46 protein-coding genes, 1 other RNA gene and 3 pseudogenes (1 of these 50 only partly in view) are annotated in these 57,671 nt (G+C 38.7%); 26 read left to right on the top strand and 24 right to left on the bottom strand.

All coding sequences use genetic code 11. The features are described from left to right. Together LBE40_RS02015 and LBE40_RS02010 are read left to right on the top strand one after the other, a co-directional pair. Positions 1-248: pseudogene (locus LBE40_RS02015) on the top strand (tyrosine-type recombinase/integrase); it begins 883 nt to the left of the window's first position. A gap of 236 nt (positions 249-484) precedes the next feature. Then, a complete protein-coding gene (locus LBE40_RS02010; RefSeq protein WP_004859304.1) occupies positions 485-685 on the top strand; it encodes a helix-turn-helix transcriptional regulator in 201 nt (66 codons plus the stop codon). 89 nt (positions 686-774) lie between these two features. Here the strand turns inward: LBE40_RS02010 and LBE40_RS02005 are convergent, their stop codons facing one another. Next, complete coding sequence (locus LBE40_RS02005) at positions 775-1,191, bottom strand: hypothetical protein (protein ID WP_004859308.1); 417 nt, start codon at positions 1,189-1,191, stop codon at positions 775-777. Positions 1,192-1,333: 142 nt separating this feature from the next. Between LBE40_RS02005 and LBE40_RS08430 the strand changes: the two genes are divergently transcribed. Continuing rightward, the gene (locus LBE40_RS08430; protein ID WP_004859310.1) at positions 1,334-1,651 is read left to right on the top strand and encodes a hypothetical protein; all 318 of its coding nucleotides are present in this window, start codon (positions 1,334-1,336) and stop codon (positions 1,649-1,651) included. Between the two features lie 81 nt (positions 1,652-1,732). Beyond that, the gene (locus tag LBE40_RS08425) at positions 1,733-1,975 is read left to right on the top strand and encodes a toprim domain-containing protein (RefSeq protein WP_338070534.1); all 243 of its coding nucleotides are present in this window, start codon (positions 1,733-1,735) and stop codon (positions 1,973-1,975) included. A 214-nt stretch (positions 1,976-2,189) separates the two neighbouring features. Here LBE40_RS08425 and LBE40_RS01995 read toward each other — a convergent pair whose 3' ends face one another. From LBE40_RS01995 to LBE40_RS01970, 6 genes and pseudogenes are all read right to left on the bottom strand, one after another. Then, a complete protein-coding gene (locus tag LBE40_RS01995) occupies positions 2,190-4,820 on the bottom strand; it encodes a DUF6990 domain-containing protein (protein ID WP_252615217.1) in 2,631 nt (876 codons plus the stop codon). A 6-nt stretch (positions 4,821-4,826) separates the two neighbouring features. Next, on the bottom strand, positions 4,827-5,303 hold the full coding sequence (locus LBE40_RS01990; protein ID WP_004859322.1) for a hypothetical protein: 477 nt from the start codon (positions 5,301-5,303) through the stop codon (positions 4,827-4,829). Then, a complete protein-coding gene (locus LBE40_RS01985) occupies positions 5,263-7,557 on the bottom strand; it encodes a DUF637 domain-containing protein (RefSeq protein ID WP_252615216.1) in 2,295 nt (764 codons plus the stop codon). Before LBE40_RS01985 ends, LBE40_RS01990 begins: the two co-directional genes overlap by 41 nt. A 113-nt stretch (positions 7,558-7,670) precedes the next feature. After that, positions 7,671-7,913 carry a hypothetical protein gene (locus LBE40_RS01980; RefSeq protein WP_252615155.1) on the bottom strand — a complete coding sequence of 81 codons (243 nt, stop codon included), beginning with the start codon at positions 7,911-7,913 and terminating at the stop codon, positions 7,671-7,673. Positions 7,914-7,985: 72 nt separating this feature from the next. Further along, the gene (locus tag LBE40_RS01975; RefSeq protein WP_004859336.1) at positions 7,986-8,561 is read right to left on the bottom strand and encodes an SMI1/KNR4 family protein; all 576 of its coding nucleotides are present in this window, start codon (positions 8,559-8,561) and stop codon (positions 7,986-7,988) included. A gap of 51 nt (positions 8,562-8,612) precedes the next feature. Beyond that, positions 8,613-12,061 (bottom strand): annotated as a pseudogene (locus LBE40_RS01970) (DUF637 domain-containing protein); the annotation flags it as partial. On the opposite strand from LBE40_RS01970, the pseudogene LBE40_RS01965 reads away from it, so the two are divergent. The 8 genes and pseudogenes from LBE40_RS01965 to LBE40_RS01935 form a co-directional block, all read left to right on the top strand. Continuing rightward, a pseudogene (locus tag LBE40_RS01965) lies at positions 12,061-12,411 on the top strand (hypothetical protein); the annotation flags it as partial. The pseudogenes LBE40_RS01970 and LBE40_RS01965 overlap by 1 nt on opposite strands. A gap of 96 nt (positions 12,412-12,507) precedes the next feature. Further along, positions 12,508-13,011, top strand: a complete 504-nt coding sequence (locus LBE40_RS01960) for a hypothetical protein (RefSeq protein WP_252615215.1) — start codon at positions 12,508-12,510, stop codon at positions 13,009-13,011. Between the two features lie 1,714 nt (positions 13,012-14,725). Next, positions 14,726-15,139 (top strand): type ISP restriction/modification enzyme, encoded by a 414-nt coding sequence (locus LBE40_RS08420; RefSeq protein WP_338070536.1) that lies wholly within the window; start codon positions 14,726-14,728, stop codon positions 15,137-15,139. Then, the gene (locus LBE40_RS08455; protein ID WP_420868180.1) at positions 15,093-15,236 is read left to right on the top strand and encodes a hypothetical protein; all 144 of its coding nucleotides are present in this window, start codon (positions 15,093-15,095) and stop codon (positions 15,234-15,236) included. Before LBE40_RS08420 ends, LBE40_RS08455 begins: the two co-directional genes overlap by 47 nt. Positions 15,237-15,469: 233 nt before the next feature. After that, complete coding sequence (locus LBE40_RS01950; protein ID WP_245256402.1) at positions 15,470-15,820, top strand: NAD(P)-dependent oxidoreductase; 351 nt, start codon at positions 15,470-15,472, stop codon at positions 15,818-15,820. After that, on the top strand, positions 15,810-16,418 hold the full coding sequence (locus tag LBE40_RS01945; protein WP_004859359.1) for a fumarylacetoacetate hydrolase family protein: 609 nt from the start codon (positions 15,810-15,812) through the stop codon (positions 16,416-16,418). Before LBE40_RS01950 ends, LBE40_RS01945 begins: the two co-directional genes overlap by 11 nt. Further along, positions 16,415-17,047 (top strand): LysE family translocator, encoded by a 633-nt coding sequence (locus tag LBE40_RS01940; protein ID WP_004859362.1) that lies wholly within the window; start codon positions 16,415-16,417, stop codon positions 17,045-17,047. Before LBE40_RS01945 ends, LBE40_RS01940 begins: the two co-directional genes overlap by 4 nt. Before the next feature lie 1,404 nt (positions 17,048-18,451). Then, on the top strand, positions 18,452-19,852 hold the full coding sequence (locus tag LBE40_RS01935; protein WP_004859365.1) for an amino acid permease: 1,401 nt from the start codon (positions 18,452-18,454) through the stop codon (positions 19,850-19,852). A 96-nt stretch (positions 19,853-19,948) separates the two neighbouring features. Here the strand turns inward: LBE40_RS01935 and ilvC are convergent, their stop codons facing one another. The 4 genes from ilvC to LBE40_RS01915 all read right to left on the bottom strand — a co-directional run bounded on the left by ilvC (position 19,949) and on the right by LBE40_RS01915 (position 23,770). Beyond that, positions 19,949-20,968 carry a ketol-acid reductoisomerase gene (ilvC, locus tag LBE40_RS01930; RefSeq protein ID WP_004859368.1) on the bottom strand — a complete coding sequence of 340 codons (1,020 nt, stop codon included), beginning with the start codon at positions 20,966-20,968 and terminating at the stop codon, positions 19,949-19,951. 617 nt (positions 20,969-21,585) lie between these two features. Continuing rightward, positions 21,586-21,780, bottom strand: coding sequence for a hypothetical protein (locus LBE40_RS01925; RefSeq protein ID WP_040296917.1), 195 nt, complete (start codon positions 21,778-21,780; stop codon positions 21,586-21,588). A gap of 54 nt (positions 21,781-21,834) precedes the next feature. After that, positions 21,835-22,569: a pyridoxine 5'-phosphate synthase gene (locus LBE40_RS01920; RefSeq protein WP_004859375.1), complete on the bottom strand. Its 735-nt coding sequence runs from the start codon at positions 22,567-22,569 to the stop codon at positions 21,835-21,837. Between the two features lie 79 nt (positions 22,570-22,648). Beyond that, entirely contained in the window at positions 22,649-23,770 is a 1,122-nt protein-coding gene (locus LBE40_RS01915; protein WP_004859379.1) for an ATP-dependent DNA helicase, read from the bottom strand. A gap of 1,045 nt (positions 23,771-24,815) precedes the next feature. On the opposite strand from LBE40_RS01915, the gene LBE40_RS01910 reads away from it, so the two are divergent. The 3 genes from LBE40_RS01910 (at position 24,816) to LBE40_RS01900 (ending at position 28,210) form a co-directional block, all read left to right on the top strand. Further along, positions 24,816-25,742, top strand: a complete 927-nt coding sequence (locus LBE40_RS01910; protein ID WP_004859383.1) for a D-2-hydroxyacid dehydrogenase family protein — start codon at positions 24,816-24,818, stop codon at positions 25,740-25,742. 230 nt (positions 25,743-25,972) lie between these two features. Next, positions 25,973-27,181, top strand: coding sequence for an MFS transporter (locus tag LBE40_RS01905; RefSeq protein WP_004859385.1), 1,209 nt, complete (start codon positions 25,973-25,975; stop codon positions 27,179-27,181). A gap of 27 nt (positions 27,182-27,208) precedes the next feature. Then, complete coding sequence (locus LBE40_RS01900; RefSeq protein WP_004859387.1) at positions 27,209-28,210, top strand: TauD/TfdA family dioxygenase; 1,002 nt, start codon at positions 27,209-27,211, stop codon at positions 28,208-28,210. 666 nt (positions 28,211-28,876) lie between these two features. On the opposite strand, the gene LBE40_RS01895 is transcribed toward LBE40_RS01900, so the two are convergent. From LBE40_RS01895 to LBE40_RS01865, 7 genes are all read right to left on the bottom strand, one after another. Then, entirely contained in the window at positions 28,877-30,676 is a 1,800-nt protein-coding gene (locus LBE40_RS01895; RefSeq protein WP_040296918.1) for an acetolactate synthase 3 large subunit, read from the bottom strand. A gap of 268 nt (positions 30,677-30,944) precedes the next feature. After that, entirely contained in the window at positions 30,945-31,817 is an 873-nt protein-coding gene (gene miaA, locus LBE40_RS01890) for a tRNA (adenosine(37)-N6)-dimethylallyltransferase MiaA (protein WP_004859393.1), read from the bottom strand. A gap of 597 nt (positions 31,818-32,414) precedes the next feature. Next, positions 32,415-33,932, bottom strand: coding sequence for a Do family serine endopeptidase (locus tag LBE40_RS01885; protein WP_004859395.1), 1,518 nt, complete (start codon positions 33,930-33,932; stop codon positions 32,415-32,417). 150 nt (positions 33,933-34,082) lie between these two features. Further along, a complete protein-coding gene (gene hflC / locus LBE40_RS01880; RefSeq protein ID WP_004859398.1) occupies positions 34,083-35,018 on the bottom strand; it encodes a protease modulator HflC in 936 nt (311 codons plus the stop codon). A gap of 2 nt (positions 35,019-35,020) precedes the next feature. Then, a complete protein-coding gene (gene hflK, locus LBE40_RS01875) occupies positions 35,021-36,166 on the bottom strand; it encodes an FtsH protease activity modulator HflK (RefSeq protein ID WP_004859401.1) in 1,146 nt (381 codons plus the stop codon). Between the two features lie 118 nt (positions 36,167-36,284). Continuing rightward, positions 36,285-36,794, bottom strand: coding sequence for a dihydrofolate reductase (locus LBE40_RS01870; RefSeq protein WP_004859404.1), 510 nt, complete (start codon positions 36,792-36,794; stop codon positions 36,285-36,287). Further along, positions 36,791-37,585: a thymidylate synthase gene (locus LBE40_RS01865; protein WP_004859405.1), complete on the bottom strand. Its 795-nt coding sequence runs from the start codon at positions 37,583-37,585 to the stop codon at positions 36,791-36,793. Before LBE40_RS01865 ends, LBE40_RS01870 begins: the two co-directional genes overlap by 4 nt. A 199-nt stretch (positions 37,586-37,784) precedes the next feature. Here LBE40_RS01865 and LBE40_RS01860 point away from each other — a divergent pair, with 199 nt between their 5' ends. The 3 genes from LBE40_RS01860 (at position 37,785) to LBE40_RS01850 (ending at position 42,695) form a co-directional block, all read left to right on the top strand. Continuing rightward, complete coding sequence (locus LBE40_RS01860) at positions 37,785-39,092, top strand: MFS family transporter (protein ID WP_004859408.1); 1,308 nt, start codon at positions 37,785-37,787, stop codon at positions 39,090-39,092. 642 nt (positions 39,093-39,734) lie between these two features. Further along, the gene (locus tag LBE40_RS01855; RefSeq protein WP_004859410.1) at positions 39,735-41,042 is read left to right on the top strand and encodes an MFS family transporter; all 1,308 of its coding nucleotides are present in this window, start codon (positions 39,735-39,737) and stop codon (positions 41,040-41,042) included. Positions 41,043-41,387: 345 nt separating this feature from the next. Further along, positions 41,388-42,695, top strand: a complete 1,308-nt coding sequence (locus LBE40_RS01850) for an MFS family transporter (protein WP_078691572.1) — start codon at positions 41,388-41,390, stop codon at positions 42,693-42,695. An 80-nt stretch (positions 42,696-42,775) separates the two neighbouring features. Here LBE40_RS01850 and LBE40_RS01845 read toward each other — a convergent pair whose 3' ends face one another. Further along, positions 42,776-43,081 carry a DUF2853 family protein gene (locus tag LBE40_RS01845; protein ID WP_004859416.1) on the bottom strand — a complete coding sequence of 102 codons (306 nt, stop codon included), beginning with the start codon at positions 43,079-43,081 and terminating at the stop codon, positions 42,776-42,778. Positions 43,082-43,180: 99 nt separating this feature from the next. On the opposite strand from LBE40_RS01845, the gene ssrA reads away from it, so the two are divergent. The 5 genes from ssrA to LBE40_RS01820 all read left to right on the top strand — a co-directional run bounded on the left by ssrA (position 43,181) and on the right by LBE40_RS01820 (position 47,143). Beyond that, positions 43,181-43,537, top strand: a transfer-messenger RNA (tmRNA) gene (gene ssrA, locus LBE40_RS01840). 168 nt (positions 43,538-43,705) lie between these two features. Next, positions 43,706-44,251, top strand: a complete 546-nt coding sequence (locus tag LBE40_RS01835; protein ID WP_004859420.1) for an SspB family protein — start codon at positions 43,706-43,708, stop codon at positions 44,249-44,251. A 7-nt stretch (positions 44,252-44,258) separates the two neighbouring features. Then, positions 44,259-44,441 carry a DUF4169 family protein gene (locus LBE40_RS01830; RefSeq protein ID WP_004859422.1) on the top strand — a complete coding sequence of 61 codons (183 nt, stop codon included), beginning with the start codon at positions 44,259-44,261 and terminating at the stop codon, positions 44,439-44,441. A 10-nt stretch (positions 44,442-44,451) separates the two neighbouring features. Beyond that, the gene (locus LBE40_RS01825) at positions 44,452-44,703 is read left to right on the top strand and encodes a ribbon-helix-helix domain-containing protein (protein WP_004859426.1); all 252 of its coding nucleotides are present in this window, start codon (positions 44,452-44,454) and stop codon (positions 44,701-44,703) included. A 121-nt stretch (positions 44,704-44,824) separates the two neighbouring features. Continuing rightward, a complete protein-coding gene (locus LBE40_RS01820) occupies positions 44,825-47,143 on the top strand; it encodes an ATP-dependent helicase (protein WP_004859429.1) in 2,319 nt (772 codons plus the stop codon). A 46-nt stretch (positions 47,144-47,189) separates the two neighbouring features. Here LBE40_RS01820 and LBE40_RS01815 read toward each other — a convergent pair whose 3' ends face one another. After that, complete coding sequence (locus LBE40_RS01815; RefSeq protein WP_078691577.1) at positions 47,190-47,819, bottom strand: LbetaH domain-containing protein; 630 nt, start codon at positions 47,817-47,819, stop codon at positions 47,190-47,192. Between the two features lie 139 nt (positions 47,820-47,958). Here LBE40_RS01815 and LBE40_RS01810 point away from each other — a divergent pair, with 139 nt between their 5' ends. The 3 genes from LBE40_RS01810 to LBE40_RS01800 are packed head-to-tail and all read left to right on the top strand — an operon-like array spanning position 47,959 to position 51,283. Further along, positions 47,959-48,540, top strand: a complete 582-nt coding sequence (locus tag LBE40_RS01810; RefSeq protein ID WP_004859436.1) for an SCO family protein — start codon at positions 47,959-47,961, stop codon at positions 48,538-48,540. Positions 48,541-48,569: 29 nt separating this feature from the next. Further along, entirely contained in the window at positions 48,570-49,439 is an 870-nt protein-coding gene (locus LBE40_RS01805) for a 50S ribosomal protein L11 methyltransferase (RefSeq protein WP_004859440.1), read from the top strand. 17 nt (positions 49,440-49,456) lie between these two features. After that, a complete protein-coding gene (locus tag LBE40_RS01800) occupies positions 49,457-51,283 on the top strand; it encodes an aminopeptidase P family protein (RefSeq protein ID WP_004859443.1) in 1,827 nt (608 codons plus the stop codon). Positions 51,284-51,581: 298 nt separating this feature from the next. Here LBE40_RS01800 and ligA read toward each other — a convergent pair whose 3' ends face one another. The 4 genes from ligA to lpxC all read right to left on the bottom strand — a co-directional run bounded on the left by ligA (position 51,582) and on the right by lpxC (position 57,464). Then, positions 51,582-53,729, bottom strand: coding sequence for an NAD-dependent DNA ligase LigA (ligA, locus tag LBE40_RS01795; protein ID WP_004859444.1), 2,148 nt, complete (start codon positions 53,727-53,729; stop codon positions 51,582-51,584). Between the two features lie 130 nt (positions 53,730-53,859). After that, positions 53,860-55,521, bottom strand: a complete 1,662-nt coding sequence (recN, locus tag LBE40_RS01790; RefSeq protein ID WP_004859448.1) for a DNA repair protein RecN — start codon at positions 55,519-55,521, stop codon at positions 53,860-53,862. A 6-nt stretch (positions 55,522-55,527) separates the two neighbouring features. After that, the gene (locus tag LBE40_RS01785) at positions 55,528-56,421 is read right to left on the bottom strand and encodes an outer membrane protein assembly factor BamD (protein WP_040296921.1); all 894 of its coding nucleotides are present in this window, start codon (positions 56,419-56,421) and stop codon (positions 55,528-55,530) included. A gap of 170 nt (positions 56,422-56,591) precedes the next feature. Next, entirely contained in the window at positions 56,592-57,464 is an 873-nt protein-coding gene (lpxC, locus tag LBE40_RS01780) for a UDP-3-O-acyl-N-acetylglucosamine deacetylase (protein WP_040296923.1), read from the bottom strand. Positions 57,465-57,671 lie beyond the last annotated feature (207 nt).

Raw genomic sequence — 57,671 nt, 5'->3', positions numbered from 1 at the left:
TCTTTTTTTCTGCAACTGGTCGTGATCCTCTTGGTGAGAAATGTATGTTAAAATATATGCAACAGACTGGACTAAAAGCATGCCCCCATGGGTTTCGGTCTAGTTTACGCGATTGGCTTGCTGAAACAACCGATGCCCCCTATGAGGTCGCTGAAACTATTCTGGGGCATGTGGTAGGAGGGCAAGTAGAACGTGCCTATCGTCGTACTGACTATCTAGAACAGCGTCGTGTCTATATGGATAAATGAGCAGCTTATGTCACCGGTCAATCTTAACAGATGGGGTGCATAACCCCATGATTTGTGGATAACTTTAGCTTTCTTTTCTCTCATATCATCTCAATAAGAGTCATAAATTATCACATCAGAAAAACTATAATAAAACACTGTTTTTTATAGATTAAATACCTTTCAAATGATTCAAAAATATGGTTAATAAATACTTATGATTTGTTTCTGTTTTTTGAGACTGAAAGGATTTTAGTATGACAGAAAATGATATTCTTTTAACAGACCGTGAAAGTGCAAAACTGCTTCATATGAGTGTTTCGACATTTCGCCGTCATGTGACTAATGGATCTCTCCCAAAACCTTTAAAATTTGGTTTTTTATCGCGTTGGTTACAATCAGATCTTATCAATGTCATCGAGCAAGCAAAACAGCAACGATATACAATAAAATGTTAACTAGATAAATGCTCAACGCATTCCCTATTGTCATATTGCTTCAGACATTGTTGAGATGGGGAATTGTTTCTCATCACAAGTAGCAAGACTTAAGGCTGGCATTCCGGTTGATCTTTATTCTCTTTACAATAAGGACTATTTAAGCGTATCTCAACACTTCGCTGAGGAATAACAGCGCCTGGACGACAAATGGAAAGATTATAAACTTTATACTTCTCACGCTCACACCACCTCGGCTCTTCAAATTTATTACGAAATCCCGCTTGGAGCATGCAAGCATCAACGGATGCATGCGCATTGAGTTTTTCACGAATGCTCAGACCTTTTTCTGAAGAAAGATCAGAAAAAGTCTGCGTTCCGCATTCTAACAAAGCTTTTTTTATCTCAAGCTTATCTGCACCAGACTTTTCCCATGTATCTACAACCGTTAGGGGAGTTTGATCTGAGTAACATCCAGATATAGCGGAAAACGCTATTCCACTCAATAATTTTAAGATTTTCTTCATTTCATTCTCTATAATGACTTTTCATACTATAAAACAATCCATATATTTTTGTATCCTAGTTTCTAACTTCAAGAACAATTATGAATATTGTCGGCGTTCCTATAGAAAAAACCTCCTGTGACGCAACATCATAGGGTAGAAAATGTACAAATATATGAATGCTCAGAGCATAACCAATGCATTGCATGGTGTTTGGTATGAGCATTATGGACTTCCCCATTGTCCTACCCATAATGATAGGCTGCCTAGTTTATCCCCTGCCAATAGAAATGATGAGCGTCTCTTAGTATATTGTTATGCTGGCTGTTCTTTTAGAAAGATCATACAAACTCTCATCAGAATTGGTTACCTTGGTAAACAAGCTTATTCTCACATGTTCTCTTTTTCAAAACAGTTTTGTTCTGAAGATAAAAAGCAAAACAGATTTGTCACCAACAAAAGCTATGTTGGGCTCTGTTAGACGGCGATGTGCATTTAAGCCAAGCCAATCAACCGTATCTTGTCATTTATGAGGGCATGAAACCGGTATGGCTTTGCTGTCTTGCTTGTTATCGCATCTTGTGCGTTTGCGGGCATCCACTTCTACCCATGGCATGATGCGTGTAAATTTACCCGATATCAAAACACGTCTCACAATTGCAATGATGGTGATAATGCGGGGCGTAAAGCAGGTTTCATCCTACCAAAGCGTGCCTATAGCCAAGGCTTTGAAGTTTTTATGATGCAAGCCCCTCACGGAACCGATTTTAATAACGTATTACTTTCTAAAAAGAGGGCGATATGAAAGATAGTGATGTAAAAAAGAACTAATAAAAGTGACAAAAACCCATTATAAAGAGATTTTGATAATCTATGGAATAATAGGTTATTTCCTTAAAATCTTGCACCAAAACCATGATCAGAGCCACACCACTGTTGAGTTTCTCAACTAGTGATCAAGGCTTTGGATCGCGCCTTATTTTCTAAATTTCTGAAATCTTTTTGATATTTTTAAAGTGCTATTTCTTGTCTTTTTTTCCGATAAAATTGACTATTTTCTCTTTCCACGAGCGGGGTTGCTCCTTGCTGATATCCTCTTGTTGATCATCAAAATCTTTTGCCACCTGTTCAATCAAAGCGTAGCTCAGTTGCTTGGTTTTTTCTACTTTTTTGGCTAAAGCTAATGCACGTTCTAGGTGGGTTTGGCCGATACTCTCGTCAAAACCTAGATGATCACCTGCCGTAAAGCTTTTCTGATAAGATTGTAAAGTCTCAATATCGCCCAACAAAGCAAGAGCACCAATATGAAGCAAAGCGTAATCCTTATTGTCTGTTTTGGACTTTGCATCCTGTTGCCAAGGAGAAGTGCCATAATCAGAGCGAAGTCTTTCAGAAAGATCAATCTCTTTGACTGCCCATTCTAGCGCATCATCAAGCGCTTGTTTTAAGCGGTCCTCACTAACCTCTGGTTCAAAGATTTCTAATCCCTTGGCTTCAAAATTAAGTTCTAAATCTGGGAAATCTTGCATGTTGGTAGGATCAATGAATTTACAAGCGGTGGAAAGAATGCCCGTGCTAATCAAAAAGGCGCTATCAAATTGCGGGCAATCTTTAGCAATTTCATCGTTATAAAGAATGTCTACTTCACGATCAGCCAATTGATAGCTTGCTATATAATCATCACCATCGATTTTTTTAGTCGACCAGCCTAAGCTTTTTAAAAGTGCTGTTGCACTTTCCATAGTGAGACGATCATCATTGTCATCCGCTTCATCTACCTCCTCTATCGCCTCAACAGCAACAGTTTTGGAATCAATAGATGTTGTTTGGGGATCAAGGGACAAAATCGGAGCGTTTTTAGGAAAACCCGCTCGATAACCCCGTGCAAGAGTGAGAAGATTATCAATTCTATATTTTGAGATTTCTTCCACAAAACCTAAAGGATTTCCCTTTCTAAAATTCTCCTTATAAGATTTGAGCTTTTCAACATCCCCAATCAAAACAAGCGCAATAAGGTGACGCGCTACAAGATCAAGTTCACTGTCTGGGGGAAATGCTACATAATTATAAATGATCTGATTGACATTTTGCCGATCAGCCCACTCAAGTATATCTGTACAAATCTCCTTAACTTTGCCTCCATCCAATTCAGTACTAGAAACTGTATAAACTTCTTCTGATTCTTTGAGGGCTATATATTGAGGCATATTATAGAAAATCTCTCTATGAGCAGTAGAAAAACTAAGTGTTGAAAGGGAAGCCTTAAATGCAACAATCGGCTCTTCTTCATCACTTTGAAGGTTATACATTATATTGATGATACGGTCTTTACTTACAAAATAAGCATTGCGATTGTAGTTTTTATCACGATAAACTGTCCAGCCCATCACTTTTAATTGCTCTGTAACTTTATTGAAAGTAATCAAAGCTTGTGGACCAAGATGTGCTTCTGCTTCCTCTCTCTCATGAAGAATTTTCAGATGTTTTTCAGCAAATTCAACGGCATGGTTAACATATTTTTCTACTTCATCGTCATCCAAATGTTCAGAAATCGTACCTGCTTCTAGAAAACTTTGATAAGATTTCAGGATATCAATCTTACCGGTCAATGCTAAGCAAGCCAAATGCCAGATTATACGTAGAGTGTAGCTATATTTTTGAACAAGTGTTTTACTTTCGATCGATGCTTGTAAATCTTGGGCGCGTGCCCATTGTATCACCCGCTCAGAAATTTTGATAAGCTCGTGATCATTTAATGTTCCCACACAAATATCAATCCCTTTATCAAAACCGCTAAAAATCCCTCCCCCAATCGTATTAAAAGACTGATAAATATCCGTAGGTCGTATCCAAATATATTCTCTCCTATAGTAAATATATTTGCAAGCCACAGAAATCTCTTCGTTAGAGATCTCAGCTTCAAGACGGACATTGTAATTGTTATGGAGATGTAAAAAACCAAAATCAAACTGAATAAAGCGATCTGGCAAAGAGAGCCACATTTTTCCAGGTTCCGTAGAAAACCACCCTTGGGTTTTAAGAATACGGCTTGCTGCTGTAAAGCTTATCGAGCGCTGTTTGGGCTTTTTACGCGTTAGAATATCGTCTAACTCTCCGTTTTTATAAGCTTGCGCAAAAAGAATGAGGCGCTCATACCGCGTCATCGCTTTGTAATCTGCAAATTCTGGTACATGTAATTGAGGTGCCGGCTTATCAGACCTTAAAGCATCAATATCGCCAAGCAATGCTTGTGCAACAGCAGAATGATTGGCGGCTTCTTCACGCAATTTTTGTTCAATATCTTGTGCTTTCGCCCACACAATCACCCTATTCAAAGCTTCCTCAATATGACTTCCTGAAAGATTCTGTGCCACAATTCCGAAATTTTCTTCTGCATAAATCAACATATCACCATATTCATAGCGCGACTGTTCGCCATTATCATATTCCTCAGCAAGACAATAAGCGGCGGTGGTAAGAGCAACTGATAGCCGCAACCTTCCACCATCCTCTCCATAATCTACAACATCATAGAGAATGCGTATTATACGATCGGAGAGATGATAATAAGCCAATGTATCTCCAACTTCATGGCGATAAGTCTTCCAGCCAAGTCTTTTTAAAATTTCTGTTGCATCTTTGGTTTTCATTATGCTTCACTTCCCTTTTAAATGGCTTGGATGTCGATCAACTTCATAGTGCAGTGTCCCTTCATTCCACTCCTTACCTAGCTGTTTTTTAGCCCAATTCTTGTTAAATTTATCTAATTCTTTCTCCAATTCTTTTACACTACCTTTAAAATTATCTATAGTATCTTTAAGATCTTTTTGATACTCATTGAATTTTTCTTTATTTTGCTCAAGATACTTTTCAGCTTCAGGACCACAAAATTTTATGCTTCCTGTTGTTTTACAAATATTTGCAAAAAGTTTTTGATTCTTAGTCAGTTTGGCATTGCCAGTTTTTGTTTCACCAAACGCTGGTTTTCCATCCTTAATAAATGTGTTATCGGGACGTGTTCTTATCTTAATTGTGCCTTTATCTGTCGTAATTTCAATCGTTAATTCTTTTTCACTGGGTGAAAATCCTTCATCATTTAATTCTTGTTTTTTTTTCATCGCGCTTTTTGTCATGATGTTCCCTAGCTTTATTAAGCTTTTTACCTTTTCCATCGTTGTCATCGTCATTATTGTTTTGTGGGTCTTTAGCACTCGCCTGAGAAGCTTTGTTTTTTTCTTCTTTGGTACTTTTGTCTGTTTTTTCACTGTCTCCTTCTGCACTTTTTGACACAACAGCTAAATTGCCAAGGGGATCAGTTGTAGCAACAATATCTTTATTCAAATAGGATACGACAACAACTACACCACCTACTAACAGAATTGCCCATCCTAAAGGAGTTATGGAAGATACAACTGCTCCAGCCTCTAAAACAAGCGGTGCTGCTAATGCAAGGCTATTATTCTCCGCAGCATTACCTGCGGCATCAGCACCGGCATTAACATCACCACCAGCAAGGGCAGCGGCAACGCCCCCGGCAGCCCGTGCGATATCAATGGCATGATCTTTAAAGTCAGAAAATTGCTCTTTAATCTTTTGACCTATGCGCGCTTGATCTTCTACGGTTAGCGGGCGACCATTCAATGCTGCTATTTCTTTTTGTATAAAATTTTTGGACCACAGTTTAAACTGGAGCATAGCTGTGGCTTCGCCTACAGCACCCCCCACAGCACCGGCAGTGCAAGCGCCACTCGCAACAGCGCCTTTTAGGCAGCCAAGTCCTGCATGGGCAACGATCTGCGTGACCGTATCTATTTTACCCTCAGCCTTGGCAGTACCGATTTCTTCCGCCAACGTCTTGCCAGCCGTATCAGACAAAGCTGTACGCAGATTGTTAAAAAAGTTCTTGTCAAAAGAGCCACCCTCAAGAGCCGTTTGAACGCTCGTGCCAATGGCTGCTTTGATCAGGTTCTTTTCTGCTTCACGGGTAATGCGATCGACAAAAGGAGCCGTTTTGGGTAAAGACTGTCCAACACCGGCCATTTCCGTTACTTGGCTGGTTAAGCCCGCCGTTAACATCGAAGAGACAATGCTGAGAACATTCTTGGAAGAACCAAGCTCATGCAATGCTGCGGCAATATCACCGCGATTATTGACAAGAGCTATGGCGCTTTTATTGATCAGCGCTTGCACACCTGCCTGTATCGCCGCATTCATGGCAGTGCTCGAGCCAAGCCCCAATGCACCGGTAATGGCACTGGCAGCACCCGAGGCTGCTCCGCCCGTAACCGCCGTGACAGCCAATGCCACAAGTGCCGCACCAGCTTCTGTCAGACCTTGGGCTTTATAATTCCAGTCTTTAAATTCAGCTTGAACGGCTTGCCAATCAACTTGCTTGGATAATTCTGGATTATCACGCAGTTGTTTGATCCATGCTAGACTTGGAGAGTGTGACAATTGTTCAAGAGATTTGTCTAAATCACCGGTTTTCTCATATTCAACAACAATGCCATTGCCCGCATCAAGCTTCATGCCACCGCCGGCTTCTATCGTCACATGCTTGATGGTCTCTTTCAAATACCCTTTGTCGTTCTCACTCCACCACACAAGGTTTTCGTTACGCTGATAAACATCCTTAAAATCTTGATCCTTGTTGCTAAGAAACTGGATCTTCCCCTTATCTGCCGCAAGATGTATCTCACCATCACTTTTCAAGCCTACTGCACCAAGTGTAAGATCCCCATCCTTCGCATGCGCAGAGAACTTGCCACCTGTTTCCACCGTGGTTTTGTCTGTGGTGATTTGTGTGGATTGTTGACGGAATTTATTTTTTTGCTTCGATTTGTCACCTTCTTTGCCCCTAAGGTCTAAGTCATAGCTGCTAAAGTTTTGCACCGAAGTCATGGTGAGAGAGTTACCACTGGTAAAGTCCGCATCGCCCTTAGCTTTAACCTTAGCCCCATTCACGATGAGAGCACCGTTCGTAACAATGGTAAGATTCTCACCACTGTTGACTTCACTCAAACGATGATCACGGCTTTGAGCATCATAATGCCCTTTTTCCAATGTCTCCTTATGTTCGCTCTCCAGCGCCAATGCGCCAATCATGCCTGTGCCACCGATAATCATCGTCATCGGACCGCCACTGGTGAATGCCCCTCCTTCTGCACCAAGATCTCCAAGGGATTGAATGCTCAAAGCATGATCAGAAAGGATTTGCGCCTTCTGCCCAGCTCTATCAACAAAACCATTTGCATTCTTGTCACGGATTTTAGCGGTGCTATTGATAATCGTATTACCCGTCATGGTGATCACATCACCATGAATAACACCAGAAGAATTGGCTAAAAGACCATCACTGCTCAGATCAACAGCACCGCTGCCAAGCAAAAACCCACCATCATTGAACAAAGTCTTCGTGGTTTTTATATGAAGTGCATTATCACTAAAGACCGCACCGCTATTGGTCAGACGTTCTGCTGCTAAAGTGATGCCATGGCCTTTTAAATGAGCACTGGCGAGACTGCCTTGGTGGGAAAGCCATTGCCCGCATCAAGCTTCATGCCACCGCCGGCTTCTATGGTCACATGCTTGATGGTTTCCTTAAGGTAACCTTTGTCGCTCTCACTCCACCACACAAGGTTTTCGTTACGCTGATAAGTGTCCTTAAAATCTTGATCCTTGTTGCTAAGAAACTGGATCTTCCCCTTATCTGCCGCAAGATGTATCTCGCCACCACTTTTCAAGCCTACTGCACCAAGCGTGAGATCCTTATTTTTGTAAGTATGGAGAGGTTGTTACTTTCCTTACTATCAATTTCACCTCTTCCATAGTTTTTTCCAAAAACTCTTGTAAAAAGGGATAGGTTGCGGAATGGGAGCTTTTTCAGTCTTTTCAATAGGTTGGTCACCTTCAGGTATCTCTTCTCCCGCGCTTTCTTTAATTCTTTTGCAAAGGAATTCATAAAAATTACTTGCGTAATATTCGCAATCTTCAGATGGAAGCATGACATAGATTGGACATTCACCATCCCGAAACTGCGTATAATCAAAGTAAAATGTTTCACCAAAATCTGTTCTGCTAACGGCAAGCTGTTCTGGTGTCACAAAACCATTTTTTCTATAATAATTTAAGTTTTGTAAAACAATATCATCAAAAGGAATATCTTCTCCACCCTCCTTATAAAGGCTATAGATTTCATAACCAGCAATGTCTCCTCCTTTATAATGTTTTAAAAAAGCTTTATAGGAAGATGTGAATTGTAAACCGAGAGCTCTCTCTGCCTTTTCAATCACGAGATCATCAACCGCATTTTCTGCAATCCCAAAACTAACAATATCACCATCATATTTATCAACTAATTCTATGACATCAGCTAAGGTATAGGTTTTCATCAATTATTCTCCAAATTTCTGTTTTTTCTCTTTTCAATTAACCGTAGATCATTACTGCCCATACTCCTGTCCCCATCTCTGAAAATCTATACCCATGATACCCCATTTCATATCGATTATTCCTCCTAAGTTACTGTTTACCTCTTCTCTATAGCCTTGAGCACGTTCCTTCCAATATTCCTCTCTCCACTTCTCAAACTTTTTTCTATCTATAAGCGATTGATGTGTTTTTGGATTAGCATGAATCACAGAAGTATATTTATTATGATCTTTACTACCAATTTCTGCTATGGGCCCCTCATGCGTTTGCTTTAGGTGATGCAACTCAACAGGCCTGCCATCAAAACCCATAGGTGCTCTTCCTGTTTTCATTCTCTCAATATTGGTGCCCCACACTTCTTTTTTGTTTTCCATCCAGTTAACCCTTTTATTAGGATCAAATAGGTCGTCTCTCTGATAAACTTTGTTTGTCTGACCAAATTTGCTATCGGTAAATTTAATGGGTTTTTTGTTTAACCAAAGCTTTTTTTCTCCAGAAGCAAAGTTGGTCAGTTCTTTTCTAGCGGCAAGTTTGGCAGGATCTCCTTGAACAGCAAGTTCTAGAAGATTTTTCTTGGAAGCGAATTGGGCAAAATCTCTCCTCGCAATGAACTGGATCAGAGCCTTTTCGCCAAGCTTTACACCTTCCTTGGCTAATCCAGCGCCTCCAACAAACAGCGCTGCGACTTCAGTCAATAATTTTCCGACTTCAACACCAGCATTAAAGGATCCACTAGCGCCCGCTCGCTCATATTCCGCCATCAAGTGATCAATACGCTCTACATAAGATTGCCCAAGGGTAGCAAAAACCTTACCACTGGTGACAAAATCTTTGAGCGCTTTCAAAGTATCTATGGGATGGCTGGCCATTTGCATAAAACCATCAACCGTATCGTATAATTCAGCCGGTACACCAGCTACCAAACCTGCCGCAAAGCTTATATTTTGCCCACCACTAATCACAGACCACTTCGCAGACACTTCTGCTTCACATAAAAGGTCAGGACACTCCTTTAATTCTTTATTCATCTGAGCTTGTTGCGCACTGCTGAGGTAGTTATTCTCTGCGGCATTACCTGCGGCATCGGCACCGGCATTAACATCACCACCAGCAAGGGCAGCGGCAACACCCCCAGCAGCCCGTGCGATATCAATGGTGTGCTCTCTAAAGTCAGCAAACTGCGCATCAATCTTGGCAGTGATGCGGGCTTGTTCTTCCGCCGTTGGGGTGCGACCGTTGAGATCTCCCACTTCCTCGCGTATAATGCCTTGCATCCACAGTTTAAACTGGAGCATAGCTGTGGCTTCGCCTACAGCACCCCCCACAGCACCGGCAGTGCAAGCGCCACTCGCAACAGCGCCTTTTAAGCAGCCAAGCCCTGCATGGGCAACGATCTGCGTGACCGTATCTATTTTACCCTCAGCCTTGGCAGTACCGATTTCTTCCGCCAACGTCTTGCCAACCGTATCAGACAAAGCTGTACGCAGATTGTTAAAAAAGTTCTTGTCAAAAGAGCCACCCTCAAGAGCCGTTTGAACGCTCGTGCCAATGGCTGCTTTGATCAGGTTCTTTTCTGCTTCACGGGTAATGCGATCGACAAAAGGAGCCGTTTTAGGCAAAGATTGTCCAACACCGACCATTTCCGTTACTTGGCTGGTTAAGCCCGCCGTTAACATCGAAGAGACAATGCTGAGAACATTCTTGAAAGAACCAAGCTCATGCAATGCTGCGGCAATATCACCGCGATTATTGACAAGAGCTATGGCGCTTTTATTGATCAGCGCTTGCACACCTGCCTGTATCGCCGCATTCATGGCAGTGCTAGAGCCAAGCCCCAATGCACCGGTAATGGCACTGGCAGCACCCGAGGCTGCTCCGCCCGTAACCGCCGTGACAGCCAATGCCACAAGTGCCGCACCAGCTTCTGTCAGACCTTGGGCTTTATAATTCCAGTCTTTAAATTCAGCTTGAACGGCTTGCCAATCAACTTGCTTGGATAATTCTGGATTATCACGCAGTTGCTTAATCCATGACAATCCTGGAGAGTGTGACAATTGTTCAAGAGATTTGTCTAAATCACCGGTTTTCTCATATTCAACAACAATGCCATTGCCCGCATCAAGCTTCATGCCACCGCCGGCTTCTATCGTCACATGCTTGATGGTCTCTTTCAAATACCCTTTGTCGTTCTCACTCCACCACACAAGGTTTTCGTTACGCTGATAAGTGTCCTTAAAATCTTGATCCTTGTTGCTAAGAAACTGGATCTTCCCCTTATCTGCCGCAAGATGTATCTCGCCATCACTTTTCAAGCCTACTGCACCAAGCGTGAGATCCCCATCCTTCGCATGCGCAGAGAACTTGCCACCTGTTTCCACCGTGGTTTTGTCTGTGGTGATTTGTGTGGATTGTTGACGGAATTTATTTTTTTGCTTCGATTTGTCACCTTCTTTGCCCCTAAGGTCTAAGTCATAGCTGCTAAAGTTTTGCACCGAAGTCATGGTGAGGGAGTCACCACTGGTAAAGTCCGCATCGCCCTTGGCTTTAACCTTAGCCCCATTCACGATGAGAGCACCGTTTGTAACAATGGTAAGATTCTCACCACTGTTTACTTCACTCAAACGATGATCACGGCTTTGAGCATCATAATGCCCTTTTTCCAATGTCTCCTTATGTTCGCTCTCCAACGCCAATGCGCCAATCATGCCTGTGCCACCGATAATCATCGTCATCGGACCGCCACTGGTGAATGCCCCTCCTTCTGCACCAAGATCTCCAAGGGATTGAATGCTCAAAGCATGATCAGAAAGGATTTGCGCCTTCTGCCCAGCTCTATCAACAAAACCATTTGCATTCTTGTCACGGATTTTAGCAGTGCTATTGATAATCGTATTACCCGTCATGGTGATCGTATCACCATGAATAACACCAGAAGAATTGGCTAAAAGACCATCACTGCTCAGATCAACAGCACCGCTGCCAAGCAAAAAACCACCATCATTGAACAAAGTCTTCGTGGTTTTTATATGGAGTGCATTATCACTAAAGACCGCACCGCTATTGGTCAGACGTTCTGCTGCTAAAGTGATGCCATGGCCTTTTAAATGAGCACTGGCGAGACTGCCTTGGTGGGTTTGTGACCCTGATGCCAAATAAACGCGCGGCACCAAGACCTCTTTTCCATCCACAAGGTGGGTTTCAAGCCAGATCATGTCCTTTTTGATCCCAGCAATCTGCTGAGGCGTTAATGGCACTCCTAGCTCTAACCCCAAGGGTCCTTGCTGCTCTACAGCATTGTCATAAAGCCTTTGCATTTGAGCATTGGGATCTTCAACATCAAGAAGAGTGCGATTGCCTGTGAGTTCAAAAATTTGCTCACGCACCAGACGATATTCATAATAGGCATCCCCCCCAACCTTTTAAACACTTGCTCGGGCTTATAATTGCCAACCCTTTTGAGATTGCTGGGCTTATAATGAGGCTCTTGTTTTTAAAAATGGTCACGTTTATGAAAATGCGCGGGTTTATGACAATGCTATCGTTGCTGGCTATGTCTATGGTAATGCCCATGTTTATGGCAAGGCTATTATTTATGATAATGCCTATGTATATGACAATGCTAGGGTTTATGAAAACGCCCGTATAGCAAATAACGTGCATGTTTATGAAAATGCTCATATCCATGGCATTGCTGTTATTCGTGAAAATGTTGGTGGGTCTACTAAAATAAAAACCTATATTGAACGGCTCTCCCCTTATGGTGAATTAGAGATTGTCTATGTCTCACCAAAAATAAAGCAGCATAATTGAACGCACGGGCGCGGCGGGGGCGCCTGCTTTTCAACCAAATATTCCCATTTCAAATTTTAGCAAACGTTTATCACATTAGATTATGAGGGTGTTCTTATGTGCAAAAAATACATTATAACAAATGAAAGCAAACAAATTAAAGATCGGATGACTAAACAGATTACAAACCTTTATCGCATTAAAGCTCTAAAAGATTTTGATGATGTCAAAGCTGGCGATCTAGGCGGCTTTATTGAAAAGGAAGCCAACCTCTCTCATGAGGGCAATTGCTGGGTTTATGATGATGCATGGGTTTATGGGCATGCTCAGGTTTCGGGTTCTGCCTGCGTTTATAGCCATGCTAAGATTTATAATTATGCTGTTGTTAATAGCCGTGCAAAAATTTATGGCAAGGTTTATGGCAATGCTAGCGTGGGGGGCAATGCTGAGGTTTATGGTTCTGTTTATGGCAATGCAAAGATCTCATATTATGCAAAGGTCTGGGGTAAAGCTTATGGCAAGGCAAAATTAAACCGACAAAGTAAGCTAAGGGTGGTACCCAAAAATTGTGAGGTTTATGAAAGCGATAATGTTATCAAGATTGTTGATACAACAGAATAAAAAAACAAGCGTGGGGGCGCTTTTCTTATGGCTATAAGCGCATCATAAAAGAGAGAAAAAGAAAGCCGTACCATTTACGTGACGCGGCTTATGAATGAAGATATAACGAATGACTCATAAATATAAATTTACCAATAAATGGTAATGCCTATATACAAAACGTATCATATTGCAAGCGCTCTATTGTCTTTATTAAAACTTATCAAAAGGAATGTAAATGATAGGTATGATCTTAAATATCATTTATTTGAATAAGAGAAACTATAAACGCTTTTATGGCTATCAAACAAACGTATCAAATAAATCAAAACTCTTGGTAGGCTTGTCAATACAATCAAAAAAATGTGTCTTAAGTAAATGTCTATAACAAAATCCGTTTTTTACATTTACGAGCGTTGGTCTTTAAAGCAGCTTTTCATAAGATAAATAAACAAACGCTTTTATCAAACGCAAAGCTTTAAAAACTGTTATAAACATCAGTTTCAAACGTTTAAACGTTCATTTAGAAAGGTTCTCATAAATGCCTTTTCTCTTTGCACTCAAACGTAACTTCTTTATAAATTAGCCGGTCCATTTTTGGGCTCGTTAAAATCAACCAGCTCAAACTCGCGCTCGCTAACTTTAGAATAAAACATTCTTAAAACATTGTCTCTTTTGTCTAAAAATTTAGCAAAACCCCATGTATTGAGATACAACGGTTTTGAATTTTGCTTGCTTATCTTTGTCTCAATAGGTGCCCCCAAATTTGGGGTGACTAAAATCTCTCAATCCAAATTTGGATCAACCCTATTTGGCTTCGTATTTTTAAACGACAACTTTTAAAACGTTTTTCGCTCACTTGCTTGCATATGTCATAAAAAGTATTTCAAATTTTATGACATAACATTGTGATTTTCATATCTGTTATGATGATAATGTCCTGTATAATGGCTGCCTATCATCTTCTAAATTTTTAGAAAGCGTTTTTAAAAACGATTTTGTCTTTAAATCCTTTTATGCAATCTTATAAATTAAACCTATAAGCTTATAACAGTTTCAAACGACTACCCTCTTAGGATACTATAACATCTTTAGATTTTGCGCTCCCCAATTTTGGGAACCATTAATTTTGTTTTTATTATGCGATTAACAAACCAATCTTTAAACAAGGTATGATCTTTAAACATATGTTATCGATAATTTCAAACGACTGAACTTTAAAACAATGCGATTTTTGAGTGATAAAAACGTATCATAAAATTTATGAACTGTTATGAATGATAGCTGCTTTTCATTTCATTTGAATACACACATGCGTTATAATATTTACATCATGATTTGCTTTTTATGGTCTATTCATACATGGCAATCTTATATAAAAAATGGTCAAATGAATCACGTATAAAAGGATGGATTCTTAAGTGGATTCATATAAAATAATTGAACTCAACATATTGACTTTATTATATTTTTGTATACTATACAATGTACACCGTAGAAATACCTCTTTGAAACATTCTTCTGTGCTATCGTAACCAATCTTGATGCCTGAGCATATAATTCTAGCCGTAAAGTTTTAGCAAAAAATATAATTGCTTTTTATAATAGCGAAGTAAAACATTTTAACGATACCTATCCACATGCTGATCGAAAAACACACGCAAGTGCCGTAGATAATTTTGTCAATTCAGACGTAAAAAAGATAAGTTAGAGTTATAATGTTAAGCAAGAACTAATAAGAGGAAAGTTTTTTGAATTTGAAGAATCATGCCTAACGCAAAGTTCGTATAGTCCTTTTACACGAGAATGGCTTTATTATAACCGTATCTTCGATGATGGAGTTTATCAGATACCACGTATTTTCCCCATGGGGCAAGCAGTAGAAAATAGGGTAATACAAATTACAGGTATAGGGGTAATAGAAGGCTTTTCTGTTTTGATGAGTAATGCTTTAACTAATCATTATGCATTGGATAAAAATCAATGCTTTCCATGTTATTTCTATGCAAATACTTCGATTTCGAGACATAAAAATGAAAAACAGTCTCATTTATTTGCAAATTCCACAGAGGAAAATAAAAGTGCTAGTTTACAACACCGTGATGCTATATGCAAAAATAACAGAGAAAACAGCCAAGAAATTACGTAAGTGTAAAATAGCAGTACGCTTTGGTATCGGTTATGACCAAGTAGATTATGACACGCTTAGAAAACACGGCTTTGAATTCGCTAGCAACCTTTCTTGAAGTAGCTGACACTACCTTAACCATGATTTTGGAGGATTGCAGGCAAGTCTCCAGACATAATGATTTAGCAAAAAAGCACCATGAAACATGGTAAGAAAACAATCTTAGATCCATATGTTGATGAAGGCCTTACTAAATCACTCAACTTCAAACTTCTCGAAGATATTGATTACCTTCTAGAATAATCTGATATAGCATCACTACACTACCCGCTTACAAAAGAAACAATGGGAATGATTAATCCAGAATTTCTCAAAAAGATGAAGAAAAACGCTATTTTAGTGAACACAGCAAGAGGTAAGATTCTGAGTGATTTTGATTGTTTAGAAAAGCATCTAAGGGAGAATTCTGAGTTCCATGCGCTCCTTGATGTTTTCCCTATGGAGCCACCAAGTAGCCATCCTCTTATTAAAGCTTGGAGAGACAATGCTAAGTGGCTGTCGTCAAGGTTAAGAATCACCCCACACAACGCATATTTTTCAGAAAGCTCACATATCGATATGAGAAAAGATGTAGTTTCCACAGTGATATCCTGCCTATACAAAAAGAAAATGAGAAATTTGGTGGTTTCCTATGATAAATGACATTTACTGCGTCGGACGTAATTATGTTGAACATGCTCATGAACTAGGCAATGTTATTGAAGATGAACCCGTTATCTTTAGCAAACCGAACAGTTCACTCGTTTTAGGAAATGAAATTTATCTCCCTAGTTTTTCCAAAGAAATCCATTTTGAAACTGAAATTGTGCTCAAAATCTCAAAGGACACTTTCATGATCAAGGAGGAAGAAGCTGAAGAATGCTACGATGCCGTAGCAATAGGTCTTGATCTCACAGCGAGGGATTTGCAAACAAAACTGAAAGAAAAAAAGCTGCCCTGGCTTTTATCTAAAGGATTTAAAGGAGCGGCATACGTCTCTGACTTCATAAACAAGGAAAAAATAAACAACCCAATAAGCTTTACAATGAAGTTGAATGGCAAAACGAGGCAACTTGGTAATACGAAAAATATGATCTTTAGCTTTGAGAAAATAATATCATTCTTAAGTAGCTACATTCAGCTAAGACGTGATGATATCATATATACAGGCACTCCACAGGGAGTAGGGAAACTTTCTAAGTTTGATAAAATAGAATTATATCTCGAAGATAAATTAGTTTCAGAATTAGAAGTAAAATGAATCACCAAATACTCACCTTTTTTATCGTTTCATTTTTTTTAGTCATCTCACCTGGGCCGAATATGGCCCTTATCATCGATAATGCAACGAGACTGGGAAAAAAGAACGCATTTGCGAACGTTTTAGGGCTATGTACAGCAACATATGTGCATGGAGCATTTTCCATATTAGGTGTATCAGCGCTCATTCTCAACAACAAGACACTGTTTTTTTTAGTAAAACTCATGGGTGGTGGCTATTTATTATATATGGGAGTTAAATCGATTAAATTTGGAATAAACAGCTTAAATTCAAAAGAAAAAATATCAAAGAATGAAAAGCATTCTGTAGGTAAAACAAAGTTTTTCACCAGCTATATGGACGGTTTTCTGACACAAATACTAAACCCCAAAGTATCAATATTTTATATAGCAGCCTTTCCAAAATTTTTGGCTTCTGGCGGTGGTATAAAAAAAGGCTTTGAACTTGTAGCAATACATTCCTTCAACATATTTACGTGGTTTACTTTAATGACCATTTTTATATCATTTGCGAGCTCCGCTTTAAAAAAGCAACGCGTAAAAGGATATATTAATATAGCGACAGGAACAGTTTTATCTCTGTTTGCTTTTTTCATTTTTTTTGGATAACTTTTTATCTTATTGATAAGTTGACAAACAAATCTTCCTATGGTTTTATTTGCCTATCGCTATTAATATCGGTATTCTGGACTCTACCAAAGCTCATACTACAACTAATTCTTCCTCGTTTTTTCTGTATAATTAAACTATGAGTTAACCTAACGTATTTTTCGAATTTCAATAAATTAAAATTAAACATAAGTCCGTTTGGTAATATTTTTAGCGATACCATTTACCCCACCATCATCAAGAAGCGCTACAAATTACAGATTATAGACACTGCCACGCTCATAGCAGGGTTTTCAGCTCATAGCTATCTCTCATACTGATTCAAATAATTCAAGCAATCCAAAACAACATCAAAGCAATGGGATTAATTTGACAAATACCCCCTCTTCTTTGAAAATGATACTGGAATTCTTACTAAAAATTTCACTGCTAGTAACGTTGAAGATATGATAGATTTATCAATTGGCACAGTTAATCTTAATAATTCAGAAATCCATACTGATGTTTTTTTTAAGAAGAAGAGTATTACCAAACATTGCGTATAGGAAACCTAAAAACATAGCAATCTACAACACAACAAAGAATGCATAGATTCACTTCAACGTCCAATGAAGTAATGGCACTGCAATAAGTGTGCAAAAAACTGATCGACTCCTCACTCACACTAATAAGCTCCACAGCAATCTATGTCACAAGATGTGAAGAAAATAATGTTAAAGCAAAGACGTACGTTTCTTCACATATGCATGGTCTTTCATGTATTCAAATGTCTGAAAATGCAAAAGAGGACTCTTTCAAACGCGTAATGGAATATCACAAGATATGCTTCACCAGATAAATATACGCTGCGTACCTATAAGCAAAATCAAACCAAAAGAAAGTCAATATTGAGCAAAATCTTTTTGATAACAAGAAGGAAAAATTCTAGAATTTCCGTTTGCAACCTGAAGTTCTTGGTTTCAATCCTAACTCTAACGCAACAGAACACACTGTTGTGCCACAAATAGCTAGTACTTGGCCTACCAACACTCTCTTCACTACGAGATTAGCCAAGATTGCTAAACAAAAAGTGCCTTTAGTCAACATTTGACCGGATATCAAAGTCTCTCTCCATTATGACATCGAAAACAACTATAGTACGTATAGACAGGTAGGATTTTCCGTAACCCATGAGGTTCCTTATAACTGTTTAAGACAGCTTACAGCTTTGTACTCAAATATCTGTTGCGTTGTTGTGGAATGAAATAGATATCCTTATCAGTTCCATATTCTTTTGTTTATCCACATGAAATCATAAAAAATGTTTTTCCCCTTTACTCCTCATTTATATCATGCTTCGATACAGGAGATTACTTGTTTCAGTGTAATTTTGAATCTTAAATAATTAAAGGGAACCTTCAGAAAATGAACTATGAACAAAATTTAGAAGACCATACTCAGAAAAAACTACAACGTGGATTAGATAATCGTCATGTACAACTTATAGCCCTCGGTGGAGCTATTGGGACAGGTCTCTTCATGGGGTCAGGAAAAACAATTAGCGTAGCAGGCCCTTCCATCGTACTCGTTTATGCTATTATTGGATGTGCCTTATACTTCGTAATGCGCGCTATGGGAGAATTATTACTTTCTAATTCACAATACCGGTCTCTCGTTGATTTTTCGACCGATATGCTAGGGCCAGGAATTGCTTTTTTTGTTGGCTGGAGTTATTGGTTGAGTTGGGTTGTAACTGGTGCCGCGGATATTATTGCCATCATCACTTATATGCACTTTTGGTGGCCTGAACTCAATCCATGGGTTGTCGTTTTTTCTTGTATTATTTTCTTTTTAGTCTTTAATCTCTTTGCCGTAAAAATGTTCGGTGAACTTGAATTCTGGTTTGGCCTTATCAAAGTTATAGCAATTTTGGCATTAATTGTTGTTGGGTTTTACATGATCTCTATTGGCTTTACCTCTCCCAATGGAACTGTTGCCTCTCTCAGTCACGTATGGAACGATGGAAATATATTTCCTCGGGGAATTACAGGTTTTTTTGCTGGATTTCAAATTGCCATTTTTTCTTTTGTTGGTATAGAAATTGCCGGAACAACTGCAGCTGAAGTTAAAAACCCTAAAAAAGTTTTACCAAAAGCAATTAATGCAATTCCAATTCGTATTGTACTTTTTTATATCTTTTCTCTCGTTGTGATTATGTCTGTCACACCTTGGGATCAAGTTATTCCAGATAGAAGTCCCTTCGTCGAGATGTTTTGGCTTGCTGGAATTCCGATAGCTGCTGGTTTGGTGAATTTTGTTGTTCTCACATCAGCTGCCTCTTCCGCAAATAGTGGTATTTTTTCTACCAGCCGCATGATATATGGGCTTGCAACGCAAAAAGGAGCGCCGCGTGTTTTGGGCAAACTTTCCAAATACCATGTCCCAGCGAACGCCCTATTCTTTTCTTGCTTGTGTATTTTATTAGGGTACACAATTACATCGCTATCCCCAAGCATCATAAGTGCTTTTACAATTGTGACTAGTATCTCAGCTATTGCATTTTTATTCGTATGGTCTGTAATTCTCGTTAGCTATATTGTGTATCGTCGCAATCGCCCTCAGTTACATGCTGAATCCATCTATAAAATGCCAGGAGGTGTTATCGCGTGCTGGGTTATTTTAGTTTTTTTTGCTTTCATGCTCTATTTGTTAACATTAGAATCTGATACCCTAACAGCTTTAAAATATGGTATAGTATGGTTTATTGGATTAGGTGTAACGTATTTCCTGTTTATAAGAAAAAAAGCTACTCAAGATAAAAAATAAAATCTATACATGAAAAGCATATCAAAAAGGGTAACCAAAGTTACCCTTTTTATACATACAACATAAAAGCTGTTTACATAATATTTCATATGAATTTTAGTTACGCTCTTTATCAACCAAAGCATTAGATTTTATCCAAGGCATCATAGAACGGAGCTTTTTGCCGACTTCTTCAATAGGATGACTATCATTTAAACGCCGCATGCTTTTAAAATGAGCAGCACCAGCTTTGTATTCTTGAATCCAATTCGATGTAAATTTACCTGTCTGGATATCTCTCAAAATACGCTTCATTTCGGCTCTCGTTTCATTCGTAATCACACGCGGACCAGACGTATATTCGCCCCATTCAGCTGTATTAGAAATCGAATAGTTCATATTTGCAATGCCACCTTCATACATGAGATCGACAATAAGTTTAACCTCATGTAAACACTCAAAATAAGCCATTTCCGGTGCATAACCTGCCTCCGTTAGTGTTTCATACCCTGCTCGGATGAGCTCAACAAGACCACCACAAAGAACAGCTTGTTCACCAAAAAGATCAGTTTCGCATTCTTCTTTAAATGTTGTTTCAATCACTCCAGCACGTCCACCACCAAGGCCACAAGCGTAAGACAACGCTATATCATGGGCATGCCCTGAAGCATCTTGTGCAACAGCAATTAAGCAAGGAACTCCACAACCACGTTGGTATTCATTACGAACTGTATGACCTGGGCCTTTAGGAGCAATCATCACGACATCAACTGTTTTTTTAGGTTCAATTAAGCCAAAATGAATACTCAAACCATGCGCGAAGGCAATCACGGCCCCATCACGTAAATGCTCATGAATATGCTCTTTATAAATGTCAGCTTGCAATTCATCTGGTGTTGCCATCATAATAAGATCAGCCCATTTTGCTGCTTCAGCAACACTCATAACCTCAAAACCATCCACCGCAGCCTTTTTAGCTGTTGCCGACCCTGAGCGCAAAGCAATCTGTATCTTTTGAACACCGGAATCTTTCAGATTTAAAGCATGCGCATGCCCTTGTGAGCCATAACCAACAATAGCCACTTTTTTGCCTTTAATCAAATTAACATCCGCATCACGATCATAATAAACACGCATAGAAATACTTCCTCTCTACATTTAAACTGAATTTAAGCTTATTTTGATTGAATAAAAAATTACCCTAAGTGCTTCACACACTATAAATAACAAAAACACCGCTCATAATCATACAGTAATTGAACAATCTTTTAAACTTTATATGTTTCATACAAAGAACTATGCCCCCAAGCTTCAAAAAACACAACAGAATGCCCCAATAGACTTCAGCTACTACTCTACAAAAACGGCATATTATACAAAATAATACTTCTGAAGAGAAATTATTTACTAAGATTCCTCTTCTGCATAGTGAACCATTGTATCCTTAAAATTAAGATACACTATACGATTTTTAACATGAACTAAATCAAAATGGATAGCAAGAAAAATTATAAAATAAGGAGGAGTGTTTTTATACTTGAGCACAAAACACAATTTTACCTCTCTCATGATAAAGAATACTCTTCGTAAAACTCTCAATTTCGGCACCGCCGTTATGTATGAAATCTAATATTTTGGTTAGATAAGAGTGCGATCTTATAAGACATTTGTTTTTAAAAAAATCCCGAGCAAACGCTGCTTGAAAATTATAAAGGCTTACACAAACTTATATAAATCTTGTATCTCTTATAAAATCATCCGCTGATTTTCTGCTTCTTTAAAGTAGGTCGCACCAAAGCTAAAAAGCTCTGTTCATAACCTTTCTCTTTATAGGCTAATATGAAAAAACCATTGCTAATTGTTTTTAAATTGAGCGCAGCACTTTTGTTGCTATCATAATGCATACCGCAAGCAATATTTATATCTACAAAATCGTTTTTTTCAGACAAACGAACAGCACTTTATAAAAATTTATCCTTCCTAATTGTAGAAAAAGAAAAGGATCACACTAATAACCGAATGAAACGCTGAACAGTATCATGCATTCCATACTCTAACGCATCAGCAATAAGTCCATGACCAATAGACACTTCATCAAGCCAAGGAATACAGTTAACAAGAGCAGGAAGATTCATAATTGTTAGATCATGTCCTGCATTAACACCTAAGCGCAGCTCTTTAGCTCTTCTTGCTGCTAAAACAAGTTTATTGAGCTCTTGATCTTGCTTTTCCTTATCATTAAACACACTACCATAAGGTCCCGTATAAAATTCTACACGATCAGCACCAATCGATTTAGCAATATCAAGACCATCTACAGTAGGATCAGCAAATAATGACACACGAATTTTTTTTTCTTTCAAATGCTGAATAATAGGTGCTAAAAATTCTGCGTGTTGAGAAAAATTCCAACCATGATCAGAAGTTGACTGAGCTGGGTCATCAGGAACAAGAGTAATCTGATCAGCATATTTTTCTGCTATATCCAAAAACCTATCGCTTGGATAACCTTCAATATTAAATTCAGCAGCAGGAAACCTGCTGTTTATTAAATAATGTATATCTGACAAATCAGCAAAACGAATATGCCTTTCATCAGGCCGCGGATGAACCGTCAAACCAGCAGCACCAGCTGTAAGCGCTATACACCCCATATCTTTGATATTTGGCCACGGAAGATTACGCCGATTGCGTAAAACAGCAATAGCATTAAGATTAACCGAAAGCTTTATTGCCATGCACACTCCTATTTTCCGTGTATAATTCTAAAGACAGAAAAAAATACATTCGCCAACATAGTTCCAAAGAATAAATTTTCTATCGAACAATTGTTAATCGCTCTGCAGCTCGTGTAATTCCGGTATACAGCCAGCGCGCATACATGTCACGAAAGGCAAAACTTTCATCAAATAAAACCACATTGTCCCATTGAGATCCTTGCGCTTTATGAACAGTTAATGCATACCCATAATCAAAATCGTCATATCTTTTTTTTAATTGCCATGAGATCTCATTATCAGGGTTATCAAATACTGCTTTTAAAAGCTTAATCTTTGCCACCCCACGCTCACTTTCTTCTGGTTTAACGAGAAGATTAATTCCCAGTTTAACCGTTTCCTTCTGTGAAGTCATCACTTTCCATAAAGAACCATTCAACAAACCTTTAGCAGGATCATTACGCAAACATACAAGTTTATCACCTGCTTGTGGATAATCTGCTGTAAACCCCTTCAGCACACGTAAACGTTTATTATAAAGGTGACGCGTTCGGTTCACCCCTACCAATACCTGATCAGCCTCTAAAACCAATTGTTGATCAACCTCTTTACGTGTAACAACGCGAGCTGCCCCATAATCTCCATAAGCAATATCGCGTCCTTGGCGCACATCCATAGCAAGACGAACGATCGGATTATCACGCGCTTGCCGATGAATTTCTGAAAGAAGAAAATCTGGTGTGCCATTGGAAAAAAAACCTCCTCCTGATATAGGAGGTAACTGACCTGGATCACCAAGAACAAGAATTGGTGTCCGAAAACTCATTAAATCACGCGCTAATTGCTCGTCGACCATCGAACACTCATCAACAATGATAAGTTTAGCTTGCGCAGCAGCACTTTTCCGATTCAATGCAAATGTCGGTGCAATAGACTTTTTCCCTGTTACCTCATCGGAAACTTCTTCTTCTCCACGCGGACAATAAATCAACGAATGAATAGTACAAGCATTACTTGCACCTTTAGAACGCAAAACTTGTGCCGCTTTGCCCGTAAACGCAGCAAATTGGACAGAACCATCAACTGTTTCAGCGAAATGACGAGCAAGTGTTGTCTTCCCTGTCCCCGCATAGCCAAAGAGACGAAAAAGCGGAGAACGCCCATCTCTCAACCACGTGGCAACAGCCTTCAAGGCATTATCCTGTTCCGGTGAAAACTGCATAGTTTATCAAAATAAGATTCGCATAAAAAGAGCAAGCGTTTTGAAAATAAAACCACTATCAAGAAAAGTTTTTGTCGTTACGAATTTCTGATACATGGCCATCTTACTACTTTCACAGCACAATGATCAATTATTTACCCATCGCTTTTTCAAGATATTGTAACAATCTAAATTTTATCTATACATCGATCTTCTTGGTAACACCTTATACTTATCAAATAAAATATCATTTTTTACAACAGTAACACCAACAATGGAATATGCATATCTTAAATTTAAAATAACACCTGTATACGCTTTTTCTAACCAAAATTTAAAATGAGAAAAAGAACATTGCAATTGCAAAACCCTCGCTAGAAAAAATGTCCTTAACAGGATAAAAATAAGGTAATTTTATGAATACTATTTTACACAATCAATCAGCTTTCTTGCACATAAAAATAAAGTATATCCACTATTACGAAATAATAATTAAATATATCAAAAACCTTTTGGCAGAAATAGAAATAGCTCTCAACAAAACTACTTAATTCTATGATGATACACCTATAAAGTTCCTATCTCCCTCTTATTATGATTTTAATAAATTTACCCCTCATGCTACAAATAAGTTATATCTCAACGAATAAAGAGAGACATCACGCTTATATGAAGCACGCTTTATCTCGCACAAATATGTAGCTTTTTCTGTTTCGACAATAAAATCTGGTTCGTAAGTATGGCTTTCTTGGTAGTCTATTATAAGAAAACTGGGACATGGTTTCAGTCCAGCGTAGCACTTCAGGTCCGTCCTCTAGAATATGAGAAAAGCGCAATTCTCCATTTACTGAATCAAACTTTTTCTTTTTGTCGCAATGTTTTAAAGTTTATAAAAACTAACTGATTAATGCTATTCTTATTGCTAGAAATAACAATGAAATCAAAGGGTATAATTTGTTAAGAGGCTTGGCGTTATGTCAAAATATCAGCAGTGAGATTGCTTTTTGGTTGTTTTAGAAATGAAATAATGAGCTCAAATATTGATGAATGAAACGGGAGGTTTAAATTGAAAATATTAATTCCAGATGACTATCAAAAAGCCACCCTAACATTACAGTCTATTACAAAATTAATGAAATCGCATGAGGTGCTGGTTATAAATAATTTAGCTAAAGAATGTGATTTAGAAGATAAGCTCAAAGAGATAGATATTCTTATCTTAATCAGAGAGCGGACTATAGTTGATAGAAATCTTCTCCTGAAACTGCCAAATTTAAAATTAATCTGCCAAACAGGCCCTATAGGTTCACATATTGATATAGAAGCTTGTAGAGACTTAGGAATTGAAATATTAGACGGTGGTGGAGATCCAACTTCTGCTGCTGAATTTGCGTGGCTCTTAATTATGTCTGCGCGTAGAAAACTCTGTGAATCTGTGTCTGATATGAAAAAAGGACGATGGCAAACAACATTTGGCAACCAAATGAAAGGGGCTACTCTTGGAATATTCGGGTTTGGGCGTATTGGTAAAATGGTTGCTCAATATGCTCAAGCTTTTGGCATGTCCATTTTGGTTTATGGGAGCGAGCGTTCAACGCAAGAAGCAAAAAATTTAGGTTATCATTTTACGCATTCAAAAGATGAATTTTTTACACGTCCTGACATTATATCCGTACATTTACGTTTAAGCGATAAAACCAGAGGAATCATTCAATTAGATGATCTATTGAGCATGAAACCTCATGCTATTTTTGTCAACACAGCACGTTCAGCTTTGGTTGAAAAAGGGGCGATAGAAAAGATACTAAGTTTGGAAAACTCAACTTACTTTGCACTGGATGTTTATGACAGCGAGCCGGTATATGAGAGCAAATTATTGCAATCAGATAGAGTTCTTTGCACACCGCATCTGGGCTATGTGACTGGAGAAAGCTTTGAGAATTATATTGAAAAAGCTTGCCAAAATATAGCGTCTTTTATGAAGAGCGCTTAATGCCGGCTGAGCCAATGTTTGTAAAATTTGTCTTATATCGCTAGCGTATCAAATTTGCACTACACATAATATCTTATTTCCTTAAATTAAGCATATTCCTTAGCTTTCATATTAATACCAATCGTATTGACAGATTTTTATGTAATCCGCATAAAATAACTAATTTATTGTTGCAATCATTATTAAAAAAGGCTACTTCATTGGAATACACTTTAATTGGAGGGGGCGGAGTGAGCAATAATAAATTTATAGGAAAAAATTATTATAGATGGATTATATTGCTTGTTGCCACTATCGCTCAAGCATCAGCCTGCTTCTTTGTTCAAGGGATTGGTCCTTTAGCTGAATTTTTTAAGAAGGATTTCTCGCTTAGTGATGCTCAGATAGGTTTGCTGTCTTCAGCAGCGCAATTCCTACCTATTATGGGGTTACTTGTAGCTGGGGAATTACTAGACAAGTTTAACGAGCGCTATATTGTTGGAGTTGGCGCGGTCGGCGTTTCTGTCGCTCTTTTGTTGGGAGCAATCGCAGATAACTATATTTCCCTTTTGATCTGTTTGCTAATTGTAGGGGGATTTTATAGTTCTGCTCAACCCGGTGGCGCTAAATCTGTTTCTTCATGGTTTCCACAATCGCAACGCGGATTTGCAATGGGAATAAGGCAAGCGGGGCTACCATTAGGTGGGGCATTAGCTGGGATAGTTCTTCCTGCTAGTGCGTTTGTCTATGGTATACAAGGTGCGTTTTTGGTGGGTGCCATAGTTTCTTTTTTAGGTGGATGTATATTTATTATTTTTTATCACTCACCAGCAAAAGTTGTAGCTATCGTTCCAGAAAGAAAGGCAAGAGTTTCGTTCTATGCAAATGTAAGGTCTCGTCTTGCGATGTTGGCTGCGCCGCATATGAAGAATATTATTTTTTCAGGCGTTTCACTTGTGATCGTTCAATATGTTTTAACCATTTTTATAACGATTTATTTTTATAGAATCTATCACCTGTCTCTAGATAAAAGTGCTTATTTGTTTTTTGTTTCACAGGCTTCTGGTGCCTTAGGAAGAATTATTTTAGCAGCGTGGAGTGATCATTGTAGAAAAGGACGATTTTTTCCTGTCTTGTTTTGCATGATTGCAGTCGTTTTTGGATTTTTAATATTAATTTTGGGCATGAGTGGATCCATAATTTATTTAACTATTTTATCTGCTTGGTTAGGTTTTTTTGGATTAGGATGGTATGGCCCGTGGGTTGCTTATATTGTAGACTCTTCACCGAAAGAAAGCGTTGGCTTTTCTCTGGGTTTAGCAATGTCTGTAAATCAAATCGCAATTATTACTGCTCCACCATTATTTGGATTAATCCAAGATTTTACAGACACTTATTTACTAACATGGCTGATTTTAATTTTAATGATTGTTTTTTCACTTTTCTTAATAAAAAAATAGGGAAATATAATTGGGGAGGAAATTATAATGATAAATGAAAGTACTTTTGAGTTGAGCAATGTCGAAAGAGACAAACTTTGGGAGGCTTTAGACCATGTTATTTATGATCCATACGGTAGTATTGAATATTCGGTTAAGTTAAAAAAAATAGCATTTTCGCTGCTACCACATAGAGTATTGACAATTCTTATGAAGCAAAAGATGTCTATTGCCCCTAGATCATATTTAATCTTTGAAAACCTTCCCATTGATAGACAAATTAATACGTCACCTAATCCTTATAATTTAGATGCGTCTTGTAAAAGTGGTTATATTAGCGAAAATTTAATTATGATGTTTTCTTTATTGATCGGAGAGCCTTATTCAATTAAGTTTGAAGGCGAACATATAGTAAATAACCTAGTTCCTTTAGAGGAGAATAAAAAAGATTATACAGGATTAGGATCTGAAGTTGAGTTAGATTTTCATATAGAAAATTCTGCACTAAAATTTATAACGGGTTTAAATTTATCTCCTAAAGGGATACTTTTAACTGGTGTTCGCAATGATATTGATGGCCCGTTAACGAGAATATCTGATGCACGTCTAGCTTTAAAACTTTTAAGTGAGGAGGATTTGAGTAGCTTAAAGGATAATTTATATATAATTAATGTTCCCTATAGATGGAGAAAAAATGGGGTAACCTCTACAAGTAAAGTGCCCCTAGTTCAAGGGGACGGTGAATTCCCAGATATCAGCGCTGTTTTTTATCCGGGCATGTTAGAGCCACAGTCAAAAAAAGCCAAAGAAGCTTTAGATCATTTTTATGAAGCTATTAAGGCTGTATCTTTTGGAATTGATGTACAACCAGGAAGATTATTATACATTGATAACAGAATGGCTCTACACTCTAGAGATAAATTTTTGGGATCATTTGATAGTTATGAAAATCCAATGCGGTGGATTCAAAGAGTATTTGTGTCTGCAGATTTATGGAATCATAGATATGTAGAACAAATAAAAGAAAGAGTATTTGATTTTCAATGTTAATGTCCTGATAATGATATGATGTTGAGTATTATTCTGGTTTATATATATTGACTACACATCTCATATGTATAGATTTCTCCCGCATAATCAGGTGAGGTTACTACCATAAGCTATGGTGTCCAATTGATTTTCTATGGCTGCATTTGATCTTTGTTATTTTTTCCCTTCCTTTCAAGCCGCTAAGGGGATTCTCCTATCAAGCCCTTGAAAGAGCGATTTGGAGTAATTTCATAATGCGAAACCAAAACATAGTGACAAACTTTTCTATTTTTTTCATAGGCATGACGGTTTGCATGGTTGCACCCTTCAAGCACGGTGGCTTTTTTCTTGCACGATGGAATCTTTCATATATGAAACAACATAATTAATTTATAACAGATAATTCAATATATTATCTAAAAAATGCAACGAAATAGCTATTAATGTGAACATATGAATTTAAAAAACAAACATCGCATACAAATAAATTCAAACATAATTGGGCACACGACTTATAACATTTTTTAGATGAACAAATAACAATACACCCCATGTCTTTAAACAAAGAATGAAAATCATAAAATGAGCTCTAAGGATAATAGGAACTCTCCACAAAGAAGAGACAGAGATGAAGACTCCAAAGACTTCATCATCACCACCCTTCACTATTTTGTTAACATATTCATTTTATACAAGAATCTTTCCCTCAGAAGAAACAGCATTTGCAACGGATTCATCATTAGCTTCATCAGGTAACAGCATATCATTATGCGCACACCCAGATGGAATCATGGGAAAACAATTTTCTAAATTCGCAACACGACAATCGAAGAGAACTGGCTTATCACAAGCAATCATTTGCTGAATTTTATCATCAAGTTCATCGGGTTTTGAACAACGGATACCAACCGCTCCATAAGATTCTGCTAATTTTACAAAATCAGGCATCGATTCTGTATAAGAATGAGAAAGACGGTTGCCATGCAACAACTGCTGCCACTGTCGGACCATACCCATATACTGATTATTTAAAATAAAAATTTTCACTGGTGTATTATGTTGAATTGCTGTTGCGAGCTCTTGAATATTCATCTGAATTGAAGCATCTCCAGAAATACATAAAACAAGCGCATCAGGATGTGCAATTTGAACACCAATAGCAGCAGGGAGACCATAACCCATAGTCCCAAGGCCACCAGAAGTCATCCAATGGTTTGGTTCATCAAAGCGATAATATTGTGCTGCCCACATCTGATGCTGTCCAACATCCGTTGTGATATAAGCATTTGCACCTTTGGTAAGAGCATAAAGTCGTTGAAGAGCATATTGTGGCATGATAACATCTTTTTTCTCCGCATACGCCAATGAATTACGAGCTCTCCAGCGGTTAATCTGCGTCCACCACGCCTCACGGACTTCACTGTTGAACGCTGGTTGCTGTATCTTTAAGAGTTGCGTCATATCTCCTAAAATACAAGCTACATCACCAATAAGTGGCACTTTCACTTTTACGATCTTATTAATAGAAGAAGGGTCAATATCAATATGTATAATACGCGCATGAGGCGCAAATGCATCCAGTCGCCCAGTGATACGATCATCAAAGCGCGCACCAACAGCCAACATAACATCACAATCATGCATGGCCATATTAGCTTCATAGGTTCCATGCATCCCAAGCATTCCAAGCCAATTTTTGCCAGAAGCGGGATAAGCACCAAGCCCCATGAGTGTTGACGTAATTGGAAAATCACCCAGTTGAACTAAATCGCGCAAAAGCTTTACAGCTTCAGGGCCTGATGAAATAACACCACCACCAGAATAAATAACAGGACGCTTTGCTTCTACTAAAAGAGAAACAGCACATTCGATAGTGTTAGTATCTTCTTTAAATTGTGGACGAGAACGCAGAGATGCCAAAACTTGAGGAGCTCTATAAACACCTGAAGCAAATTGCACATCTTTAGGAATATCAATCAAAACCGGCCCTGGACGTCCTGATTGAGCAATAAAAAAAGCTTCATGAATGATTTCCGCAAGATCATCCACATTTTCAACCAAACAATTATATTTAGTACAGGGCTTTGTAATACCAACTGTATCAGCCTCTTGAAAACCATTTGTTCCAATCACAGTTGTTGGAACCTGACCAGAAAAACAAACAAGTGGGATAGAATCCATAAGTGCATCTTGCAAAGGTGTCACAGCATTCGTTGCCCCTGGACCAGAAGTCACCAGCATAACGCCTACCTTCCCTGTACTACGTGCATAACCTTCAGCAGCATGACCCGCTGCTTGTTCATGACGCACCAAAATATGACGAACTGCATCTTGTTGATAAATAACATCAAAAATAGGAAGGACAGCCCCACCAGGATAACCAAAGAGATGTTTAACCCCTTGATCAATAAGAGCTTGAACCACCATTTCAGCACCCGACATTATTTTTCTGTCTGCACTCTCTTGCATTCTTGGATAATCTGTCATTTTTCCCACTCGCCTACTTGGTAGCATAATAAAAAAGCCCCCGAAGGAGCCCATAAAAAAAGGCTCTGAGAGAGCCCATTACACACAAAAAACATATATTGTATGACCCCCACTTCGCATAAAAAACGTAAGAAGAATATTCCTTTACGAAAGAAATTCTAATTCCATTGATGTCATTCGTCAATAAAAAATTATCTCACTAGAAATTTTCCGTTTACAATATTCTCAGCCCTTCTTCAATTGCATTGAAAACCTCTCAGCTCTCTTATCAAGAAATAAGTGTCCACTCTTCATCAAACTGATTACGAAACCATGTCATTTGCCTTTTTGCATACCTCCTCGTTTGTGTTTTTACCGTTTCAAGAGCATTCTCAAAACTTCTATATCCATCCAAATAAGCTATAAATTCAGGTATACCAATAGCCTTCATCGCTGGTAACAAAGGGGAAAGCATAAGCCTTTTCATAGCAACCACTTCTTCTAAAGCGCCTCTTTCAATCATAGAGTCCAACCGCTTATGAATACGTTCATAGAGCAATTGACGTGGTGGAATGAGAAGAATTTTTTCGGCACAATTTGGCACAATTAAGGGAAGAGTTTTTTGCTTCTGCCACCAACTTAGCTTCTTATCAGTTGCATCATAAACTTCCAAAGCACGTATGATACGCTGACCATCTTGTGAAGAAATTTTCTCAGCAAAAACAGCATCAACCTGCAACAACTTGTGATAAAGGCTTTCAGCTCCTTCTTTATCAAGCCGAAGTCGCCATTTCTGCCGCACAACGTCTGGAACATGAGGAATTTTTGAAATCCCCTCTAAAAGAGCACGAAAATAAAGCCCTGTTCCACCAACAAAAATAAGTGATTTCGAGGTAAATGTAGTCAACAGCTTCTCAACATCACGTGACCATTGCCCTACTGAATAATTCAGAGTAGGACTCACATAACCATAGAGATAGTGTGGAACAATTGCAGTATCAGCTTCCGTTGGCCGTGCCGTTAAAATATTTAAAACATCATAAACCTGCATTGAATCAGTGTTAATGATGAGAGCATTTTTTTCTTGAGCCATGCGTAAGGCAAGTGCTGACTTCCCACTTGCCGTTGGCCCCGCTATCAATGTAATCGTTCTCTGTATCATGAATGGAATGCCTATATCCATCAATCAACAACGTATTGCAACACACATAACTACCCCCCAAATCCCTGCATTTCATCCATAGTGTCAGAAAGTAAACTCTTCAAAGGAAAATACAAACAAACAACGTATATAATTAACACAGAGAAAGCTCCTATGATTATTCTGCCACCTTTGAAAAAATAAACACAATAATAACTCTTAAAAAAATCTCAAAGCATTTCCTTTTGCTATCATTATTCAATAACAAAATACCGCAACAAAATTCTTTTCAGGATGACCAACATAAACAAATATAATTTTTACAATTATCTACAAAAAGAGACGATATTCTTATTTATAATAAGGCTTCAGTAAATCACTTTTTTAAAGCTCCCATTTTTCTCATAATTTTTTCTTTTTTATCAACCACAAAGCAATATGCAGTAACACGCATAAATTATGAGCTCTAATATGAATCTTTCTGTATAATGGCTATTTAAAGAACCAAAGCGAGCAAACTATCATCTATCGCATACTTTTGTAACAAAAACAGAGATATAAACAATTAAACACACATTCAAAAAAATAATTTCCAAAGCATCCATTCACCCCAAAATATCAATCCATTGGGATTGTTACGAACCGTAACTCTCCATCTGGCTGAGCAACAACGAATAGAGCATTTTTGCGTCCAGCTTCACGTAGTTTATGAATACGTTTTTTAGCCTCATCAATTGTTGTGACAGAACTTTGATTGATATCAACAATCACTTCACCAATGCGAATACGCTTTTTATCAGCCGCGCTATTTTGTGTAACAGATGTCACCACCAATCCCTGAACTTTATCTGTAATTGAATAACGATGACGCAAATCCACTGTAAGCTCAGATAATGTCATTCCCATAAATTGCATCGTCACACTCTTCGATACAGAACTGTTTTTTTCATCATCGGATTCTTCTTCTGTATCTTCATTTGCATCTGTCTCAATCAAACGGCCAAGCTTAACTTGTACTGTTTTTTCTTGGCCGTTCCGCAAAACAGTAACATCTACCACTTTTCCTTCCGGACTTTCTGCTACTAAACGCGGTAAATCGCGCGCATGCTTAATTTTCGTATCCCCAAAGGAAAGAATAACATCTCCATCCTGCAACTGACTATTATCTACATCTGCCTGTTCTATTTTACCAGCAACCAACGCCCCCACAGCGTTGTCTAGTTTCAAACTTTTTGCAATATCTTCTGTTACTGGTTGAATACGAATAGCCAACCAACCGCGCCTTATTTCTCCAAAATCACGTAACTGATTAATCACAGAAAGAGCCATATCCGATGGTATTGCAAAACCAATACCAATAGACCCTCCAGAAGGCGAAATAATTGCTGTATTAATCCCAATCACCTCACCATTTCTATCAAACAACGGACCACCAGAATTCCCTCGGTTAATCGCTGCATCTGTCTGAATAAAATTATCGTAAGGACCAGCATTAAGATCACGATTGCGTGCAGAAATAATACCAACAGTTACACTTCCACCAAAACCATAGGGATTCCCGATAGCCATCACCCAATCACCAATGCGTGCCTTTTCTGAATCACCAAAACGTACAGCCTTTAATTTTTTATTTCCTGCATCCACTTGAAGCAATGCTAAATCAGTCTTGCTATCCTTTCCAAGCAATTTTGCTTTCAGTTTTGTACCATCGGTAAAGTTAACTTCAATATCATCAGCATCAACAATAACGTGATAATTGGTAACAATAAGCCCTCTTTGCGCATCAATCACAAAACCAGATCCCAAAGAACGTACCTTTTGCAACTGACTATCCTTTTGACCATCTTTGGGTGTAAAAAAATCACTAAAATATTCTTGCAACAATGAATCTTTCGGAATAACAGGCACCGAAGTATACTCATCCTGTTCGCTTCCTTGAACGGTTTGTGCTGTGGAAATATTCACAACCGTCTCTAAAAGCTCAGCAGCTAAATCGGGAATGGGAAGGTGTGCATTCTTTGTCTCCTCCCCCCAAGAAAAACCGATTGAGGCTGATAAAAACATAACCACACAAACAACAACTCTTGTAGCAAAAAACTTCAAAGACGTATTTTTACCTATGATATTTCTACCCATGACATGCCTTTAACAAAATGCTGTAAAAAGCCTCATTAAATTTATCTATGCACAATCAATATGACTCAATACCCCAGCTTGCATCATAAAAAAGCGACCCCTGACCATATTTCTCACGTCAAAGCTTCTATCCACAGCCCATCATTTCATCTAATCTCCCCCAAGTTTTTGGTCAGTTTTACTGAAGCCTATATCCATTGTTGATGAAGATTTTCTATTTGCTTGCAGTGGATTACGAAAATAGAAAAAGAAATCCTCGTTTGGTGAAATCACCATAGGAACACGCTCCAAATTTTTGTATTGTTCCATCGCTAACCAAAAATCATAAAATGATGGATTAGCCTCTCTTGCATTCAATAAAAGACGAATGCTTTCAGCCTGACCTTCACCACGAGTAATTTCAGCATCACGCTTTGCAGCTGCTACGATTTCTTCATATTCGCGATTAGCTTCCGCGACAATACGATCCCTCTCCTGCTGCCCGCGAGCACGAATATTTTCTGCTGCAGCTTCACGTTCAGCGGCCATTTGCCGATAAACATCCTCCGACACAGCATCAGTCAAATCAGTTTTGCGAATACGCACATCAAGAATGGTAATACCCAATGAACCTGCATCTACAGAAAACTGCCGCTGCACTTCAGCCATCATCGCTCCCCGTTCATCTGACAAAGCCGCCTTAAACTCTCGTTTACCATAAACGGCCCGCAAAGCATCAATAAAACGCGGTGCAAGATTTTCACGTGCAGCAATTTGCGGACGCCCCGAAGCAATGCGCTGTAAAAACAACTTAGGATCCGCAATACGATAAATAAAGAAAGCATCCACTTCATAATAAGCACCACCACGAACCTGTACAGATTGTGTGGGAACATCGTAACGTAATAACCGATTATCAATAACAATCATCTTATCCACAAAGGGCATTTTCAAATAAATCCCAGGATCAGACTCTACCTTAACAATTTGCCCAAAACGCTTAATTGCCACTTGTTGACGAGGATAGACAATAAAAAGTGACATCCACAAGATCATCAAAAGAAGCACTATGGTACTAAACATAAACAAGAAACGAGACTGCTGCATAATTAGCGTCCTCCAGAAAAGCGAGAATCCAATAGCGACGTAGAACGTGCTGATGTTTTTTTCGTGTTTTCTGATAAATTGCTACGTAGCAATTCATTCAGAGGTAAATAGGGCACCGCCGGAGAATTTACTTGATCAAGAACCAACTTATTTGATGAAGAAAGAATACGCCCCATCGTCTCCATATAAAGACGATAACGCGTAGCCTCTGGTGAGATTGCTGCGGCACGAGCTATAGCCTGGAAACGCTCAGCACGCCCGCGTGCCTCTTCAACCATTTGCGCCTTTTCACCTTTTGCGATTTCCCGTGTGCGTGAAGCTTCACCATTTGCTAAACCAATCTTAGTAAAACGCACACGATTACCCTCTTCAATCATTCGTCCACGTTCCTGCTCTGCCTGCTGAACAGAATTAAACGCAGCAGCAACCTTCGTAGGAGGAGCAGCTTCACTGATCGACACACGGCTTATTTCAACACCAAGTTGATATTTATCTACAGTCAACTGGGTAACTTTTCTAACATCATTAGCAACTTCTTCTTTCTTGTCACGTAAAACATCATCCACAGGCCGTGAACCAATAACTTCACGCATTGCACTCTCAGCAACCTGACGAACTGTCCCTTCTTGATCATTCACATTGAATAAAAATTCACTTGGACGTGAAATTCGATAGTAAACAGAAAAATTGACATTAACAATATTCTGATCACTCGAAAGCATCAAACCTTCACTTTGTTGCGCCTGACCAGACTGACCACCAATCGCGATTGTCTTTTCCGTTAAAGGCACTTTCATATAGGTTTCAATTGGCCAAAAGTGAAAATGCAAACCATCACTGATAATTCCTGCCTTAGGAACACCAAAACGCAACTCCACCGCTTGTTCATTTTGCTGAACGATATAAATTGACTGATACAGCAAAAAAAACATGGCAAGCAGAAGCAATAGAAAAAAAATCCCACTTTTACCAACTTGTTTAAACTGATCCTGCCCTTTACGCAAAATATCATCAAGATTGGGACCATTATCACCACTGTCATTGCCACCAGAACCAAAGAGATTCTTAGCTGGTGTTTTCTTGTCACCACCCAGTTTATTTTTATCGCCGCTCCACGGGCCACCACCATTTTGATTTGTCCAGGGCATCATCACCTCTTTAACTGACTACCATTAATCAAATATCAACCATTCACTCGATCTTATAGGATACCTCTTACCCGATTACAATGTAACTAACAGGCTTCTTCCACTTAATTACAAATGATTACTTCCGCTCATAAACCACAAAACGTGATGGATGACTGTCTTTATCTCCTTCTGGAATATATTGTGTTTGTACAATAGTCCACTTTTCTTTATCGAAAACAGGAAAAAAACTGTCACCTTTAATGGAAGCTAAGACTTCTGTAAGGAATATTTTATCAGCAATAGGCAACCCTTGTTGAAAAATTTCACCGCCACCAATAATAAAAACTGCATCTGCACTATTTTGAGAAGCTACCCTTTTTGCAACTGAACAAGCCTGAGATAAAGAGTGAGCAATAACAGCTCCTTCAGCTGTGAAAGCACGATTGCGGGTAATGACAATATTCGTGCGCCCAGGTAAAGGACGCCCAAGAGAATCCCAAGTCTTTCGACCCATAATAATGGGTTTACCGAAAGTCAAAGCCTTAAAGCGTTGCAAATCCGTCGACAAATGCCAAGGCAGATCACCTTCATGACCGATAACACCATTTTCTGCAACAGCTGCAATTAAACAAACTTGAAAAGTCATATTGCTACCGGTGCTTTAATATGTGGCTGTGCTTCATAATTAAGCAATTCAAAATCCTCAAATTTAAAAGAAAAAAGATCTGTTACCTCTGGATTTATACGCATAAACGGCAAAGTATTTGGTACACGTGATAACTGATATCGAGCCTGTTTAAAATGATTAGAATAAAGGTGAGCATCACCGAGAGTATGAATAAAATCTCCTACTTTAAGTCCGCTCACTTGCGCAATCATCATTGTTAATAACGCATAGGAAGCAATATTGAAGGGAACACCTAAGAAAATATCTGCTGAACGTTGATAAAGTTGGCAGGATAATTTACCATCAGCAACGTAAAATTGAAAAAGACAATGACAAGGTGGAAGAGCCATTTCCTCTATCAATGCAGGATTCCAAGCAGATACAATTAAACGACGAGAATCAGGCGTTTTTTTGATCATAGTTAAGAGATTATTAATTTGATCAATATGTCGCCCATCAGGAGCTGGCCAAGAACGCCACTGATAACCGTAAATAGGGCCAAGATTCCCCTTTTCATCGGCCCATTCATCCCAGATTGACACACCATGTTCCTTCAACCATGCAATATTTGTATCACCTTTAAGAAACCACAAAAGCTCATAGATGATCGAGCGCAAATGCAATTTCTTTGTTGTCAACAATGGGAACCCAACCTGTAAATCAAACCGCATCTGATACCCAAAAACTGATCGCGTCCCAACACCGGTACGATCTGCACGATCAATGCCCTGATTTAAAACATGTGATAAAAGATCAAGGTAGGTTTTCATATCAATATTATGGACGATTCTATTAATTATAGAAAATAAAAACTGTAAAATTCGTAAAAATACAATTTAAATCTCTCTTCTCAAACATCTTGCACAAGAATATTATTACCATCCAATTAAATTTTTGACGCAAAAGATAAAATACTGTAGACCGTTCCTAGAGATCTAAATAAACGAACATAAATAAAGGGATAGACTTATGGCGAATGAAGCAGTTCTAGCACCACATGATACAAGAAAACGTATCTTTGCTATCGTATCTAGTGCATCAGGTAATCTAGTAGAGTGGTACGACTTTTACGTTTATTCCTTTACATCGATTTATTTTGCATCACAATTCTTTCCCTCTGATGGTAATGTTGTTGCACAACTTTTAAAAGCTGCTGGTGTCTTTGCTATTGGTTTTCTTATGCGCCCAATTGGTGGATGGCTCTTCGGATTTATTGCTGATCGTTATGGACGCAAACGCTCAATGCTTATTTCTGTTTTTATGATGTGCGGCGGTTCGTTCCTAATCGCTGTACTTCCTACCTATGAAACCATTGGAATGGCAGCAGCAGTTCTTTTACTTTTACTTCGAATGCTTCAGGGACTTTCTGTCGGCGGTGAATACGGCACTACAGCAACTTATATGAGTGAAGTTGCCCTCAAAAATCGCCGTGGATTTTTTAGCTCTTTTCAATACACTACGCTGATTGGTGGTCAACTTTTAGCCAGCCTTGTTATATTCATTCTGGCACTTTATCTCACAGAAGATCAGTTAAAAGCATGGGGATGGCGTATTCCTTTTGCAATTGGTGGATTAGGGGCAATTGTTGCGATTTATCTCCGCCGTTCGCTTCATGAAACAACAACCGAAGAAAGTCGTTCTAAAAAACAGGCTGGTAGTCTTATAGAACTTCTACGCAATCACAGAAAAGCTTTCTTTCTGGTTATTGGCTTTACAGCGGGAGGATCACTCACATTTTATACCTATACCACTTATATGCAAAAGTATCTGATCACAACTACCGGATTTGATAAACACACAGCCACAACTATAATGACCGCTGCACTCTTTGTTTTTATGTTACTTCAACCTGTATTTGGCTTTCTAGCTGATAAAATTGGTACAAAAACTTCACTCCTCGTCTGGAGTGCTTTATCTATTATTTTTACGATTCCTGGGCTTAGAATGATTGCTGACACTAACGATACAGCGATTGCTCTATTAATCATTATCGGAATGCTATGCATTATGAGCTTTTATACGTCCATTTCTGGTATCGTAAAAGCGGAAATGTTCCCTGCTTCAGTACGCGCAATGGGAGTTGGGCTCTCCTATGCTATTGCTAATGCATTATTTGGCGGATCAGCCGAATACGTAGCACTTGGATTAAAAAATATGGGATATGAATCTATCTTCTATTTTTATATAACCGGCATGATGATAATTGCATTTATTGCAGTTCTCCTGATGCCCGATGCCCGAAAAAAAGGCTATCTTCAAGGTGATGGAATCCATTAAAACTTTCTATGCTAAATCAAAAGCCCTATTAGGGCTTTTGATTGTGATAACCGTGTAAATTCAGTATTTACAATCTGTTATATCCCCATCTCTAGTACCATAAACGAAGTCACATACTTTTCTTTGACATAAACCGTGAAAAGTAAACTCTCTCACCATATTGTGAGTACATTATTTTTTCTTCTACAAAATGCAGTACACTTAAAAATAAAAATCTTACCCCGTTATAAATCAATATCTTATAATGCACGATATTCAACAAATAGGAAAAATTTGTCGTTAAATGTCAAGCATTGCATAATACCCTCAATAACGCCATTATATGCCTTGATTTTTAGCTAAATTTATAGTGAAGCAACAAAAATGATAGTTTTCTTAATCATGTAAATTTCATCTCCTCTAAGGGAAAATCAAAAAAACACAGTCTAATTAAGCAAGCAAAATACAGCTTCTTATGAAGATTATATTTTTTCATCTTACTACCAAAATAAAGAACCCAAAAAGCATGAACAGTTAACCCAATTAAGCCGTCTCAAAGAACTTTCACCAAATATTATCATTATACAATTGAATTTTGATGATACAAATCGTAAACAACTTTAAATAGAAAAAATAAACTATAGATCTAAAGGGGGGTATTTTGTGAAAAACGCAACAACTTTAGCACCACATGATACAAGGAAACGTATTTTTGCTATCATAGCCAGTGCATCAGGAAATCTCGTAGAATGGTATGATTTTTATGTTTACTCATTTACGTCCATTTATTTCGCATCACAATTTTTTCCTTCTGATGATGATGCCGTTACACCACTGTTAAAAACTGCAGGAATCTTTTTTATTGGCTTTCTTATGCGCCCTATTGGAGCATGGCTTTTCGGATACATTGCCGACCGTTATGGACGCAAACGCTCAATGCTCACTTCTGTTTTTATGATGTGTGGTGGTTCATTCCTCATCGCCATACTTCCCACCTATGAAACTATTGGAATAACAGCAGCATTCTTTCTGCTTTTAATCCGCATGTTTCAAGGACTTTCAGTTGGCGGTGAATATGGTACAACAGCAACTTACATGAGTGAAGTCGCCCCCAAAAACCGTCGCGGGCTCTTTGCTTCCTTCCAATATGCTACAACGATCACAGGTCAACTTTTCGCCAGCTTTATTATATTTATTCTAGCACTTTACCTTAACGAAGATCAGTTAAAATCATGGGGTTGGCGTATTCCTTTTGTGATTGGTGGCTTTGGAGCAATAGTTGCGATTTATCTGCGTCGTTCACTCCATGAAACAACTACAAAAGAAAGTCGTTCTAAAAAGCACGCTGGTAGTATTAGAGAACTTTTACGCAACCACAAAAAAGCTTTCTTTTTGGTTGTTGGCTTTACAGCGGGAGGGTCTCTCACATTTTATACATACACCACTTACATGCAAAAATATCTGATCACAACAACCGGTTTCGACAAACACACTGCAACAACGATAATGACTGCAGCACTTTTCATTTTTGTTTTACTCCAACCCCTCTTTGGTTTTCTAGCCGATAAGATTGGAAAAAAGGCTTCACTCATCAGTTGGAGTACCTTATCCATCATCTGTACAATTCCTGTGCTTAAAATGATCGGGCATGCCCACAATGCATGGATTGCACTCTTAATTATTATAGGAATGCTCTGTATTATGAGTTTTTATACATCCATCGCTGGTATCATAAAAGCAGAACTGTTCCCTGCTTCAATCCGAGCAATCGGGGTTGGACTTGCTTTTGCCATTGGGAATGCACTGTTTGGCGGTTCTGCCGAGTATGTAGCACTTGGATTAAAAAGTATAGGACATGAAACTGTCTTCTTCTTTTATATAGTTGGTATGATGATCATTGCACTCATCTCAATTCTCTTGATGCCAGATATAGACAAAGGAGGATATCTAAAAGATGATGAAATCCATTAAAATTTCTATATGAAATAAAAAAGCCTAAGAAATTGGGCTTTTTCCATAATCACCAAACATCACCTCTGCAACTTTTGAAGCTGCTATTTTTGCATTCCATTCATCCGTACCAAAGACATCTTGAACCTATCTTTCAAGGTATTGTCTCTCTTGAAATCCGATTTGATAACTTTTATCCACCTACAAAAATATAGGTTTCAAAAGGCATGAACAGTTAGCACAATTAAACCGTCTCACAGAACTTTCACAAGAAATTATCATTACACAATTGAATTTTGATAATACAAATCGTAAACAACTTTAAATAGAAAAAAATAAACTATAGTTCTAAAAGGGGAGCGCTTCATGAAAAATGAAACAACTTTAATACAACATGATACAAGAAAACGTGTTTTTGCTATCATATCCAGCGCGTTAGGTAATCTGGTAGAGTGGTATGATTTTTATATTTACTCATTTGCATCGATTTACTTTGCACCACAATTTTTCCCTTCAGATGGAGATGTTGTTACCCAATTTTTAAAAACTGCAGGAATCTTCTTTATTGGTTTTCTTATGCGCCCAATTGGAAGTTGGCTTTTTGGCTTTATTGCTGATCGTTATGGACGCAAACGCTCAATGCTCATATCTATTTTTATGATGTGTGGTGGCTCTTTTCTCATCTCTATACTTCCCACCTATGAAACTATTGGAATAACAGCAGCAATTCTTCTGCTTTTACTTCGAATGATGCAGGGACTTTCAGCAGGTGGTGAATATGGTACAGCTGCAACTTATATAAGCGAAGTTTCCCTTAAAAATCATCGCGGTCTCTTTGCTTCTTTCCAATCTACCACACTTATTACTGGTCAACTTTTAGGCAGTTTTATTATATTTATTTTGGCACTTTATCTAACGGAAGACCAATTAAGAACATGGGGCTGGCGTATTCCTTTTGCGATTGGTGGATTAGCAGCAGTAGTTATACTTTATCTACGTCGTTCGCTTCATGAAACAACCACTAAAGAAAGCCGCTCTCAAAAACAAACTGGGAGTCTTAAAGAGCTTCTAAGCAAACACACAAAAGCTTTTTTTGTGATTGCTCTCTTCGCCTCTGGAGGATCTCTCACATTTTACACCTGTACGACATATATGCAGAAATATCTGATCACAACTACCGGTTTTGATAAACATACCGCGACAACCATAATGACTGCTGCACTCTTTATTTTCATATTACTTCAACCCGTATTTGGTATTCTAGCTGATAAAATTGGGACAAAAAATTTACTTATCATTTGGAGTGCACTCTCTACTCTCTTTACGATTCCTGGACTTCTCATAATCGGTCACACGGATAATACATGGATTGCGCTGACAGCCATTATTGGAATACTCTGTATCATGAGCATGTATACATCCATCTCTGGTGTCGTAAAATCAGCAATGTTTCCCTCTTCAGTGCGAGCACTAGGAGTTGGTCTCTCTCATGCTATTGGTAATGCATTATTTGGTGGTTCTGCTGAATACGTAGCACTTGGATTAAAAAATATAGGACATGAATCACTCTTTTATTTTTACGTAACCGGCGTGATGATCATTGCATTCATAGCTACCCTTTTTATACCGGATATGAGTAAGGGGGGATATCTTCAAGAGGATGAGCCCCATTAAAACTTCCCACATGAAACGAAAAAGCCCAATTACTTGGGCTTTTTTGTAATAATTGTATAAAAATTTAATTTTGATACTGTTTAAATTTTATGAAGTGCGTTTAATTGTTTAGCGACCAAATAATAAAAAGTCATACGACTTTTCCTACGCTCTCCAGACATCATATCTGCAACTTTTGAAACAGCTGTTTTAGCGCTCTGCGCATCGGCACCTAAGACATCTTGAACCCATTTTTCAACGCGTTCCAGCTCTTTTGGATCTGATGTAGCAACCAATGATGCATCCTGCTTTTGCATCACCAAAGCCAAACGCTGTCTTAGCCGTTCTATGGCAGCTTCATCAGGATTTGGATCATATAATTTAATATCTGCTAGATCATTTGTCATTCTGCGACATCTCCTCTCCAAGAATTAGCGGCTGTATTTTGGCAGCCACATCTAAATATAGCTTATAAATAATTAGAGGATTTAAAATATTAACAACCCCCCCTTTCCGAAAGGCTATTCTTCATCTATATTTAAAGAGCTGGCTTGCCAGCTATGGTAATAAATGGACGGTGAAATAAACCTATTGGACCCGGGGGCGGTACCCGGCGCCTCCACCAAAGTATAATCTCTATTGGTTATATTTTGATGGGGGCGAAATAGGATCGACAAAGGCGTAAAGATCGCTCTTTTACTCGGCATGGTACCACCGTTATCGGACTAAATGAGTAGTTGCAAATGACAACTATGCGGAAGCACGTCTCGCCGCTTAAGGTGGTGTGAATGCTTCAAATTAAGCCTTAAACCGTCGCAGGTTTAAGCGGGGTTCGAAGGCACCTGGCAACAGAAGCCTTCACTTTTGTTAATATTATTGATTAATCTATCAGATATTATTTTTCATAAAATTTCATATTATTTTCGGTTAATTTAGATGCATCGTAGACGAAATATTGCTAGCTTTAAAATACATTCTATTGCACAATATTATGCACGCTCATCTTCTGCGTGAAATAAAAGGAACATTCGATGATTCAAGATCAAATCCGTTACGATATTCTCGTTCAGGATGCGCTTCGTGGAGTTATCCGTAAAGTTTTATCGGAAGTTGCTAAAGCAGGACTTCCAGGAAATCACCATTTTTTTATTACTTTTTTAACAAATGCCCTAGGCGTAAAAATTTCTCCTCGTCTTAAAAGTCGTTATCCAGAGCAAATGACAATCGTATTACAACATCAGTTTAGAGACTTAAGTGTTTCGGAAAATGCCTTCGAAGTAACACTCTCTTTTAGAGAAATTAGTGAAAAACTCGTGATTCCTTTTACTTCTATCCAAGTATTTTATGACCCTGTAGCGTCATTTGAAGCAGCATTTGACCTTCCTTCAAATCTTAACCTTGGAGAGAGTAAAAAACCAGAAAATACATCATCCACACCGATCATTCTATCAGACAAACAAAAAAAAGAAAATACGCTTATAAAAGAACAAAATTCCATTACAAGTCAGGAAACTTCAAACAATGATGCCAAACAAAGTGCTGATGTTGTCTCATTAGATTCTTTTAGAAAAAAATAAATATCTCATGACTGAACCGATTAACCTTCGCCAATTTCGAAAACAAAAAAAACGTGCAGAAAAAGCTGTCCATGCAGAAGAAAATCGCAATCGTTTTGGACGAACAAAAGCTGAAAAACTTTTCGAGAAAAAAGAAGCTTTAAAAGCGCAAAAATTTCTTGATCAAAATCGTTTATGGTACGACGAATAAGAGTAAAAAAATGCACGAAAATAATCTTATTGATTGGTCAAAAGTGGTACCACGAAAAATATCCGTACGAATTGGTGGACACACAACAAGCGTATCTTTAGAGCAACCATTTCTAGACGTTCTCAAAGCCATAGCACATAGAAAAGGAAAATCCTTAGCCTTTATTATCACCGATATTGACAGCCAAAGACCACAAAAAGTGAGTCTTTCGGCTTCATTACGCATTTACGCACTCCAGAGCGTTCTTACCCAACGCCTTTAATACTCGTTTTATTTTTTATAATCTTTGTCTTCTTATTCAATGGAAGATATTGCGGCTTTTTTAAGAAAATATTTTTTAGGTCTAGCACTCAGATGAAAAAAATACTACACGAGAAGGTATAATGAATAGTTTTTTCGATGACATACCACTTTTCGAAGATGAATCCCCACCCCCAAAGCATAAAAATAACCCTAGGTTAGTTGCTCATACTGCACAATGTGATGCCGATTATTTAGAACAACTTAATCCCGAACAGCGACAAGCTGTGATGAATACACAAGGGTCTCTCTTAGTTCTTGCGGGTGCTGGTACTGGAAAAACACGCGTTTTGACTACCCGTATTTCTCACATTTTACGCTCTGGACTTGCCTCTCCTCAGCAAATACTTGCTGTAACTTTCACCAACAAAGCAGCACGCGAAATGAAAATGCGTATTGGTGCGCTTATTGGTGAAATTGTTGAAGGTATGCCTTGGCTTGGAACTTTTCATTCTACCGGCGCAAAAATCCTGCGCCGCCATGCAGAACTTGTTGATTTAAAAAGCAACTTTACTATTCTTGATAGCGATGATGTCCTTCGACTTTTAAAACAACTTATTCAAGCTGAAGGGTTGGACGATAAGCGTTGGCCCGCACGAAATCTCGCTATAATGATTGATTCTTGGAAAAATCAAGGGCTTTCACCAGAACGCATTTCAGAAAGTGATGCTCATTCCTTTGGTAACGGTACAGGACGCAAACTTTATCATAGCTATCAGGATAGATTAAAAAGTCTTAATGCCTGTGATTTCGGCGACCTTCTACTTCATTCTATCTCTATCTTTCAACATAATCCAGACATTCTTCGCGAATATCATTCTAAATTTCGCTATATTCTTGTGGATGAATATCAAGATACGAATACAGCACAATATCTTTGGCTTCGCCTTTTAGCACAACAATCTAAAGAACAACATGTCAACCTTTGTTGTGTTGGTGATGATGACCAATCTATTTACGGGTGGCGTGGTGCTAAAGTTGATAATATATTGCGTTTTGAAAAAGATTTTTCTCCTGCAAAAATTATTCGTTTAGAACGCAATTATCGCTCAACATCACACATTCTCAAAACCGCTTCTCATCTCATTTCTCATAATCAAGGAAGACTTGGAAAAACACTTTTTTCTGATCAAATAAATGCAGAAGAAGAAAAAGTAAAAATTCATGCAGCATGGGATTCAGGAGAGGAAGCGCGTGCAATTGGAGAAGAAATTGAACGTGTACAACAAGCTGGACATTCATTAAATCATATAGCTATATTGGTGCGCGCATCATTCCAGATGCGTGAATTTGAAGATCGCTTTGTCACGCTTGGTCTTAACTACCGCGTCATTGGTGGCCCACGCTTTTATGAACGAATGGAAATACGTGATGCCATGGCTTATTTACGCGTTGTTGTTCAACCAGCAGATGACTTAGCCTTTGAACGCATTATCAACACGCCTAAACGCGGCTTGGGAGACGCAACCCTACGCACCCTTTATGAAAGTGCACGTGCACGCTCTATTCCTCTCTTTTCTGCTGCAGCAGCAATAATTGAAACGGATGAGCTAAAACCAAAAGCACGCAGTTCATTGCGAAGCATTATTGAAAACTTTCGCCGCTGGCAAAATATGCTGCAATACACCCCTCATAGAGAACTTGCCGAAACAATCCTTGATGACTCAGGCTACACAGCTATGTGGTTAGAAGATCGCTCACCAGAAGCACCAACACGGCTAGAAAATCTCAAAGAAATGATCCGTTCTATGGAGCAATTTGAAAGCCTTCATAGCTTTTTAGAACATGTTGCACTAGTAATGGATGCTGAAAACAATGAAAATACCGACGCAGTCAACATCATGACTCTTCATTCAGCCAAAGGGCTTGAATTTGAAACAGTTTTTCTTCCTGGCTGGGAAGAAGGACTTTTCCCCCATCAGCGCTCATTGGATGAAGGAGGGCGTGCAGGTTTAGAAGAAGAGCGGCGGCTAGCTTACGTAGGGCTAACAAGAGCAAAAAAACATTTGCATATATGGTTTGTATCCAATCGAAGAATTCATGGATTTTGGCAACCTGCACTTCCATCCCGTTTTCTAGGTGAATTACCAGCAGAACATATAGAATTAATAGGAATGGAAACATCTTATGGTGGTTATGGAAAATCGCACTTTAAACAGCAAAATCCCTTTTATAATGATTATTCCAAATCAGGATGGAAACGTGCACAAAAAAACATTGAAGGAAAAGTTATTGCCCAATCAGTCTCTGACCCTCCTTCAGATTTTTCAATCAATGATCGAATTTTTCATATAAAATTCGGTTATGGTCGTATCACAGCAATAGACGACCATAAGCTAACCATTGTATTTGAAAAAGCTGGAGAAAAGCGTGTACTCGATAATTTTGTAAGCAAAGCCTAATGAAATTATCTTTCCTAACAAAAAACATTTTTTCATTTTATTTTAATTACTTCCATTTGTGAATAAAAGCCTCGATTGGAAGGTTTTGCATATCAGGCAATGCGCTATAAATTTTATCAAGTGGCCAATTCCACCAAGCCATCTCTAAAAGCATCTGAATCACATGATTAGAAAAACGCATCCGCAACAGCTTTGCAGGAACACCAGCAACAATGGTATAAGGTAAAACATCTTTTGTTATAACAGCGTTAGCACCAATGATAGCGCCATGTCCAATTGTCACCTCAGGCATGATAACCGCACCATGTCCAATCCATACATCATGCCCAACAATAACACGTTTTGCACAACGGCTTTCACGAAAAGAACTGTCCAACGGCATATAGCGAAAATATTCGTTAGGGCGATATGTTATTTTATGCGTCGAAAGGCGTTCCATAGGATGCTCTAGCGCATTCAAACAGACATGAGAGGCAATAGAACAAAAACGCCCGATATCGCTATAAATAGCTTCACTGTTACGCTCAAAATAAGAAAAATCTCCAACCATTACATCACGCAAAACCACCCGCTCATTGATTTCCACATAGCGTCCCAATTTACACCCATGCAGCCGTGCTGTCGTATGAATACGAGGCTCACTGTCATGGAATCGAAGATCTTTCTCAATGCCCATTCATCTTCTACCGATTGTTTTCCCATAAATAACATGGCAAAACATACCGACTAACTAAACAAAATCAACCATGAAACAGAGATTGCAAAGTTAACTAGCCAATGTTACAATTTCCCGATCTATCTAAGAGAGTCAAACTATGAAAAATGTAATACGTATCTTGGGGCTGACAGTCATATTTCTTATAGGCATTTTTATTTATGATACGTTGAGAAATAAGCCTTTAGGCGATAATTTTACACTCACTGATTCCAATGGAAAGACTATCACCGAAGTTGATATTCGAAGCAAACCCTCAATAATTTTCTTTGGCTTCACCATGTGCCCTGAGAGCTGCCCTACCACACTGATCAATCTTGATCGATGGCTTACAGCACTTGGCCCAAAGGCTGATAAATTAGGGGTATGGTTTGTTACTGTTGACCCTGAACGTGATACACCAGAAGTACTTCATGATTATCTCAGTAATTTTAACAATAAAATTACTGGTATCAGTGGAGATCCTGAAAAAGTTCATAAAATGGTAGATTCTTTTAACATCGTTGCTGAAAAAGTACCAGGAACAGATGGGAACTACACTTATAACCACACAGCAGCGATTTTTTTACTCAAAAAAGGCGGAAAACTATCTGGTGTTATTCCTTATGATGCAAAAGAGAGCGACAATGAATTAAGAGATGACATCGCCATTGAACGGCTAAAAAAACTCGTCTCGAACTAAATAAAAAGCTGGTTAAAAGAAAGAACAAAATGTCGCAGCAAATTCGTCTGTATTGTACTGTTTTCAAAGAGGAAGCAGAACGGTTTTATACTCTTATGGAAACAGCCTTTGATGAAGAAGGATATCCTCTTGCGCTTGCAGAAGTAGATGAGAAAAATGCCATGTATGAGCTGTCACTTTATGTAGATAAAGAAAGCCTAGAGAATGCCTCAGAACGTTTTTCAAATATCCTTTCTATAGATCCTAATAAAATTAAACATGAAATTTTACCCGATATTGATTGGGTTAAACAAAGCCTTAAAGGACTAACACCTGTGCGTGCTGGTCCCTTTTTTTTACATGGAAGCCATAACCGAAGCGACATTCCACCGAATGTTTTGCCTATTGAAATTGAAGCTAATCAAGCTTTTGGTACCGGACATCATGGAACAACAGCAGGTTGTTTGGAAATGATTGCCAAAGTGGTGCAAAATGAAAATCCACAAAATGTTCTTGATCTTGGTACCGGTAGCGGTGTACTTGCCATTGGCATCGCGATGCTCAAACCTGTTTCTATACTTGCATCTGATATTGACCCCATTGCTATTCAAGTTGCACAACACAATGCCGAACTCAATGGTGTAAAAAAATATATTACAACTGTTACAGCAACAGGTTTTACCCATGATCAAATTGCATCACGTGCGCCCTTTGATCTTATCATTGCCAATATCCTTGCCAATCCACTCATTGAACTTGCGCCAGAAATGGTGCGAGCGCTTCAAAAAGGCGGATCACTTATACTCTCTGGAATTCTTGAAGAGCAACACGCCTCTGTATTGGAAGCTTATGTCAAACAAGGTCGACAACATATTGAAACATACCACCGTCAAGAATGGGTTACGATACACCTAAAATAAAAGAAAAGGACGCGGTTATGTATCAATCTTTTGAAGCAACAACAAATCCTACTCATGCTCTCAAGCGTATTACCTCTCTTCGTAAAGAACTCGATCACCTCGGACTAGATGGCTTTCTTGTCCCACATGCAGATGAACATCAAGGAGAATATATCCCCCCACATGCTCAACGTCTTAGCTGGCTTACTGGCTTTACTGGATCATCAGGTATCGCACTCATTTTAAAAAACAAAGCCATCATATTCACAGATGGGCGCTATAAACTCCAAGTTCGCCAACAAACTGATCCTGATATTTTTGAGTATGAAGATCTCGTAACTTACCCACCTTCACAATGGCTTGAAAAAAATGGGCACAAGCTTTCTATTGGCTTTGATCCATGGCTCCACACCATTGCAGCTATAGATACATTGAAAAAAGCATTAGAAATAAACGCAAGTGGAAGACTTATAACAGTCCAAAAAAATCCCATTGATCTTATCTGGCATGATCAACCACAATTACTGCAATCTGCCTTATCGATTCATCCTCTCAAATATGCAGGATATAATACCGATGAAAAGCTGTCCTTGATTCATCAAAATATCGAGAAAGCCAATGCAGATGCTTTTATTTTTACAGACCCCTCCTCTATTGCATGGACATTCAATATACGTGGCAATGATGTTTCCAACACACCTTTTGCCCTTTGTTTTGCTCTCATTCCTATCAAAGAAACGCCCGCCTTATTCATTAACGGCACAAAATTAGGTATAGAACAGAAACAATATCTGGAACGTTATGCAAAATTATATGAACCAGAACAGCTTATTCCAAAGATTAAAGATTATGTTCAAAAGGGAACAATTTTTGCCTTAGATCCACGACTAACGTGCGAAAAATTACGCACCACTATTGAAGAACAAGAAGGCTCTTTTATTAAGCTTACTGATCCCGCTGCTCTACCACGCGCCATTAAAAATAGTACAGAACTAAACGGTGCGCGCAAAGCACACCTGCGCGATGGTGTAGCCCTTACGCGTTTCTTTTCTTGGTTAGATAAACAAACACTAGGGTCTATAAATGAAATTTCTGCTGCTCAAAAATTAGAAGAATTTCGCACAACAACAGCAAAAGAAATGGGAGAAAAACTTGAAGACCTGTCTTTTGATACGATTTCAGCAGCAGGAGCAAATGGTGCCATTGTTCATTATCGTGTAACGACTCAAACAAATAAACAACTCAATGCTGGTGAACTTTATCTTGTGGATTCAGGTGGACAATATCGTGACGGCACGACAGATGTTACACGCACAGTAGCAATTGGGAATATTGGAGAAGAAGAAAAACGCTGTTTCACTCTTGTCCTCAAAGGCATGATTGCTCTTTCAACCGCACAATTCCCAAAAGGTACACGCGGACAAGACATTGATGCTCTAGCACGTATCGCCTTATGGAAAGCAGGTTTTGATTATGCCCATGGCACTGGTCATGGAGTTGGATCTTATCTCTCTGTTCATGAAGGACCACAAAATCTTTCACGCAATGGGTGCCAAGAATTGATCCCCGGAATGATTGTTTCTAATGAACCTGGATATTACCGCGAAGGTGCTTTTGGAATTCGTATTGAAAATTTGATGATCGTAAAACCAGCACAAAAAATTAATGGTGGAGATATAGAAATGCTCTCATTCGAAACACTCACAAATTGTCCCATTGATCGACGCTTAATCCTCTCAAAGCTTTTAACACTAGAGGAGCGGCAATGGCTCAACGACTACCATGCACATGTTTATCAGGTTAATGCACCTTACTTGAATGAAGAAGATAAAGAATGGGCAAAAGAAGCAACAATGCCTCTTTAAGTAAAGTAGCGTACAACTTTTACTCTTTCTGTAAAAAAACTCCCTCTTCTCTTTTTTAAGAAAAATACAGAATTTTCATCAAAGAATATAAGAACAACCCCTTATACAAATAGTCGTATTTAGAATATTCACAAATCAAAATTCTTCACAAAATAAAAGAGAACATAACAATCTCAAGAGAAGAAAGAGAGTATCAGCATTCTCATGATAGTACACAAGCGCAAGCAATGTTTTACATGAGATGAATGATAATATTGGTGTATTCATCATTCTTGAAGGAAAAACTTTAAACGTAATGTCACGCAATCAACTGCAGCCAAGTCTCTTCATCTATAACCTCAACACCTAATTCTTGTGCTTTAGCTAACTTCGATCCTGCCCCAATTCCTGCAACAAGAAGATCCGTTTTTTTAGAAAGAGAACCTGAAGTCTTTGCACCTAATCGTTCTGCTAACGCTTTTGCTTCATCGCGTGACATTCGTGCCAAAGTTCCTGTAAAAACAATTATCTTTCCTGCTATTGGTGAAGAATCTGTCTTCACGAGTTCTTCATCAAGAGGCGTTACTTCATTCAACAAGACAGACAAAACCTCGCGGTTATGCGCTTCTTGATAAAAATCAATAATTGCGCTCCCTACCTGTGGTCCGATTCCTTCGATGCTAGTAAGCTCTATCCAAGCCTCATTACCTTGTTCATTTTCCTTATCACATGGCATAATCGTTGCCATTGCGGCAGTCTCGAAAGCAAAATAATTTTGATAGGCGCGCGCAAGGCGTCGTGCATTAACCTCACCAACATGACGAATTCCTAATGCAAACAAAAAACGGCTTAAAGGAATTTTTCGGCGCGCATTAATGGCATCATAAAGTTTACGAACTGAAACAGTACCAAAACCTTCCATATTTTCTAAACGTGTCAAAGATTTTTCTTGGCGCCGTTGTAAAGTAAAAATATCAGCTGGTGTATGAATACAAAGCGTCTCGTCTTGAACACGGAAAAAGAACTCCACCTGTTTTTTCCCAAGTCCCTCAATATCAAAGGCATTACGCGAAACAAAGTGACGAATACGCTCAATCGCTTGTGCAGGACAAATAAGCCCCCCTGTGCATCGACGCACAGCTTCACCCACTTCACGAACGGCATGACTCCCACAAGCGGGACATAAGTGAGGAAAAACAAAAGCAGAAGCATCTTTTGGACGCTTTGCAGCAACAATATCAACAATTTGAGGGATCACATCACCAGCACGCTGTACAATCACTGTATCGCCTACACGTATATCACGCCCTTCACGAATTGGCTCTCCTTTATGACCAATTCCCTTAATATAATCCTCATTATGCAAACTTGCATTGGTAATCACCACTCCACCAACGGTAATAGGTGCAAGACGCGCAACAGGGGTTAATGCTCCAGTTCGACCTACTTGAATATCAATGCCTTCCAAAAGCGCCATAGCTTTTTCTGCTGGAAATTTATGCGCAATTGCCCAACGTGGCGAACGAGAGACAAACCCCAAACGCACCTGTAGCATCAAATCATTAACTTTATAAACAATCCCATCAATATCATAACTTAAGGAATGACGAAGCTCTTCGATATCATGATAATATGAAATAATCTCTTTTAATGTCTTAAAAACTTTTGTGAATGGATTGATAATAAAGCCATATTCTCTTAGCTTTTTCATCATCCCTATTTGACTTTCTGCCGGCATTTCACTTACTTCACCCCAAGCATAAGCAAAAAATTTAAGCTTTCTACTTGCTGTTATCCGCGAATCAAGCTGTCGTAGCGAACCTGCTGCAGCATTCCTAGGATTAGCAAAAGCTAATTTTCTCTCTCCCTGTTGATTCATATTAAGCTCTTGGAAATCCTCCCGTCCCATATAAACTTCACCACGAACCTCAAGAATATCAGGAAAATTACCTTGCAATATTTTTGGAATATCAGAAATTGTTCGCGCATTCGCAGTGACATTTTCACCTACATATCCATCACCACGTGTTGCGGCCCGCACAAGCCTTCCTTTCTCATAACGCAAAGATAACGATAAACCATCAATCTTCGGCTCAGCCGTTATTTCCAAAATTTGTGTTTCTGGAAGTCGTAAAAAACGACGAACGCGCTCAATAAATTCACTGACATCTTCAAAACTAAATGCATTATCAAGAGAAAGCATCACCTGTGCATGAACAGATTTTTCAAACTTTTCAGAAACCGGTGCACCAATTCTATGTGAAGGAGAATCTTCACGAATGAGCTCTGGAAAGAAAGCTTCAATTTCTGCATTCCGCCGACGAAGAGCATCATATTCTGCATCAGAAATTTCAGGCTGATCGTTAGTATTGTAAAGCAGATCGTGACGTGCAATCTCTTTTGCCAACCACTCCAATTCACTTTCTGCTTCAAGAACAGTTAAGTTTTTAATTGCATCCTTGTTCATAAAATCTATTCCAAATGATAAGCTAAGGTCATAAGAATTTCAGCGCCTTATTACGAATAGAATCCAAACGAACACATGCTCACCAATAATATAATTGATAAGCGATTAAAATATCGCTTATCAATTATATCTATGCAAGAAGCTTTTGAGCCGCTGCACGCGCCTCTTTTGTAATCTGTTCTCCTGCCAACATGCGGGCAATTTCTTCCGCACGCTCATGCTCCTCCATTTTATGAACACCCGTAACAAAGCGACCTTTATCATCACTTTCCATCTTTGAAATAAGAAAATGACTATGTGCTTTAGATGCTACCTGCGGCGCATGCGTAATAGCAAAAACCTGAGTACTTTCTGATAAACGCTGCAGCCGTTGTCCAATAGCAGCAGCAACAGCTCCACCAACCCCCGTATCAATCTCATCAAAAATCAATGTGGGAGCTGAACCACGATCAGACAAAACAACCTTTAATGCCAATAAAAAACGAGACAGTTCACCGCCAGAAGCCACACTGAGCATTGGTCCTGCTCGTGTACCAGGGTTTGTTCGAACCCAATACTCAATACGATCTATCCCCTCTGCGGTACGCTTTTTAGCATCACTTTGCATTTCAACGATAAATTCTGCTTTTTCCAATTTTAATGCTGGCAACTCAGCCATAACGCTTTCAGACAAACGATTTGCTGCTTCTCGACGCTTTATTGACAGCGCTTGCGCCAATGTATCATAATCTTTCTGTGCTTGCCCTGCCTCATCTTCTAAACGCATTAACGTGCTCTGAGCTTCTTCAAAGCCAGCGAGTTCAGCATCCATTTTATCACGCAACTGAACCAATTCATCTGCAGAAACGTGATGTTTACGAGCAAATCCCCGAAGAGCAAAAAGGCGCTCTTCTATCCGTTCCAATTCACCTGTATCGAAATCCAATGCCCTCATTGCCGTTTCAATGCCTTCTTGCGCTGTTGCAAGTGCATGCAATGCCTCATCAATGGATTTTACCACAGGTGCAATCAACGCTTGCGCCTCAGAGATTTTCCGTTCTAAACGCCTCACCAAATTGGAAAGAACTGGAATTGGCGATTTTGGCCCCCCTAAAAGATCATCTGCTTCCTTAATATCCGCCGCTATTTTTTCTAATTTCAGCATATCTGCACGACGCAGAGAAAGGGCTTCCTCTTCACCAACTTGAAAATCAAGCTTTTCAAGCTCTTCCACACACGCACGAAGATAATCAGCCTCACGCACAGCATTCTCTACTTTAATACGCTGTTGTTGCAAACGCTCTTCAAACTCACGCCAAATCCGATAGCAGCGACGCAAATTTTCTACTTCATTTTCAAGCCCACCAAAAGCATCTAATAACTGGCGGTGTGTAGCAACATCAACAAGCGCACGGTCATCATGCTGTCCATGGATTTCAACCAACATACGGCCAACACTACGCATCAACGCAACACTAGCCACCTGATCATTGATAAAAACACGACTACGACCATCACTTGATTGCACACGCCGTAAAATGATATCGCCTTCATCATCAAAACCATTCTCACGGATAAGCTGACGCACAGGATGTGAAACAGGTACATCAAAAACAGCCGTCACCTGCCCTTGGGCAGCACCATGACGCACAAGCAAAGCATCACCTCGCCCCCCGAGAGCTAGTGACAAAGCATCAAGGAGAATAGACTTCCCAGCGCCCGTTTCACCAGTTAAAACCGATAACCCCGCTGTAAAATGAATATCGAGCGTTTCGATCAAAACAATATTATGAATCGAAAGCTGTACCAGCATATAAAATCAACGTGCCTTATTCTTACCACCACTCAAAGCATGTGAGATCCAAGAAGATTTATGCTCCTGTGGCGATATGCTATTTTTTTGCAATAAATTATAAGAAAATTTATACCACTCACTTTTTGGATAATTACGTCCTAAAATAGCTGCTGCTGTTTGCGCTTCCGCAGTTAAACCAAGAGCAAGATTAACTTCCGCCAAACGAAAAAGCGCTTCTTCAATTTGATTTGTATCAGAATACTCTTCAACGACCGTACGAAATCTTCTACTTGCAGCAAGATAGCGGCGACCTTCCTCATAGTAACGGCCAATCTGCATCTCTTTACCAGCCAACTGCTCCCGCCCAAAACGTATTTTAGCTTTAGCATCCTTGACATATTCAGAATTCGGATAACGCTCTATGAGAAGCTGCATGGCAGCAATAGCACGTTTCGTATCACGTTGATCTCGCGTAACATCAGGAATTCGACGGAAAGAAGAAAGACCAATAATATAATAAGCATAAGCGGAGTCATTTGCCTCTGGATAAAGAGTAATATAGCGCTGAGCCATACTGATTGAATCATCATATTTGCCGAGTCGATAGTTTGTAAAAGCTCCCATCACTAAGGATTTACGGCCCCAGTCAGTATAAGCATACTGCTTTTCAATCGTAAGAAACTTTTTTGATGCATCCGCAAGCCGCCCACTATCAAGGCTAGCAAGTGCCTGATTATATAAAACATCTGGTGGATCCATTTTTAAAACATATGCAGATGGACTAAGGGTATTTTTCTCTTTAAATAAACAACCTGCTAACATGCAAGTGCTCCCTAAAAGTATCACCCCCAATACCTTGCATACAATGTTAGATTTCCTATATGCCGTATTTTCAATACATACATGAGATTTTGTCATAGTCTTATCCAACCTCCAGAGAATATCACCTTGTAGCAAAATTATTTATTAAAATTTTCTATACCATATCACTTTAAAATCCACTAACCAATTTAGTAGCTTAGGTCAATCATCCCCTTAAAAATCAAACAAGCAATAAGACAATCTTTTCAATTTTTCTTTCACTCCACCTATAAATAACTTTCTTCGTAATAAGATTCATCTGCCAAAATAGCTTTCACCAACTGCGAATTAATTCTATGCCCACTACAATAGGAACGAAACAATCCAATAAAAGGTGCCCCCAGCAAAGCGGTATCACCAATCGCATCAAGTATTTTATGCCGCACACATTCATTCTTCCAATAAGGACCATCTGAATTCATAATTTCATCATTAAGGCCGATAATAAGAGAATTTTCCAAAGAAGCACCTATCCCCTTTCCAGAAGCCCATAATTTTTCCACGTCTTTAACAAAACCAAAAGTGCGTGCACGTGACAAATTATCTCTAAACCCTTGTGTGGTAAGGTCAAAACTTAAATATTGTTTACCAATAGCAAAAGAAGAAAAAGAAATCGTTACATCAAAACGGCACCCATCAAACGGCAAAAACTCAGCAACTCCACCACCTATTTCAACTCGCAGCGGCTTTTTTATAACGAAATAGGAACGCAATGCATCCTGCTGTACAATGCCAACGTCTTCAAAAGCTTGACAATACTGCCATGCAGACCCATCCAAAATAGGGACTTCATGACTCGACACTTCAATAAAAAGATTATCTAAATTATAAGCAGCGATTGCAGCCATCAAATGTTCAATCGTTTCAATTCTACACTCTCCATGCCCAAGCACCGTTGATAATTCAGTTGCTCCCGTTTGTGATGCATGCGCTTGAAATATTTGCTCTGTCCCATCTAATCCACAGCGCTTAAAAACAATGCCATGCCCAGCGTCAGCTGGACAAACATTCATCACAGACAAACAACCACTGTGAACACCATAGCCCTTAAATGTCACGGCTTTTTTAAGAGTAGACTGATATTTTTGCATCAGCTTCATTCTGTCACTTCATTGTATTGTTTTTACGCCTTTTAAAAATATTTATAAAGCCATAAAAATGATATGCATAGCAAATAATAAACCCGCTTATAATAAGCGGGTTTATAAAAAACAGAGTATTTTTTCCAAAACGCAATATATTTCATTGCACAAAGCTTTTACTCATCATAGAAAAGGTCAATTTTTCCCTTTTCCTCACTTCTTTGC

Origin of the sequence: Bartonella taylorii (assembly GCF_023920105.1) — a bacterium.
Classification (GTDB): Bacteria; Pseudomonadota; Alphaproteobacteria; order Rhizobiales; family Rhizobiaceae; genus Bartonella; species Bartonella taylorii.
The sequence above is the reverse complement of the archived record's forward strand: the minus strand, read 5'-3'. Positions and strand labels throughout refer to the sequence as shown.

What these genes read in the sequence shown, in the direction of transcription:
- LBE40_RS02010 (WP_004859304.1), top strand. Translation starts at nt 485, where the DNA reads ATGACAGAAAATGATATTCTTTTAACAGACCGTGAAAGTGCAAAACTG.
- LBE40_RS02005 (WP_004859308.1), bottom strand. Translation starts at nt 1,191, where the DNA reads ATGAAGAAAATCTTAAAATTATTGAGTGGAATAGCGTTTTCCGCTATA.
- LBE40_RS08430 (WP_004859310.1), top strand. Translation starts at nt 1,334, where the DNA reads ATGTACAAATATATGAATGCTCAGAGCATAACCAATGCATTGCATGGT.
- LBE40_RS01995 (WP_252615217.1), bottom strand. Translation starts at nt 4,820, where the DNA reads ATGAAAACCAAAGATGCAACAGAAATTTTAAAAAGACTTGGCTGGAAG.
- LBE40_RS01990 (WP_004859322.1), bottom strand. Translation starts at nt 5,303, where the DNA reads ATGACAAAAAGCGCGATGAAAAAAAAACAAGAATTAAATGATGAAGGA.
- LBE40_RS01975 (WP_004859336.1), bottom strand. Translation starts at nt 8,561, where the DNA reads ATGAAAACCTATACCTTAGCTGATGTCATAGAATTAGTTGATAAATAT.
- LBE40_RS01960 (WP_252615215.1), top strand. Translation starts at nt 12,508, where the DNA reads ATGTGCAAAAAATACATTATAACAAATGAAAGCAAACAAATTAAAGAT.
- LBE40_RS08455 (WP_420868180.1), top strand. Translation starts at nt 15,093, where the DNA reads ATGCTATATGCAAAAATAACAGAGAAAACAGCCAAGAAATTACGTAAG.
- LBE40_RS01950 (WP_245256402.1), top strand. Translation starts at nt 15,470, where the DNA reads ATGATTAATCCAGAATTTCTCAAAAAGATGAAGAAAAACGCTATTTTA.
- LBE40_RS01945 (WP_004859359.1), top strand. Translation starts at nt 15,810, where the DNA reads ATGATAAATGACATTTACTGCGTCGGACGTAATTATGTTGAACATGCT.
- LBE40_RS01940 (WP_004859362.1), top strand. Translation starts at nt 16,415, where the DNA reads ATGAATCACCAAATACTCACCTTTTTTATCGTTTCATTTTTTTTAGTC.
- LBE40_RS01935 (WP_004859365.1), top strand. Translation starts at nt 18,452, where the DNA reads ATGAACTATGAACAAAATTTAGAAGACCATACTCAGAAAAAACTACAA.
- ilvC (WP_004859368.1), bottom strand. Translation starts at nt 20,968, where the DNA reads ATGCGTGTTTATTATGATCGTGATGCGGATGTTAATTTGATTAAAGGC.
- LBE40_RS01920 (WP_004859375.1), bottom strand. Translation starts at nt 22,569, where the DNA reads ATGGCAATAAAGCTTTCGGTTAATCTTAATGCTATTGCTGTTTTACGC.
- LBE40_RS01915 (WP_004859379.1), bottom strand. Translation starts at nt 23,770, where the DNA reads ATGCAGTTTTCACCGGAACAGGATAATGCCTTGAAGGCTGTTGCCACG.
- LBE40_RS01900 (WP_004859387.1), top strand. Translation starts at nt 27,209, where the DNA reads ATGATAAATGAAAGTACTTTTGAGTTGAGCAATGTCGAAAGAGACAAA.
- LBE40_RS01895 (WP_040296918.1), bottom strand. Translation starts at nt 30,676, where the DNA reads ATGACAGATTATCCAAGAATGCAAGAGAGTGCAGACAGAAAAATAATG.
- miaA (WP_004859393.1), bottom strand. Translation starts at nt 31,817, where the DNA reads ATGATACAGAGAACGATTACATTGATAGCGGGGCCAACGGCAAGTGGG.
- LBE40_RS01885 (WP_004859395.1), bottom strand. Translation starts at nt 33,932, where the DNA reads ATGGGTAGAAATATCATAGGTAAAAATACGTCTTTGAAGTTTTTTGCT.
- hflC (WP_004859398.1), bottom strand. Translation starts at nt 35,018, where the DNA reads ATGCAGCAGTCTCGTTTCTTGTTTATGTTTAGTACCATAGTGCTTCTT.
- hflK (WP_004859401.1), bottom strand. Translation starts at nt 36,166, where the DNA reads ATGCCCTGGACAAATCAAAATGGTGGTGGCCCGTGGAGCGGCGATAAA.
- LBE40_RS01870 (WP_004859404.1), bottom strand. Translation starts at nt 36,794, where the DNA reads ATGACTTTTCAAGTTTGTTTAATTGCAGCTGTTGCAGAAAATGGTGTT.
- LBE40_RS01865 (WP_004859405.1), bottom strand. Translation starts at nt 37,585, where the DNA reads ATGAAAACCTACCTTGATCTTTTATCACATGTTTTAAATCAGGGCATT.
- LBE40_RS01860 (WP_004859408.1), top strand. Translation starts at nt 37,785, where the DNA reads ATGGCGAATGAAGCAGTTCTAGCACCACATGATACAAGAAAACGTATC.
- LBE40_RS01850 (WP_078691572.1), top strand. Translation starts at nt 41,388, where the DNA reads ATGAAAAATGAAACAACTTTAATACAACATGATACAAGAAAACGTGTT.
- LBE40_RS01845 (WP_004859416.1), bottom strand. Translation starts at nt 43,081, where the DNA reads ATGACAAATGATCTAGCAGATATTAAATTATATGATCCAAATCCTGAT.
- LBE40_RS01835 (WP_004859420.1), top strand. Translation starts at nt 43,706, where the DNA reads ATGATTCAAGATCAAATCCGTTACGATATTCTCGTTCAGGATGCGCTT.
- LBE40_RS01830 (WP_004859422.1), top strand. Translation starts at nt 44,259, where the DNA reads ATGACTGAACCGATTAACCTTCGCCAATTTCGAAAACAAAAAAAACGT.
- LBE40_RS01825 (WP_004859426.1), top strand. Translation starts at nt 44,452, where the DNA reads ATGCACGAAAATAATCTTATTGATTGGTCAAAAGTGGTACCACGAAAA.
- LBE40_RS01820 (WP_004859429.1), top strand. Translation starts at nt 44,825, where the DNA reads ATGAATAGTTTTTTCGATGACATACCACTTTTCGAAGATGAATCCCCA.
- LBE40_RS01815 (WP_078691577.1), bottom strand. Translation starts at nt 47,819, where the DNA reads ATGGGCATTGAGAAAGATCTTCGATTCCATGACAGTGAGCCTCGTATT.
- LBE40_RS01810 (WP_004859436.1), top strand. Translation starts at nt 47,959, where the DNA reads ATGAAAAATGTAATACGTATCTTGGGGCTGACAGTCATATTTCTTATA.
- LBE40_RS01805 (WP_004859440.1), top strand. Translation starts at nt 48,570, where the DNA reads ATGTCGCAGCAAATTCGTCTGTATTGTACTGTTTTCAAAGAGGAAGCA.
- LBE40_RS01800 (WP_004859443.1), top strand. Translation starts at nt 49,457, where the DNA reads ATGTATCAATCTTTTGAAGCAACAACAAATCCTACTCATGCTCTCAAG.
- ligA (WP_004859444.1), bottom strand. Translation starts at nt 53,729, where the DNA reads ATGAACAAGGATGCAATTAAAAACTTAACTGTTCTTGAAGCAGAAAGT.
- recN (WP_004859448.1), bottom strand. Translation starts at nt 55,521, where the DNA reads ATGCTGGTACAGCTTTCGATTCATAATATTGTTTTGATCGAAACGCTC.
- LBE40_RS01785 (WP_040296921.1), bottom strand. Translation starts at nt 56,421, where the DNA reads ATGACAAAATCTCATGTATGTATTGAAAATACGGCATATAGGAAATCT.
- lpxC (WP_040296923.1), bottom strand. Translation starts at nt 57,464, where the DNA reads ATGAAGCTGATGCAAAAATATCAGTCTACTCTTAAAAAAGCCGTGACA.